General features: G+C 70.7%; 50 protein-coding genes and 2 pseudogenes. 27 read left to right on the top strand and 25 right to left on the bottom strand.

The genetic code is table 11. The features are described from left to right. Nucleotides 1-148 precede the first annotated feature (148 nt). Nucleotides 149-1,093: an oxidoreductase gene (locus tag A4R44_RS08820; RefSeq protein WP_067578004.1), complete on the bottom strand. Its 945-nt coding sequence runs from the start codon at nt 1,091-1,093 to the stop codon at nt 149-151. A 19-nt stretch (nt 1,094-1,112) separates the two neighbouring features. Next, entirely contained in the window at nt 1,113-1,634 is a 522-nt protein-coding gene (locus tag A4R44_RS08815) for a hypothetical protein (protein ID WP_067578002.1), read from the bottom strand. A 132-nt stretch (nt 1,635-1,766) separates the two neighbouring features. Here A4R44_RS08815 and A4R44_RS08810 point away from each other — a divergent pair, with 132 nt between their 5' ends. Beyond that, nucleotides 1,767-2,387, top strand: a complete 621-nt coding sequence (locus A4R44_RS08810; protein ID WP_067578000.1) for a TetR/AcrR family transcriptional regulator — start codon at nt 1,767-1,769, stop codon at nt 2,385-2,387. 25 nt (nt 2,388-2,412) lie between these two features. Next, entirely contained in the window at nt 2,413-3,348 is a 936-nt protein-coding gene (locus tag A4R44_RS08805) for an LLM class F420-dependent oxidoreductase (RefSeq protein ID WP_067577998.1), read from the top strand. 65 nt (nt 3,349-3,413) lie between these two features. Here the strand turns inward: A4R44_RS08805 and lipB are convergent, their stop codons facing one another. The 7 genes from lipB to lpdA form a co-directional block, all read right to left on the bottom strand. Continuing rightward, nucleotides 3,414-4,157 carry a lipoyl(octanoyl) transferase LipB gene (lipB, locus tag A4R44_RS08800; protein ID WP_067577996.1) on the bottom strand — a complete coding sequence of 248 codons (744 nt, stop codon included), beginning with the start codon at nt 4,155-4,157 and terminating at the stop codon, nt 3,414-3,416. Then, nucleotides 4,154-4,783 (bottom strand): phosphatase PAP2 family protein, encoded by a 630-nt coding sequence (locus A4R44_RS08795; protein WP_067577994.1) that lies wholly within the window; start codon nt 4,781-4,783, stop codon nt 4,154-4,156. The genes lipB and A4R44_RS08795 overlap by 4 nt, the downstream gene beginning before the upstream one ends. Next, nucleotides 4,780-5,658, bottom strand: coding sequence for a TIGR01777 family oxidoreductase (locus tag A4R44_RS08790; RefSeq protein WP_067577992.1), 879 nt, complete (start codon nt 5,656-5,658; stop codon nt 4,780-4,782). Before A4R44_RS08790 ends, A4R44_RS08795 begins: the two co-directional genes overlap by 4 nt. Before the next feature lie 15 nt (nt 5,659-5,673). Further along, nucleotides 5,674-6,159: a helix-turn-helix transcriptional regulator gene (locus A4R44_RS08785; RefSeq protein WP_067577990.1), complete on the bottom strand. Its 486-nt coding sequence runs from the start codon at nt 6,157-6,159 to the stop codon at nt 5,674-5,676. A gap of 5 nt (nt 6,160-6,164) precedes the next feature. After that, nucleotides 6,165-7,274, bottom strand: a complete 1,110-nt coding sequence (locus A4R44_RS08780; RefSeq protein ID WP_067577988.1) for a serine hydrolase — start codon at nt 7,272-7,274, stop codon at nt 6,165-6,167. 111 nt (nt 7,275-7,385) lie between these two features. Next, the gene (gene sucB, locus A4R44_RS08775; protein WP_067577986.1) at nt 7,386-9,158 is read right to left on the bottom strand and encodes a 2-oxoglutarate dehydrogenase, E2 component, dihydrolipoamide succinyltransferase; all 1,773 of its coding nucleotides are present in this window, start codon (nt 9,156-9,158) and stop codon (nt 7,386-7,388) included. A gap of 55 nt (nt 9,159-9,213) precedes the next feature. Beyond that, nucleotides 9,214-10,587, bottom strand: a complete 1,374-nt coding sequence (gene lpdA, locus A4R44_RS08770; protein WP_067577984.1) for a dihydrolipoyl dehydrogenase — start codon at nt 10,585-10,587, stop codon at nt 9,214-9,216. A gap of 202 nt (nt 10,588-10,789) precedes the next feature. Here lpdA and A4R44_RS08765 point away from each other — a divergent pair, with 202 nt between their 5' ends. Then, entirely contained in the window at nt 10,790-11,128 is a 339-nt protein-coding gene (locus tag A4R44_RS08765) for an oxidoreductase (protein WP_067577982.1), read from the top strand. Between the two features lie 173 nt (nt 11,129-11,301). On the opposite strand, the gene A4R44_RS08760 is transcribed toward A4R44_RS08765, so the two are convergent. Continuing rightward, nucleotides 11,302-12,285 carry an SMI1/KNR4 family protein gene (locus A4R44_RS08760; protein WP_067577980.1) on the bottom strand — a complete coding sequence of 328 codons (984 nt, stop codon included), beginning with the start codon at nt 12,283-12,285 and terminating at the stop codon, nt 11,302-11,304. 81 nt (nt 12,286-12,366) lie between these two features. Beyond that, entirely contained in the window at nt 12,367-13,869 is a 1,503-nt protein-coding gene (locus A4R44_RS08755; RefSeq protein ID WP_067577978.1) for a leucyl aminopeptidase, read from the bottom strand. 102 nt (nt 13,870-13,971) lie between these two features. On the opposite strand from A4R44_RS08755, the gene A4R44_RS08750 reads away from it, so the two are divergent. After that, entirely contained in the window at nt 13,972-14,829 is an 858-nt protein-coding gene (locus A4R44_RS08750) for a sulfatase (RefSeq protein ID WP_067577976.1), read from the top strand. Further along, nucleotides 14,822-15,448, top strand: coding sequence for a DUF402 domain-containing protein (locus A4R44_RS08745; protein ID WP_067578183.1), 627 nt, complete (start codon nt 14,822-14,824; stop codon nt 15,446-15,448). Before A4R44_RS08750 ends, A4R44_RS08745 begins: the two co-directional genes overlap by 8 nt. Before the next feature lie 100 nt (nt 15,449-15,548). Here the strand turns inward: A4R44_RS08745 and A4R44_RS08740 are convergent, their stop codons facing one another. After that, entirely contained in the window at nt 15,549-15,851 is a 303-nt protein-coding gene (locus tag A4R44_RS08740) for a hypothetical protein (protein ID WP_067577974.1), read from the bottom strand. A 96-nt stretch (nt 15,852-15,947) separates the two neighbouring features. On the opposite strand from A4R44_RS08740, the gene A4R44_RS08735 reads away from it, so the two are divergent. Next, nucleotides 15,948-17,051, top strand: coding sequence for a branched-chain amino acid aminotransferase (locus tag A4R44_RS08735; RefSeq protein WP_067577973.1), 1,104 nt, complete (start codon nt 15,948-15,950; stop codon nt 17,049-17,051). Between the two features lie 67 nt (nt 17,052-17,118). Here A4R44_RS08735 and cobT read toward each other — a convergent pair whose 3' ends face one another. Continuing rightward, entirely contained in the window at nt 17,119-18,189 is a 1,071-nt protein-coding gene (gene cobT, locus A4R44_RS08730; RefSeq protein WP_067577971.1) for a nicotinate-nucleotide--dimethylbenzimidazole phosphoribosyltransferase, read from the bottom strand. 79 nt (nt 18,190-18,268) lie between these two features. Between cobT and A4R44_RS08725 the strand changes: the two genes are divergently transcribed. After that, nucleotides 18,269-18,970, top strand: coding sequence for a 2-C-methyl-D-erythritol 4-phosphate cytidylyltransferase (locus A4R44_RS08725; protein ID WP_067577969.1), 702 nt, complete (start codon nt 18,269-18,271; stop codon nt 18,968-18,970). A 49-nt stretch (nt 18,971-19,019) separates the two neighbouring features. On the opposite strand, the gene A4R44_RS08720 is transcribed toward A4R44_RS08725, so the two are convergent. After that, entirely contained in the window at nt 19,020-20,009 is a 990-nt protein-coding gene (locus A4R44_RS08720; protein ID WP_067577968.1) for an aldo/keto reductase family protein, read from the bottom strand. 54 nt (nt 20,010-20,063) lie between these two features. Beyond that, nucleotides 20,064-20,723, bottom strand: coding sequence for a DUF3043 domain-containing protein (locus A4R44_RS08715; RefSeq protein ID WP_067577966.1), 660 nt, complete (start codon nt 20,721-20,723; stop codon nt 20,064-20,066). 144 nt (nt 20,724-20,867) lie between these two features. On the opposite strand from A4R44_RS08715, the gene A4R44_RS08710 reads away from it, so the two are divergent. Then, nucleotides 20,868-21,245, top strand: a complete 378-nt coding sequence (locus A4R44_RS08710; RefSeq protein ID WP_037809530.1) for an iron-sulfur cluster assembly accessory protein — start codon at nt 20,868-20,870, stop codon at nt 21,243-21,245. A gap of 96 nt (nt 21,246-21,341) precedes the next feature. Here the strand turns inward: A4R44_RS08710 and A4R44_RS08705 are convergent, their stop codons facing one another. Then, nucleotides 21,342-21,527, bottom strand: a complete 186-nt coding sequence (locus tag A4R44_RS08705; protein WP_067578181.1) for a hypothetical protein — start codon at nt 21,525-21,527, stop codon at nt 21,342-21,344. A 155-nt stretch (nt 21,528-21,682) separates the two neighbouring features. On the opposite strand from A4R44_RS08705, the gene A4R44_RS08700 reads away from it, so the two are divergent. Continuing rightward, nucleotides 21,683-22,672 carry a carbohydrate kinase family protein gene (locus A4R44_RS08700; protein WP_093576065.1) on the top strand — a complete coding sequence of 330 codons (990 nt, stop codon included), beginning with the start codon at nt 21,683-21,685 and terminating at the stop codon, nt 22,670-22,672. 250 nt (nt 22,673-22,922) lie between these two features. Here A4R44_RS08700 and asnB read toward each other — a convergent pair whose 3' ends face one another. Next, a complete protein-coding gene (gene asnB / locus A4R44_RS08695; RefSeq protein ID WP_067577964.1) occupies nt 22,923-24,857 on the bottom strand; it encodes an asparagine synthase (glutamine-hydrolyzing) in 1,935 nt (644 codons plus the stop codon). A gap of 212 nt (nt 24,858-25,069) precedes the next feature. Between asnB and A4R44_RS08690 the strand changes: the two genes are divergently transcribed. Beyond that, the gene (locus tag A4R44_RS08690) at nt 25,070-26,017 is read left to right on the top strand and encodes a cytochrome c oxidase subunit II (RefSeq protein WP_067577962.1); all 948 of its coding nucleotides are present in this window, start codon (nt 25,070-25,072) and stop codon (nt 26,015-26,017) included. A gap of 32 nt (nt 26,018-26,049) precedes the next feature. After that, nucleotides 26,050-26,472, top strand: a complete 423-nt coding sequence (locus A4R44_RS08685) for a cytochrome c oxidase subunit 4 (protein WP_037809532.1) — start codon at nt 26,050-26,052, stop codon at nt 26,470-26,472. A gap of 11 nt (nt 26,473-26,483) precedes the next feature. Here A4R44_RS08685 and A4R44_RS08680 read toward each other — a convergent pair whose 3' ends face one another. Beyond that, nucleotides 26,484-27,392, bottom strand: a complete 909-nt coding sequence (locus A4R44_RS08680) for a DMT family transporter (RefSeq protein ID WP_198545207.1) — start codon at nt 27,390-27,392, stop codon at nt 26,484-26,486. 83 nt (nt 27,393-27,475) lie between these two features. Here A4R44_RS08680 and A4R44_RS45430 point away from each other — a divergent pair. After that, a pseudogene (locus A4R44_RS45430) lies at nt 27,476-28,426 on the top strand (GlxA family transcriptional regulator); the annotation flags it as partial. Nucleotides 28,427-28,547: 121 nt separating this feature from the next. Here A4R44_RS45430 and trpD read toward each other — a convergent pair. The 3 genes from trpD to A4R44_RS08660 form a co-directional block, all read right to left on the bottom strand. Next, complete coding sequence (gene trpD, locus A4R44_RS08670) at nt 28,548-29,591, bottom strand: anthranilate phosphoribosyltransferase (RefSeq protein ID WP_198545206.1); 1,044 nt, start codon at nt 29,589-29,591, stop codon at nt 28,548-28,550. Nucleotides 29,592-29,596: 5 nt separating this feature from the next. Further along, nucleotides 29,597-30,010: a hypothetical protein gene (locus A4R44_RS08665; RefSeq protein ID WP_067577956.1), complete on the bottom strand. Its 414-nt coding sequence runs from the start codon at nt 30,008-30,010 to the stop codon at nt 29,597-29,599. A gap of 61 nt (nt 30,011-30,071) precedes the next feature. After that, nucleotides 30,072-30,497, bottom strand: a complete 426-nt coding sequence (locus A4R44_RS08660; RefSeq protein WP_067577954.1) for a ribonuclease E inhibitor RraB — start codon at nt 30,495-30,497, stop codon at nt 30,072-30,074. A 107-nt stretch (nt 30,498-30,604) separates the two neighbouring features. On the opposite strand from A4R44_RS08660, the gene A4R44_RS08655 reads away from it, so the two are divergent. The 4 genes and pseudogenes from A4R44_RS08655 to A4R44_RS08640 all read left to right on the top strand — a co-directional run bounded on the left by A4R44_RS08655 (nt 30,605) and on the right by A4R44_RS08640 (nt 34,900). Continuing rightward, nucleotides 30,605-31,231 carry a heme-copper oxidase subunit III gene (locus A4R44_RS08655; protein WP_067577952.1) on the top strand — a complete coding sequence of 209 codons (627 nt, stop codon included), beginning with the start codon at nt 30,605-30,607 and terminating at the stop codon, nt 31,229-31,231. A gap of 55 nt (nt 31,232-31,286) precedes the next feature. After that, complete coding sequence (locus A4R44_RS08650; protein WP_067577950.1) at nt 31,287-32,105, top strand: c-type cytochrome; 819 nt, start codon at nt 31,287-31,289, stop codon at nt 32,103-32,105. Then, a pseudogene (locus tag A4R44_RS52250) lies at nt 32,102-33,245 on the top strand (ubiquinol-cytochrome c reductase iron-sulfur subunit). Before A4R44_RS08650 ends, A4R44_RS52250 begins: the two are co-directional and overlap by 4 nt. After that, entirely contained in the window at nt 33,242-34,900 is a 1,659-nt protein-coding gene (locus tag A4R44_RS08640) for a cytochrome bc complex cytochrome b subunit (RefSeq protein ID WP_067577947.1), read from the top strand. Before A4R44_RS52250 ends, A4R44_RS08640 begins: the two are co-directional and overlap by 4 nt. A gap of 314 nt (nt 34,901-35,214) precedes the next feature. Here the strand turns inward: A4R44_RS08640 and A4R44_RS52245 are convergent, their stop codons facing one another. The 3 genes from A4R44_RS52245 to A4R44_RS08625 form a co-directional block, all read right to left on the bottom strand. After that, nucleotides 35,215-35,499, bottom strand: a complete 285-nt coding sequence (locus A4R44_RS52245) for a GNAT family N-acetyltransferase (RefSeq protein ID WP_338080435.1) — start codon at nt 35,497-35,499, stop codon at nt 35,215-35,217. A gap of 211 nt (nt 35,500-35,710) precedes the next feature. Beyond that, nucleotides 35,711-35,995: an Lrp/AsnC family transcriptional regulator gene (locus A4R44_RS08630; RefSeq protein ID WP_009074830.1), complete on the bottom strand. Its 285-nt coding sequence runs from the start codon at nt 35,993-35,995 to the stop codon at nt 35,711-35,713. Between the two features lie 81 nt (nt 35,996-36,076). Further along, entirely contained in the window at nt 36,077-37,801 is a 1,725-nt protein-coding gene (locus tag A4R44_RS08625) for a DEDD exonuclease domain-containing protein (protein WP_067577945.1), read from the bottom strand. Nucleotides 37,802-37,921: 120 nt separating this feature from the next. Here A4R44_RS08625 and A4R44_RS08620 point away from each other — a divergent pair, with 120 nt between their 5' ends. The 6 genes from A4R44_RS08620 (at nt 37,922) to A4R44_RS08595 (ending at nt 43,889) form a co-directional block, all read left to right on the top strand. After that, on the top strand, nt 37,922-39,337 hold the full coding sequence (locus tag A4R44_RS08620) for an NYN domain-containing protein (protein WP_067577943.1): 1,416 nt from the start codon (nt 37,922-37,924) through the stop codon (nt 39,335-39,337). Between the two features lie 349 nt (nt 39,338-39,686). Further along, nucleotides 39,687-39,932 carry a hypothetical protein gene (locus tag A4R44_RS08615; protein ID WP_157904836.1) on the top strand — a complete coding sequence of 82 codons (246 nt, stop codon included), beginning with the start codon at nt 39,687-39,689 and terminating at the stop codon, nt 39,930-39,932. A gap of 233 nt (nt 39,933-40,165) precedes the next feature. Next, nucleotides 40,166-40,387, top strand: a complete 222-nt coding sequence (locus A4R44_RS08610) for a hypothetical protein (RefSeq protein WP_067577939.1) — start codon at nt 40,166-40,168, stop codon at nt 40,385-40,387. A gap of 427 nt (nt 40,388-40,814) precedes the next feature. After that, the gene (locus tag A4R44_RS08605; RefSeq protein ID WP_067577937.1) at nt 40,815-41,876 is read left to right on the top strand and encodes an NlpC/P60 family protein; all 1,062 of its coding nucleotides are present in this window, start codon (nt 40,815-40,817) and stop codon (nt 41,874-41,876) included. A gap of 91 nt (nt 41,877-41,967) precedes the next feature. Continuing rightward, the gene (locus A4R44_RS48890) at nt 41,968-42,138 is read left to right on the top strand and encodes a hypothetical protein (protein WP_198545205.1); all 171 of its coding nucleotides are present in this window, start codon (nt 41,968-41,970) and stop codon (nt 42,136-42,138) included. A gap of 593 nt (nt 42,139-42,731) precedes the next feature. Then, nucleotides 42,732-43,889, top strand: coding sequence for a glycosyltransferase family 4 protein (locus A4R44_RS08595; RefSeq protein WP_198545204.1), 1,158 nt, complete (start codon nt 42,732-42,734; stop codon nt 43,887-43,889). A gap of 6 nt (nt 43,890-43,895) precedes the next feature. On the opposite strand, the gene A4R44_RS08590 is transcribed toward A4R44_RS08595, so the two are convergent. Next, nucleotides 43,896-44,510, bottom strand: a complete 615-nt coding sequence (locus A4R44_RS08590) for a uridine kinase (RefSeq protein WP_067578175.1) — start codon at nt 44,508-44,510, stop codon at nt 43,896-43,898. A 160-nt stretch (nt 44,511-44,670) separates the two neighbouring features. Here A4R44_RS08590 and A4R44_RS08585 point away from each other — a divergent pair, with 160 nt between their 5' ends. From A4R44_RS08585 to A4R44_RS08565, 5 genes are all read left to right on the top strand, one after another. Then, nucleotides 44,671-46,179, top strand: a complete 1,509-nt coding sequence (locus A4R44_RS08585) for a cytochrome P450 (RefSeq protein WP_232791533.1) — start codon at nt 44,671-44,673, stop codon at nt 46,177-46,179. 45 nt (nt 46,180-46,224) lie between these two features. Next, nucleotides 46,225-47,511 carry an adenosylmethionine--8-amino-7-oxononanoate transaminase gene (locus A4R44_RS08580; protein ID WP_095213237.1) on the top strand — a complete coding sequence of 429 codons (1,287 nt, stop codon included), beginning with the start codon at nt 46,225-46,227 and terminating at the stop codon, nt 47,509-47,511. A gap of 140 nt (nt 47,512-47,651) precedes the next feature. Next, a complete protein-coding gene (locus A4R44_RS08575) occupies nt 47,652-49,826 on the top strand; it encodes a bifunctional SulP family inorganic anion transporter/carbonic anhydrase (RefSeq protein ID WP_198545203.1) in 2,175 nt (724 codons plus the stop codon). An 84-nt stretch (nt 49,827-49,910) separates the two neighbouring features. Next, on the top strand, nt 49,911-50,636 hold the full coding sequence (gene bioD / locus A4R44_RS08570) for a dethiobiotin synthase (RefSeq protein WP_067577931.1): 726 nt from the start codon (nt 49,911-49,913) through the stop codon (nt 50,634-50,636). A 230-nt stretch (nt 50,637-50,866) separates the two neighbouring features. Beyond that, nucleotides 50,867-51,424 (top strand): DUF2567 domain-containing protein, encoded by a 558-nt coding sequence (locus A4R44_RS08565; RefSeq protein ID WP_067578169.1) that lies wholly within the window; start codon nt 50,867-50,869, stop codon nt 51,422-51,424. Nucleotides 51,425-51,551 lie beyond the last annotated feature (127 nt).

Below are 51,551 nucleotides of genomic sequence, written 5' to 3'. Positions count from 1 at the left end.
CGTCTCACTGTTGCGCACCTCAAGCCGCAACAACTTCCGCCCCTCCGGTGCAGCACTCACGATCTCCACCCTACGCCGAGGTTTTCCGGTGAACGGGACCCAATCCACCTCCGGTACGGCCGGGAGGGCTTGGGGTTCTCCCGGGAATTCAGCGCGGATCGGGAGTGACGCCGGTCAGCTCGGCGGTCAGTTCCCACAGGGCGGTCCCGGCTTCCGGATTCCGGGCCGGAGCGAGGGTGCGCACCTTTGCCGGACGGCCGCGGACGGCGAAAACCGGTCCGATGTAGTCGCCGCCTTCGACGTCCGGGGCGGTCGCGGCGTAGAGCTGCGGCAGCGCGCCGTGCTCGACGCGTTGGGCCAGCAGCATTCCGCCGAGCTCGCCGATTTCCCGGAGCGCGGTGCGGAGCACGGGATTCCGGTACGAGCTGGCCATGTTCGTGGTCAGGCCGGTCGCGCTGTAGCCGGGATGCGCGAGCACGCTGAGCACCGTGGAATCCGCCGCGCGGAGACGTCGGTCCAGTTCGATGCCGAAGGTTTGGTTCGACAGTTTCGCCTGGCCGTACGCGGCTGCCGCGCGGTACCGGCGGCGTTCGGCGTTCGGGTCGTCCAAGTGCAGGTGTGCACCGAGGGCGGCCACGCTGGACAGCGTGACGACGCGGCCCGCCGGTGCGCCGCGCAGGGCGGGCATCAGCAGCCACGTCAACGCGGCGTGCCCGAGGTGGTTCGTGCCGAATTGCAGCTCGAAACCGTCCGCGGTGCGGCCTTGTGCGGTGGCCATGACCCCGGCGTTGTTCATCAGCACGTCCAGCGCGTCGCCGGTGAGCTCGCGCACCTTCGCGGCGGCTTCGCGGACGGACGCCAGATCGGCGAGGTCCAGCCGGACGAGTTCGAGGTTGGCCCCGGAGGCCGCGGCGCGGACCCGGTCGAGCGCGGTTTCGCCGCGTTCGGGCGAGCGGCAGCCGAGCAGCACGCGAGCGCCGTGCGCGGCGAGGACTTCCGCCGAACGCAGGCCGAGGCCGGAATTCGCTCCGGTGATCAGGACGGTCCGGCCGCTCTGATCGGGGATCCGGGCCTCGGTCCAGCGTTCGTTCATCGGGTCAGCTAACTACACGTCACGCGCTCGGCGCGAGCAGGCGCATCAGATGCCCGACCGGCCCGCGCCTGCGCACCGGACCGGTGTCGCCGGCGCGCATCAGCGCGTCGAGCGTCCGCCCGACCTTGACGATCTCGTCGGCGGGCTCGTCCGGTTCGGCGAGGCCCGCGGTCAGCGCCAGCATGTGCAGTTCGGTGCGGTGCAGCGGTTCCAGCGCGGGGCAGCGCTCCAGCGCGCCGTCCAGTGCCGCACGAAGGTCTTCGTGGTCGCGCTGTGCCTGCCGCCACGCGCGGGTGACGGCATCGACCTGGTCGCCGGGAAGATCCGCCTCGTCGGGATCGGCGAACTCGGCGCGCAGGTAGCCGCTGAGCAACTGCGTCCACTTGTACTGCAGTGCCCGCAACAGGTTCTCTTCGGTGCCGAACTCTTCGACGGCACCCGGGATTTCGGCCAGCGACAGCGGTGCTCGCGGTGCACGCCTCGCCTGGCGGACAGCGGCATCGAGGATCTCTCGCCGCCGGTAGAAGTCGGTCCAGCTCATGGTGTGGCTCCCCTTCCGTGACCCGGGTCATACTGCCGGTCTGCGGCATACTCCCGGTACGGACCTGACGCGGCCAACATACCACGGGTATGGTCCCTCGGGTCCCGGCGTAAGGTTGTGAGCGTGCCGACAATGAGGTCCCGACGACTCGACTACTCCGAGTCGACCCGATCCGCCCTGGTCGACAGCGCGGTCGAACTGTTCACGAAACGCGGATACGCGGGTACCTCGCTCGACGAGGTGGCCAAACGCGCCCGTGTCACGAAAGGCGCGCTGTACCACCATTTCAGCGGGAAGCAGGCGCTCTTCGAAGCCGCGTTCGAACAGGTCGAAAGCCTGGTCTACGACCGGCTGCAGAAGATCATGACCGGCGACGGCGCCCCGTGGGAGCGCGCGATGAGCGGGCTGCAGGCGTTCATCCGCAGCTGCCTCGACCCCTCCTACCAGCGGATCGCCATCCACGAGGGCCCGGTCGTGATGGGCTGGGAGCGCTGGCGCGAGGCCGAGGAGCAGTCCAGTTTCGGGCTCGTGCGGTCCGGGCTGCAGCTGCTCGTCGACGCGGGCGAGGTGGAGCCGGTCCCGGTCGATCTCACCGCGCGGCTGCTGTTCGGCGCGCTGTCGAGCGCGGCCACCGAGATCGCCGGGGCGGCGGACCCGAAGAAGGTCGGCGCCGAGATCGAGGACGTCATCACGCGGATGCTGTTCCGGCTGCGCCGCCCGGCGGGAGACGAGCAGCGACCCGCCGCGGGCTGATCGATCCGCCGTTAGGCTGGCGGACATGGACTTGAGGATCTTCACCGAACCCCAGCAGGGGGCGAGCTACGACGACCTGCTGCGGGTCGCGCGGACCACTGAGGCCGCGGGCTACGACGCCTTCTTCCGCAGCGACCACTACCTCAAGATGGGTGACGCGGACGGCCTTCCCGGGCCGACCGACGCGTGGATCACCCTCGCCGGCCTCGCCCGCGAGACCGAGCGGATCCGGCTCGGCACGCTCGTCACCGCGGCCACCTTCCGCTACCCGGGCCCGCTCGCGATCTCGGTCGCGCAGGTGGACCAGATGTCCGGCGGGCGCGTGGAATTCGGCATCGGCACCGGCTGGTACGACGACGAGCACACCGCCTACGGCCTCACTCTGCCGCCGCTCAAGGAGCGTTTCGACCGCTACGCCGAGCAGCTCGCGGTGATCACCGGCCTGTGGAAGACCCCGGCCGGGAAGACGTTCTCCTACTCCGGCGACTACTACACGCTCGCCGACTCGCCCGCGCTGCCGAAGCCCTCGCAGTCGCCCGCGCCGCCGGTGATCATCGGCGGGGGCGGCAAGAAGCGCACCCCGGCGCTGGCCGCGCAGTACGCCGACGAGTTCAACCTGCCGTTCGTGGACGCCGAAACCGCGCTCGCGCAGTTCCAGCGCGTCGACGCGGCGGCGGAGGCGATCGGCCGCGACCCCCAGAAGATCCTGCGTTCGGTCGCGCTCGTGCTCGCGGCGGGCCGGGACGACGCGGAGGTCGCGCGCCGGGCGTCCGCGATCGGCCGGGAGACGGCCGAGCTGCGGGCCAACGGGCTGGCCGGGACCGCGGCGGAGCTCGTGGACCGGATCGGGCAGTGGCGGGAGAAGACCGGGATCACCCGGCTGTACCTGCAGGTGCTCGACCTCGCCGACCTCGACCACATCGAGTTCGTGGCGAGCGAGGTCGCACCTCAGCTGGACTGAAAGCCGTGAAGGTCTTCCTCGCGGGAATCAGCTTCCCGCGAGGAAGACCTTCACGGACCGCTGGGTCAGTTCTGCAGGGCGAAGGTGACGCCGGGGGCCTTCGGGGCCTCCGGGCGCGGCAGCCAGCGGTCGTCGCTCACCGGCAGTTCGCCTTCGAGGGCGGCCAGCACCAGTTCCTTCGCCAGCGGCAGCACCTCGGCGACCGGGACGTCGCGCCGCAGCTCGTACGACAGCGAGGTGACGCCCGCGTCGCGGATGCCGCACGGCACGATGGTGTCGAACGCGGCCAGGTCGGCGTTGCAGTTCAGCTCGAATCCGTGCATCGTCACGCCGCGCTGGACGCGGATGCCGATCGCGGCGATCTTGCGTTCGATGCCGCGTTCGTCGGCGGGGATCCACACGCCGCTGCGGCCTTCGACGCGGCCGGTGCGCACGCCGAACCGGTCGCACACCGCGATCAGCGCCTCTTCCAGCCTGCGCACGTAGTGCATGACGTCGATCGGGTCGGCGAGCTTCAGGATCGGGTAGCCGACCAGCTGGCCGGGACCGTGCCAGGTGATCTTGCCGCCGCGGTCGACGTCGATCACCGGGGTGCCGTCGGCGGGCCGGTCCTCGGGTTCGGTGCGCTTGCCCGCGGTGTAGACCGACGGGTGCTCCAGCAGCAGCATGGTGTCCGGTCCGGTGTCGTCCGCGCGCGCGGCGAGGATCTCCCGCTGCAGGTCCCAGGCTTCGGTGTAGTCGATCGTCCCGACCTCGCGCACGACGAGGGGTTCGGCGGCGATGCGGCAGCTTGCGCTCGAAGAACTCACCCGTCGAGGCTACGCCTTTCGCGTACCGGAAAGGGGATCAGCCGCAGTGCGGTCGCTGACACCAGTCCCACGCCGAGCACCGCGAGCACGGCCCCGATCGTGTCGGTGACCCAGTGCACGCCGAGCACGATCCGGCAGGCCGCGGCCAGCACGGTCGCGGCGGCGGAAATCCAGATCGCCCATCGCGCGAACCGCGGCCGCAGCCAGGCGCAGAGCAGGACCACGACCAGGCTGGTCGTCGCCACGGAAACGACGTGGCCGCTGGGGTAGCTCAGATCCGGGTACACGCGGGGGCGTTGCCGCTGGAACACCGGCTTGAACGCCAGGCTGGTCAGCCGGCACAGCACAAGCACCAGGGCGAGCCGCACGCACAGCGAGAGCCGCGATCGGTCCCGCAGCACGATCGCGAGCAGCACCACGCCGAGCGCGTACGGCAGCACCGGGCCGAGGACGTTCGTCACCACGCCCGCGATCTGACCGGCCGGGCGAGCATCCTGTCCTCGCAAGGCCGTGGCGACCTCGACGTCGAGCTGCGGCGGCTGCCGGTCTACCAGGAACCCCAGCCAGAGAAACGCGGCGAACAGCACCACCCCGGTGACGATCCACCGGACGCGCGGCATCGTCACGTCGCCGCGTCGAGCGCGGTGTCGACGGTGCGGTGCCGGAATTCGTACCCGCTCGCTTCGAGCTTCCGCGGCACCGCGCGCTGCCCGTACAGCGCCATCTCTTCGGCGGCCTGGCCAAGAGCGATCTTCATCGCGATTTCCGGGACCCACCACGGCGAAGGCCGGTGCACGGCGTGCCCAAGGGCCTGGGTGAACTCGGCGTTGGTGACCGGGATCGGGCCGGTGAGATTGACCGGGCCGGACAGCGATTCGTGCTCCAGGATGTGCACGAGGGCACCGATTTCGTCGTCCAGCGCGATCCACGGCATGTACTGGCCGCCGTCGCCGAGCCGTCCGCCGAGCGCGAAGCGGAAGAGCGGACGCAGCACGTCGAGCAGGCCGCCTTTCCGGGCGAGGACGAGACCGGTGCGGATCGAGACGACCCGGGCCTCGGCCGCCGCTGCGGTGGCAGCCTCCCACTCGGTGCACATCTCGGCGAGAAAACCGTTGCCGGCCTTGGTGTTCTCATCGACCACAGTGGACCCGGCGTTGCCGTAGTAACCCACGGCGGAGGCGTTCACCAAGACGCCGATGCCGTGCTCCGCCACCGCTTCGGCGAGCACTTCGGTCGGCTCCACCCGGCTGTCGAGCAGCTGCTGTTTGCGCATTCCGCTCCAGCGGCCGGGCAACAGCGGGGCACCGCACAGGTTCACCACCGCGTCGATGCCGTCGAACGCGCCGTCGTCGATCCGTCCCGACGGCGGGTCCCAGCCGCGTTCGTCTTCCGCCCGCGCGGTGCGCCGCACCAGCCGGCGCACGTCGTGCCCGGATTCGCGCAGCCGTCCGGTCAATGCGGTGCCGATCAGACCGCCGGAGCCCGCGATAAGTACCCGCATGCCTCTGATCGTGTCCTATCGGCCCGGTTCGCGCACACCCGGGCGGAGCTGGCCGGCGACGTCGGCGGCGGCGGTCAGCAGCACCAGCGCGGGTATCGCGGCGGTCGGCCTGAGCCGGTAGCTGCCGCGGCGGTCCTGCTCGACGAGCCCGGCCGCGGTGAGCGCCTTGAGGTGGTGGTAGAGCCGTCCCGGCGAGCTGAGTTCGGCGGCTTCCCGCAGCGCGGCCCCGGTTTGCGCGCCGTCGCGGGCGAGCAGCCGGACGAGTGCGATCCGGTCGGTGTTCGCCAGCGCGGCGAGCACCTCGGCGCGCGGCCCGTCCGGCAGCGACAGGACCGCCGGGGTCGTGAGCCGGATTTCCCAGCGCAGCTCGGGATCGGTCAATTCACCCTGATAGCCCACGATTCCCGGCGGACCGTCCTGGACGGGTTCGGCGGGCCGCCCCTCCACTGCGGCCATCCGGCGTTCGAGCGCCGCGACACGCTCGGCGAGGTCTTCGGTCATGCGGGTCAGTGTCCCAGCGCACGCTCCAGTGCCGCGAAGGTGTCCGGGCGGTACAGCGCGTCGATGCACAGCTGCTGCAGCACTCCGCCGTACTGGAGATCCTCCGGCGTGGAGTTCTTCAGGAAGATCGTGCCGGTGCCCGGACGGCGGTCCGGCCAGAGCACGTCGAGTCCGAGAACGAGGAAGCCGGGCAGGTTTCCGCCCTTGTACAGCAGGGCTTTCGAACCCGACGGCTTATCTCTCGCGAGCGGCGCGGCGAGGATCTCCTGCGCGAGGACGGCCGCGCGGTCGCGGCTCGCGGCGATCTCGTGGTGCATCCCGGACAACTGCGCGGCGCTGCCCTGTCCGGTCGCCGCGGACCACGCCAGGATCGCCGCCACGGAGGGAGGTTTCCCGGCGGCGCGCGGGAGCACTTGGGCGCGGAACGACGGGTCGCGCGCGAACCGGTTCGACAGCGCGTCTCCCGCCGCGCGGCGGACCACGACCGGGCTGCGCGGCGGCGGGCAGTACTCCGGGAAATACAGCAGCAGAGTCTCGCCGCCGAACATCCGGACGTCCGGCATGCGCCAGCCGCCCCGGGCCGCGGCCTCCCGCAGTGCCCGGTCGCCGAGCCGGGCGCGCAGATAGTCGGCCGCGGAGTTGTCGCTGAAATAGATCATCGTTTCGGCGATGCTGTGCAGCGGCACGCATCGCTCCGGGTCCTTCGCGACGCCGTACTCGTCGCACGGGATTCCCAGGTAGGTCAGCGCCTTCAGGTGACTGCCCTGCCCGACCAGGCCGTCGCCGAGATACGGATGCCGGGCGTCCCAGTCGCCGACGCGCACCCGCTCGTCCGGATCGAGCCGTCCTCGCGCGACCGCTGTGGTGTAGGCGAGCAGATGCACCACCTTGATCGCGGACGCGATGGTGAGCGAGCGGTCCGCGAGATGGCTGAACCGGCGGCCGGTGCCGTCGGAGAAAACCGCTGACACGTCGTCGCGGTGTGCCGCGAGCCGGGCGAGCCAGCCTTCGGGGGTGGATTGGTCCGGGGGATCGGCCAGCGCGAGCGAGGGCGCGACGATCGTGGCGGCCCCCGCTGCGGCGACCGACGTGAGCAATCTGCGTCGGGTGAGCATGCCGGCGAGCTTACTCCGGTATTCCGGAATTCCGGATTAGCCGAAAGGGGGAAAGAGCGAAGGCCCCCGCACCCGAGCGGGTGCGGGGGCCTTCGCCGGGGAGTTGCCGGATCAGAGACCCAGCTCGTCCTCGAAGTTGCCCTCTTCCAGCCGCTGCTTGATCGTGGTCAGGAAGCGGCCGGCGTCCGCGCCGTCGACCAGGCGGTGGTCGTAGGTCAGCGGCAGGTACGCCATCGAGCGGACCGCGATGGTGTCGTTGCCGTCCGCGTCGCTCACCACGACCGGGCGCTTCACCACCGCGCCGGTGCCGAGCATGCCGGACTGCGGCTGCACGATGATCGGCGTGTCGAACAGGGCCCCGTTGGAGCCGATGTTCGTGACGGTGAAGGTGCCGCCGATCAGCTCGTCCGGCTTGATCTTGTTGGCCCGGGCCCGCGCCGCCAGGTCGGCGATGCGGTGCGCGAGACCGGCGAGGCTCAGCTCGCCCGCGTCGTGGATCACGACCGAGAGCAGGCCGCGCTCGGTGTCCACCGCGATGCCCAGGTGCACGGCGCCGTGGTAGGTGATCTCCTTCGTGTCCTCGTTGTAGGACGCGTTGACGTTCGGGTGCTGCTTGAGCGCCTCGACGGTCGCCTTGGCGAAGAACGGCAGGAACGTGAGGTTGACGCCCTCGCGCTCCTTGAACGCCGCCTTCGCGCGCTGGCGCAGCTTGGCGATCTTGGTGACGTCCACCTCGTGCACCTGCGTGAGCTGCGCGGAAACCTGCAGCGACTCGCGGGTCTTGGTGGCGGTGATCTGCCGGATCCGGCTCGCCTTCTGCACGGTGCCGCGCAGGGCGGCGACCTCCGGCGGGACCGCGGCGGCGCGTGGCGCGGACGCAGCGGCGGCCGGGGCAGCGGCAGTGGTGTCCTTGGCGGCCGGGGCCGCCTTCTGCTTGGCCTCGGCGGCGGCGAGCACGTCCTGCTTGCGGATGCGGCCGCCGACTCCGCTGCCGGTCAGCGACGCGAGGTCGATGCCGTGCTCGGAGGCGAGCTTGCGCACCAGCGGCGTGACGTACGGGCCATCCGAAGACTCTGCCGGCTCCGCCGGGGCCTTCGCGGCCGGAGCGGGCTTGCTCTCCTGCGCCGGAGCCGGAGCGGCAGGCGCGGGGGCCGGAGCCACCGGGGCCGGGGCGGGCTTGCTTTCCTGGACCGGAGCCGGGGCAGGCTCGGGCTCCGGAGCGGGCGCGGGCTTGCTCTCCTGAGCCGGGGCGGCGCCCGCGTCGCCGATGACCGCGAGCACTCCGCCGACCTCGACGGTCTCGTCCTCGCCCGCGCGGATCTCCAGCACGGTGCCGGCGACCGGCGACGGGACCTCGGTGTCGACCTTGTCGGTGGAGATCTCAAGCAACGGCTCGTCGACCTCGACCGACTCGCCGACCTGCTTCAGCCAGCGGGTGACGGTGCCCTCGGTGACGCTCTCGCCCAGCTCGGGCAGCTTCACCTCGGTGCCCGAACCGCCCGCGGCCGGAGCGGTGTCCGGCTGCGACGGAGCGGACTCGGCGGGGGCGGCCGCGGCAGGGGCTTCCTGCTGCTGCGGGGCGGGCTCGGGCTCCGGCTCCGGCTCGGCCTGCTGGGCCGGGGCAGAGGACTCGGGCACGCCGCCGGTGCCGTCGTCGATCACCGCCAGCTCGCCGCCGACCTCGACGGTGTCGTCTTCCTTGGCGCTGATCTTCACGACCGTGCCTGCCACCGGCGACGGCACTTCGGTGTCGACCTTGTCGGTCGAGATCTCGAGCAACGGCTCGTCGACCTCGACGGTGTCGCCCTCCTGCTTCAACCACCGGGTGACGGTTCCCTCGGTGACGCTCTCGCCGAGCTCCGGCAGCGTGACGGAGTAGGCCATTGTTCGCTGGCTCCCTTGATCGCTAAGACGTGGTCTGGATTGTGCTGGTTGCGCGTCAGCTGTGCACGTGCAGCGGCTTGCCCGCGAGGGCGAGGAACGCTTCGCCGAGTGCCTCGGTCTGCGTGGGGTGCGCGTGGATCAGCGGGGCGACGTCCTCCGGGAACGCCTCCCAGCTGTAGATCAGCTGCGCTTCGCCGATCAGCTCGCCGACCCGGTCGCCCACCATGTGCACGCCGACGACGGGGCCGTCGGGGGCCTTCACCAGCTTCACGCCGCCGGAGGTCTTGAGGATCTGGCTCTTGCCGTTGCCGCCGAGGTCGTAGGTGAACGTGGTGACGTCCGACCCGTACTTCTCCTTGGCCTGTGCCTCGGTGAGCCCGACGGAAGCGACCTCGGGGTGCGAGTAGGTGACGCGCGGGATGCCGCGCTCGTCGATGATGCGCGGGTTCAGGCCGGCGATCTCCTCGGCCACGAAGATGCCCTGCTGGAAGCCGCGGTGCGCGAGCTGAAGGCCCGGCACGATGTCGCCGACCGCGTAGACATTCGGCAGGTTGGTGCGCAGCCGGTCGTCGGTGAGCACGAAGCCGCGGTCGATCTGGACGCCCGCCTCCTCGTAGCCGTGCCCGGCCGAGTTCGGGCCGCGGCCGACGGCGACCAGCAGCAGGTCGGCCTCCAGCGTTTCGCCGGACTCCAGCGACACGCTGACGCCGTTGTCGTCCTGCTTCGCGCCGGTGAACTTCACGCCGGTCTTGAAGCCGATCTTGCGGCGGCGGAACGCGCGTTCAAGCTGCTTGGAGGCGTACTCGTCCTCGTTCGGGACCAGCCGCGGGAGCGCCTCGACCACGGTGACGTCGACCCCGAAGGAGGCCCACACGCTGGCGAACTCCACGCCGATCACGCCGCCGCCGAGCACGACGACCTTCTTCGGCACGTAGTCCAGCGTCAGCGCCTGCTCGCTCGCGATGATGCGGCCGCCGAGTTCGAGGCCGGGCAGGCTGCGCGAGTACGAACCGGTGGCGAGGATGACGTTCTTGCCGGTGTAGCGGGTGCCCTCGACCTCGACGGTGGTGCCGCCGACGAACCGGCCGGTGCCCTCGACGAGGTTCACCTTGTGCGCCTTGGCCAGGCCCTGGAGGCCCTTGTACAGCCGGGAGACGATCCCGTCCTTGTACTTGTTCACCCCCGCGATGTCGATGCCTTCGAACACGGCCTTGACGCCGAAGGTCTCGGCGTCGCGGGCCTCGTCGGCGACCTCGGCGGCGTGCAGCAGGGCCTTGGTCGGGATGCAGCCCCGGTGGAGGCAGGTCCCGCCCAGCTTGTCCTTCTCGATCAGCGTGACGGAAAGGCCCAGCTCGGCCGCGCGGAAGGCCGCGGCGTAGCCGCCCGATCCGCCTCCCAGGATCACGAGGTCGGCGGAGGTGTCGCTCACTTCAATAACTCCTCGGCAGCGATAGGGGTGGAGCTTCGGTCGCCGCGGCACCCGGTATAAACGCGCGCGCGACAACAGCCATCTTGTCACTACGCCGATCGGCGTTGCGACCTAGCCGGGCCAAGGCGGTGCTGCGACACCGGCCACACACGAACCCGGGAATAATGAAGTCCGGACTCTCGCCGGAAGAAAGGGGGTCGAAGTGGGGATCTTCGACTCGTTGCGCCGCCGCGGCAGACGCGGCGCGGCCGCTGGAGCAGGCCGCTCCGGAGGCTCGGCCGACACCCGCTACCTGGAAGAATGGGCCGCCGCGCGCCGCGGGGTGGAGGCGTACGTCGAGCCGCCGACCACGGTGACCGACACCACTGTGGTGCTTGTCGCGCACGACGGCGAATGGACCCGCCGCCGCATCGGAAGCTTCGACGCCGCGCAGCGGTTCGGCCACAAGCACACGATTCCGGTGTACGAGGCCGCGCGCGTCGGTTACCCGAAGCGCATGCGCGAATACACCGAACGGCAGAAGCGCCGCCCGGGCAGCTGAGCCGGGCGCTGGCTCTCGGTAGCCGCCGGGTTGTTGCCGGGGGTGCTGATTCCATCGGTCTCGGCGTTGCGCGCGCCGGCTTGCGGCCCGGGTGCGGGTCGTGAGGGGAACCCTGAGGGAATCAGCGGCTGTGAAGGTGGCCCTCACGGACTTCAGCGGGCGGGTGGGCTGAGTCAGGCGCTTGCTTCCAGCAGTCGGTGGTGGTGTTCCAGCAGCGCGCGGAACGAGTCGTGCGCGGTGCTGCCGTACGTGAGGTCCACTTCGACCGCTCGCCAGCCGTCGCCGGTGTGGGCGAGCAGGACGGTCGCGGGGTCGGAGACGATCACGACCGTTCCGTCGGCGCGCAGTTCGCGGGCGGGCAGCAGGCGCGGGAACACCACGTCCGCGGGTAACCCGTCCGCGAGCGCCAGGAACTCGCGGTAGTCGTCGGGAAGGCGGAAGCCGAGGCGTTGTTCGGCGGCGGCCAGGTCGGCGGGCGACGCCGGGGCGGGGGCGCGTTGCCCGCGCAGCCGGAGGATCGCCGAGACCAGTTCCGGAAGGCTGGCCGGGCTGGTCGGATGGCGTTCGCGCAGTGCGGCGATCAGCGCCCCCGCGCACTGGTCCGGCCACTCCGTGCCGAGTCCGAGCGGGTCCGCGCCGCCGACCAGCCGGGCGGCGAGCGGGCGGGTGGCGGCGAGCGTCGCGACGTCCGGGTCGGGGTGGCTTTCGACGAGTGCGGCCCACGCGCCGAGGTCGGCGGCGGCCAGTGCGTCGCGCACCGGATCCGGCCGCTCCGGGGCGATCGCGGAGACCACGCCCGCGACTGGCGAACCGTCGAAAAGACCGTCCAAATCGGACGCTCGGCGGGCGAGAAATGCTTGGTGGGCTTGTTCTTCCGCGTCCAGGTCGAGCGGAACGAGCACGTCTGCCCATTGTGGACGGTCGCCGCGCGCCTCGAAGAGCATCGCCCAGGCGCGGGCGCGCACCGCGTCGTCGGCGAGCACGGACGCCGGGCGTCCGGTCGCCGCGTGCCATTGCGTGACAAGGCGATCCGCGGCGTCGGCCGCGCCCGCGGTCGCGAGGAGGAGTGCGGCGTGGCCGATCCGGCGGTCAGCGGCGGCCTCGTCGGCGGTGAGCACGTCGCGGACGGCGGTCTCGAGGTAGTCGTCGCGCTGCATGTTCGCGAGCGTGCCACACGGCCGCGGACCCGACGGAGGCCCCGCGCCGGCGTGGTGCGGGGCCTCCGTCGAACGCGGGAATCAGCCCTGGTCGGCGATGTCCGCCAGCACCGCGGCGATGGTGCGGACCGGGATGCCGGTGCCGCCCTTGCCGGTGTAGCCCCACGGGCCGCCGGAGTTGAAGGCCGGGCCCGCGACGTCCAGGTGCGCCCACGGCAGGTCCGCCGGCACGAACTCGCGCAGGAACACGCCCGCCACCAGCATGCCCGCCCAGCGCTGGCCGGTGACGTTCGCGATGTCGGCCAGGCGCGAGTCCAGGTCGGCGCGCAGTTCGCCGGGAAGCGGCATGGCCCAGCCGCCCTCGCCGGTGGCCTGCATGATGCCGGCGACGCGGTCGCGGAACTCGTCCGAGCCCATCACGCCGGAGATCCGGTTGCCCAGCGCGACCACCTGCGCGCCGGTCAGCGTGGCGGTCTCGATCAGGTAGTCCGGGTTCTCCTCGGCCGCGCGCACGATCGCGTCGGCCAGCACGAGCCGTCCTTCGGCGTCGGTGTTGAGCACCTCGACGGTCTTGCCACCGTACATGGTCAGCACGTCGCCGGGCCGGTAGGAGGTGGCCGAGGGCAGGTTCTCCGCCAGCGGGATGTGCGCGGTGACCTCGAGCGGGTACTTCAGCTTCGCGGCCAGCACGACCGACGCGAGCACGGCGGCCGCGCCCGACATGTCGGAGGTCATGTGGTCCATGTTCGCGGCCGGCTTGAGCGAGATGCCGCCCGAGTCGAAGGTGATGCCCTTGCCGACCAGCGCGACCTTCTTGCGCGCCTTCGCCGGCTTCCAGCTGACCCGCAGCAGGCGCGGCGGCCGCGACGAACCGCCGCCGACGCCGAGGATGCCGCCGAAGCCCTTGCGCTTGAGGACCTTCTCGTCGAGCACCTCGAACTCGAGGCCGTTCGCGTCGGCGAGCTTCTTCGCGCGGTCGGCGAAGGACGCCGGGAACAGGTCGTTCGGCGGGGTGTTGATCAGGTCGCGGGCGATGATCACCGATTCGGCGATGAACCCGGCCGCCTTCAGCGTGGCCTTGTGCTCGCGCGCGGTGCCCTCGGCCGGGCTGACCAGGTCGGCCTTCGCCAGCGGGCCCTCGCCCTTCTCCGAGCGGTACTCGGTGAAGACGTACGCGCCCAGCGCGATGCCTTCGGTGGCGGCGTGCAGGTCGAGCGCCGACAGCGTGACGAACGCCCGCTCGGTGCCGTTCAGCGCGCGGGCCGCGGCTCCGGCCGCGCGGCGCACCTGCTCGGCGGTGATTTCGCCGTCCTTCGATGTGCCGAGGCCGACCGCCAGCACGACGCCCGCGGGCAGCTTGCCCAGCGTCGGCAGCTTCACGATTTCCTCGGCCTTGCCGGTCGCGCCGAGCGTGCCGAGCACCTCGGCGAGCTTGCCGTCGAACGCCGCGTCGGCGACCTCCGCGCCCGCGGCGAGCTCGAGGCCGTCCGCGCCCTGGAGAGTGCCGATCACGACGACGTCGGCGCGGGTCTTGCCCAATGCCGCACCCGTGTTCTCGGAGAGGGCAAGCTTCGGCACGGTCACTTCTGACTCCTCGCGACGTCGCGGTGGCGCCGGGCGATCTGCCCGGTCGATCGTGAGCCATGCTAATGACAAAGCCATCCGGACGGGGGAAGGGGGATCGCGGTGCGGCTCGCGGGAGCACTCCTGGTGACGCTGGCGGCCGGCGCCGCCGGGGCCGGATACTGGGTTCTCGCCGGGGTTGTGCTCGCCGCGCTGGCCGCGGCCTGCGGCTCCCGGCTGCCCGCGCTCGGCGGCGATCCGGCAGGCCGGATCGCCGGCGGATTATCCCGGCTGGCCCAGATCGTCGTGCTCGCGCAGGCGTTCGGCGCGTACGTCTTCCCGGCGCAGCCCGGGTATGCCGCCGCTGCGCTCGTGGTGTTCGTCGCGGCGGCGGATTTCGCCGGGCTGCGGCTGCCGGATCTGCTGGTCACCTGGGTGCTGGGCGTGCTGCTGGCCGCCGCGGCGGTGCTCGTGGCGATGTGCCTGGCGGTCGCTCCGGTGTCGCAAACGGGCGGAATCGGGACACCGCCCGCGGCCGGGATCGTCGTCGCGGCGCTGTTCCTGCTGCCGTTCCTCCTTCCGGAACCGGGGGAGCGCGGCACCGGACGCGCGTTCGTTCTGAGCCTCGTCGCGGTGGCGGTCACAGCGGTGACGCTGCTGCAGCTGGGTCCGGTCCGGCTCGGATTGTCCGGGACCGCGATGCGGGATCTGCTGTCCGCCGCGGACGCCGGGCAGCTCCAGCCGTTGCTCACGGTGATCGCAGTGCTGGCGACTCTTCCCGCCGTATTCACGACTTTCGTCGGTGCGCGACAGCGGTTCGCGCCGTCCGGCGGGGCTCCGGTCGCGGTGGCCGCACTGCTGGCAGCGGCCGCCGCGGCGTTCGTTCCGCTGTCGGCGGCGCTGCTCGCGGCGGGGCTCGGCGCCGTCGCGGAACTGCTGCTGCGGGTACGGATCCGCCGCTACCGTGGCGTCCATGACTGAGCACCGCTGGGCGCCGGGACAGACAGTCGTCGAACGTTTCGTCCGCCCGGACGGCAGCATCGGCCAGCATCATCCGCTGCGTGTGATTTCCGACGACGGCGAGACGCTGCTCGGCTGGCTCCCGCTCGGCACGCCGATCGTCGGCAGCAGGCTCGCGGACGGCCGGTCTCTGCGGGAAGCGCCGCTGGAACAACGGTTTCGCGAGCCGCGCGTACGCGTGCCGGAGGTCTGGCACGGCACCTCGACGCTGCGGCTGATCCCCGACCGGGCGTGGTCGTCGGTGTGGTGGTTTTTCGAGGCGGACGGCCGGTTCCGCGACTGGTACGTGAACCTCGAAGTGCCGCGCGGGCGCACCGGAACCGGCCCGGACCGGATCGACGGCATCCTCGACCTGGTCGTGACGCCGGGCGCGGGCTGGAAGTGGAAGGACGAGGACGAAGCGGAGGCGGCCGTCGAGGCAGGCCGGTTGACCACCGCTGAACTCGGCAAGCTGCGCGCGGAGGGCGAACGGCTCGCCGGGCTGGCCGAGCGGGGCGCGTACCCGTTCGACGGCACGCACACCGATTTCCGCCCGGACCCGGACTGGCCCGCTCCGGCGCTGCCCACCGGGCTGTGCTGACTCACTGCGGGTTTCGCAGCGGCGCGGTGCACGGCGGGTTCGCGGTCCGGCCAGTGTCAGCGAGAACGGGAGGAGCCGCGCGGCCGCTACCGCGAAAACCTTACTGGGCCAGCAGGACCAGCACCCCGAACAGCACGATGTTGACGACGAGCAGGATCACCACGGATTTGGTCGGCAGATTCCTGGTGATCACCTTGCCGTGCAGGTTCTTCCACCAGTAGATGCCGAATCCGGCGACGACGAGGCCGAGGAAGAAGCCGAACCCGCTCGAAAGCAGGCCCCAGCCGACCATCCCGAGCAGTCCCGCGCCGAAGGTCAGCAGGGCCGCGGCGCCGAAGGTCTTGACATCGGGCCCGGCCCCGGGCCCGGCTTGGCGTGCTGGTTGAGTGCTCACACCGTCCATCGTAGTGGGGTGACGCCGCGAGCGCGGGACAGCGCGGCGAGTAAGACCACAGGACTTCCGACTAACGTGCTTCCGACCAAGCGCTATCGTCTACGCATGACCACAGCGACGCAGTTCACCCACGTTCCGAACCCGAGCCCCGCGAGTCCTGAACGCGTCGCCGAGGTACTTGCCAAGCCGGGGTTCGGCACGCATTTCACCGACCACATGGTCACCGTGCGCTACAGCACCGAGAAGGGCTGGCACGACGCCAAGGTCGGGCCGTACGAACCGTTCTCCCTCGACCCGGCCACGTCCGTGCTGCACTACGGGCAGGCGATCTTCGAGGGCCTCAAGGCCTACCGCCAGCCGGACGGCACGATCGCCGCGTTCCGGCCGGAGGCCAACGCGCAGCGGTTCCGCGAATCCGCCGAGCGGCTCGCGATGCCGCAGCTGCCGGTGGAGACCTTCGTCGACTCGCTGCGCGAGCTGATCGCCGTCGACGAGCGCTGGGTGCCGACCCGCGAGGGCGATTCCCTGTACCTGCGCCCGTTCATGATCTCCACCTCGGCCGGTCTGGGCGTGAACAGCCCGGCCGAGGAGTATGTCTTCGCGGTGATCGCCTCGCCGGCCGGCTCGTACTTCAGCGGCGGCGTGAAGCCGGTCAGCGTGTGGCTGTCCACTGAGTACGTGCGCGCGGCCCCGGGCGGCACTGGCGCGGCGAAGTGCGCGGGCAACTACGCGGCGTCCTTCGTGGCGCAGGCGCAGGCCGTCGAGAAGGGCTGCGACCAGGTGGTGTGGCTGGACGCGGTCGAGCGCCGCTGGGTCGAGGAAATGGGCGGGATGAACCTGTTCTTCGTCTTCGGCTCGGGCGACGACGTCCGCGTGGTCACCCCGGAGCTGACCGGTTCGCTGCTGCCGGGCGTCACCCGCAAGTCGTTGCTGCAGCTGGCGAAGGACGCCGGGCACAAGGTCGAGGAGCGCCGGATCTCCACCGACGAATGGGAGAAGGCGGCCGCCTCGGGCGAGCTGACCGAGGTGTTCGCGTGCGGCACGGCGGCGGTCATCACGCCGGTCGGCCACGTGAAGCACGGCGGCGGCGAGTTCTCGATCTCCGGCGGGCAGCCGGGCCCGGTCACCATGGCCCTGCGCGAGCAGCTCGTCGGCATCCAGGAAGGCACCCGGCCGGCCCCGTCCGGCTGGATGACCCCGCTCACCTGACGCGCTAGCTGTCCGTGCGGGGAACCCTGAGAGGACTCTGCTTCCCGCAGGGTTCCCCGCACGGCTTTCAGGACGACAGCGGGCCGGAGACGCCGGACTGCTCGTGGGTGGTCATTTCGGCGAGCACGCGGGCGGCCATCATCAGCAGCGGCAGCGCGGTGACCGCGCCGGTGCCTTCGCCGAGCCGGACGTCGAGGTCGAGCAGCGCGCCGAGGTCGAGGTGCTCCAACGCGAGCGCGTGCGCGGGTTCGCCGGTCAGCTGCCCGGACATCCACCAGCGGCGCGCGCCGGGTGCGAGTTCTTCGGCGACGAGCGCGGCGGAGCAGACCACGAGCCCGTCGAGCACCACCGGCGTGCGGCGAACCGCCGCCTGCGCGAGAAAGCCCGTCATCGCGGCGATATCGGCCCCCGAGGACGTCCGCAGCAGCGCGAGCGGGTCGGCCAGCACCGCGCGGGCCCGGCGCAGCGCGTCGCGGACCGCGGCGGCCTTGCGCATCCAGGTGTTGTCGTCGATGCCCGAACCCCGGCCGACCACGGCGACCGGTTCGCTGCCGGTCAGCGCCGCGACCAGCACCGATGCCGGGGTGCTGTTGCCGATCCCCAGGTCGCCGGCGATCAGCAGGTCCGCGCCGCCGTCGACCTCCGCGTCGGCGATCTTCCGGCCGGCGTCCACCGCGGCGCGCACCTCGGCGTCGGTGAGCGCGTCCTCGACGTCGATCGAGCCGGAACCGCGGCGCACCTTGAACTCGCCGATCGACCGCATCGCGGATTCCTCGGTGTCCACGGCCATGTCGACCACGCGCACGCCCGCGCCCGCCGCCGCGGCGAGCACGTTGATCGCCGCGCCGCCGGTCAGCATGGTGCCGACGAGCTGCGACGTGACCTCCCGCGGATACGCCGAGACGCCCTTGTTCGCGATGCCGTGATCGCCGGCGAACACGACGACGCGCGGGCGGGTGAACGGCCGCGGCGGCGCCTGGCCCTGGCACGAGGCGATCCAGACGCCCAGCTCTTCCAGCCTGCCGAGCGAGCCGGCCGGTTTGACGAGCTTGTCGTGCAGCGCGATCGCGCCCGACCGGGCCTGGTCGCTCGGCGGTTCGATCTCGCCGAACTCGATGCCCGTTTCCCCGGTGTCCACAGCCAGGTTTCCTTTCGCCGCTGGGCGTCCCGGCGCCCAACCTACCGCCGCGAGGGCAGGGCCCTTAGGGTCGGTCGGCGTGCGGGAATCGACGGCGGCCGGGGTCGTGCTGGCCAGTGGTGCGGGGACCCGGGTCGGGGCCGCGCTGAACAAGGTTTACCTGCCGGTCGCGGGCAGGCGGGTGGTGGCGTGGTCGCTGGACGCGTTCGCCGCCGCGCGCGGGATCGGCGTGCTGGTGCTGGTGATCCGGCCTGAGGACGCGCCGCTGGCCGAGGAAGTGCTCGCCGAACTGTCCGTCCCGGTGGAGATCGTGCCCGGCGGCCCGGCGCGGCAAGCCTCCGAGCTGAACGCGCTGCGCCATCTCGCGCCGCGGATCGCTGACGGGACAGTGGATTCCGTGCTGCTGCACGACGGGGCCCGGCCGTTGGTGACGCCGGAGCTGATCTCCGCGGTGCTGGAACGGACCAGGGAAGACGGGGGAGCGGTGCCGGGCCTGGCCGCGGACGACGTGGTCGCGATGGCCGGGCCGGACACGGTGGCCGGGCCGCTGCCGGGCGCGATCCGGGTGCAGACCCCGCAGGGCTTCCGGGCGCGACCGCTGCTCGCGGCCTACGAGCAGGCCGCCGCGGAAGGGTTTCTGGGCACCGACACGGCTTCGTGCATGGAGCGGTTCTCCGCGCTGCCGGTGCGGTGGGTGCCCGGCAGCGCGGAGAACGTGAAGATCACCTATCCGCACGACCTCGCGGTGGCGGAGCGGTTTCTGCTGCGGCCTTCTTCGTAGCCGCCGCAGTGCTCACGGACTTTCGCCGGGGCGAACCCGGCCGCGGTGATCAGGGGGAAACGGTGAGCGCCGGGTCGGCGACCACGACGTCGCCCAGCGCCTCGTCGATCGCCGTGAGCAGCTCCGGCTCCAGCTTGACGCCCGCCGCCTTGACGTTGTCGTAGACCTGCTCCGGCCGCGAGGCCCCGATGATCGCCGACGCGACGTTCGGGTTCTGCAGCACCCACGCGACGGCCAGCTGCGCCATCGACAGCCCGGCTTCGGCCGCCAGCGGCTCCAGTTTCGCGACCGCGGCGAGGGTCTTCTCGTCGAGGAAACGCTTCACCATGTTCGCGCCGCCGTTCTCGTCGGTCGCGCGCGAACCGGCGGGCAGCGGCTGGCCCACCTTGTACTTGCCGGTCAGCACGCCCTGCGCCACCGGCGACCAGACGATCTGGCTCAGGCCCTCGCGCTCGGAAGCGGGCACGACCTGCGATTCGATGACGCGCCACAGCATCGAGTACTGCGGCTGGTTCGACACGAACGGGATCTTCAGCTCGCGGGCGAGCGCCGCGCCGCGGGAGATCTGCTCCGCGTTCCACTCCGAGACACCGATGTAGAGCGCCTTGCCCTGGCGGACCAGGTCGGCGAACGCCTGCATCGTCTCTTCCAGCGGCACCGTGCGGTCGAACCGGTGCGCCTGGTAGAGGTCGACATAGTCGGTGCCGAGCCGCTTGAGCGAGGCGTTGGCCGACTCGATGATGTGCTTGCGGGAGAGACCCTTGTCGTTGGGGCCCTTCGGCCCGGTCGGCCAGAAGACCTTGGTGAAGATCTCCAGGCTCTCCCGGCGCTGCCCCTTGAGCCCGCGCCCGAGCACCGACTCCGCGGCGGTGTTGGCGTAGACGTCAGCCGTGTCGAAGGTCGTGATGCCCGCGTCGAGTGCCGCCTTGATGCAGGCTTGTGCCTGGTCCTCCTCGACCTGGGACCCGTGGGTCAGCCAGTTGCCGTAGGAGATCTCACTGATGTTGAGGCCGCTGCGGCCGAGACGTCGAAACTCCATGCCGACAGCGTAAACGTTTCGTTCGCGTGGCTAACGACCTGTGTGCCGCACGGCTCAGTTCGGGATCGGGTCGCCTGCCTTCAACCGCGGCTTCGGGACCCGCAGCTTGCGGATCTGGCTCGCCCGGACGAAGGCGTACCAGCCGACGCCGCGGGTCGCCGTCGACGGCTCCTTCGGGAAGCGTTCGCGGACCAGCTTCGAGATCTTGCGGCCGTTCACGAAGCCCTCGATGGCCATGACCAGCAGCATCGCCATGCAGACCAGGGTGATGTACTGCTGCACCGCCGGCGCGGGCACCAGCAGCGCGAGGAACACCAGGATCGCCAGCGGCATGAACAGGCCGAGGATGTTGCGCCGGGAGTCGACCAGGTCGCGCACGTACGCCTTGACCGGGCCCTTGTCGCGCGGCGGCAGGTACTTGTCGTCGCCGGACATCATCCGCTCGCGGCGGACGCGGGCGGCCTCCTTGCGGTCTTCCTTGCTGACCGGATTGGCCTTGCGCAGCTCTTTGTTGCGCTTCATCGCCTCGCGCATGGAGGTGGGCGGCGCCGCGACCGGCCCGCGCCTGCGTCCTTCGGCCTCGCGCCGCTTGGGCGTCGCCTTGCCCTTTCCCGGCGTGTACGACTTGCTCGTGGCCTGGGAATCGACAACGGCGGTCTCGGCCGCGGAGTCGTCGGCGGCGGGGTCAGTGGTGCTTCGGCGCAGGAACCTCACCTCCCCAGGGTATTGCAGCCGTCACGACGTTGTTCACCAGGTCGTTCCATATGCGACGATGGAGGGGAACAGATCGGGCGAGTCCCGTGTTGTGCCTAGGACACGAGATGTACCCGCAGCGAGTTCGACCAAAGAGGGAGTGCCATGACGACCGCTGAGCAGACCGGTGCGGCTGCGGCCGAGACCGCCGAGGAGACCCACGGCGTGACGTTGACCGACGCCGCGGCCGCCAAGGCGAAGGCGCTGCTCGAACAGGAGGGCCGCGACGACATGCACCTGCGCATCGCCGTGCAGCCCGGCGGCTGCGCGGGCTTGCGCTACCAGCTGTTCTTCGACGAGCGCACGCTCGACGGCGACCTGTTCCGCGACTTCGACGGCCTCCAGGTCGCCGTGGACCGGATGAGCGCGCCGTACGTGTCCGAGGCCGTGATCGACTTCGTCGACACCATCGAGAAGCAGGGCTTCACGATCGACAACCCGAACGCCACGGGTTCCTGCGCCTGCGGCGACAGCTTCCACTGAACCCAGAGCTGAAACAGGCCCCGGCGCGGCCGCGCCGGGGCCTGTTTGCGTTTTCCGGCGCGGACGCCGTTCACCTGCTGCCGAGCGTTCGCGGGCTCAGACGTACGCGTCGAGATCGGCGACCTGCGCGTGGCAGGCGTCGTCGACCGTCCACGGCCGGGCGGTCCTGGGCCGGGGCAGCCGGGCCTGGCCGGCGGGGCGCTCGGGCCGCAGCGCGGACGGGAGGTGGGCGCAGTCGGCGATCAGGTCGCCGAGGGTTTCCGGTTCGGTCGCGAGGTTCACGAACGTCACGCTATTCAGCCGGACTTGAACGGGAAACGAGTACCGGCCGGTAGTGTCGGAACGTGGCGCGGAAACTACCCGGAAGGGTCATGACCAGCGGGTAACTTGCGTCAGGGCGCGAAAACGACAGCTCATCCACCCCGTGAGGAGAACCGGTGGCAGACAAGCCCAGGATCGCCGTGTCCGGCAGCATCGCGACGGACCATCTGATGCACTTCCCGGGGAGGTTCGCCGAGCAGCTCGTCGCCGAGCAGCTGCACCGGGTGTCGCTGAGCTTCCTCGCCGACGACCTCGTCGTGCGCCGCGGCGGCATCGGCGCGAACATCGCGTTCGGCCTCGGCGTGCTCGGCGTGCAGCCGGTGCTCGTCGGAGCCGTCGGCCAGGACTGGGCGGACTACCAGTCGTGGCTGCAGCGGCACGGCGTGGACACCGCGGGCGTGCTGGTGTCCGAGGTCGCGCACACCGCGCGCTTCGTGTGCACCACCGACGAGGACATGTGCCAGATCGCGACGTTCTACGCGGGCGCGATGGCGGAGTCCCGCAATATCGAGATGGGGCCGATTTCGGACCGGGTCGGCGGGCTCGGGCTCGTGCTGATCAGCCCGGACGATCCTGAGGGCATGGTCCGGCACGCTCAGGAGTGCCGTCAGCGGGGGTACACCTTCGCGGTCGACCCGTCGCAGCAGCTGGCCCGGATGGACGGGGCGCAGGTGCGGTCGTTCGTCGAGGGGGCCAAGTACCTGTTCAGCAACGACTACGAGTGGGAGTTGCTGCTGCAGAAGACCGGCTGGACCGAGGCCGATGTGCTGGAGCGGGTCGGGCTGCGGATCACCACGCTGGGGGAGAAGGGCGTGGAGATCGTCGGGCGGGACGGGACCGCGCTGCAGATCGGGGCGGTTCCGGAGCGCGGGAAGGCCGATCCCACTGGGGTTGGGGACGGGTTCCGGGCCGGGTTCCTCGCGGCGATCGACGGCGGGCTCAGTTTGGAGCGGGCCGCGCAGTTGGGGTGTTTGATCGCGGTGCTGGTTTTGGAGACGGTGGGGACGCAGGAGTGGACGCTGGAGCGGGCTGAGGCGTTGGGGCGGTTGCGGGAGGCGTTCGGGCCGGAGGCTGCCGAGGAGATCGCGGCGGTTCTGCCTGCTTGACCGGGCCTGCTCGTCGCCTGGCGGCGACCTTGCGCCCGATCGCTTGCGGGCACCCCGAAGCTGATGGTGCTGACGGACGGCGGGTGCTTGTCAAGGCGGGAAAGATGCCTTGACAAGCACCCGCCGTCCGCATTCGGGCTTCGGATCGGGGTGCGGGGGTGGTATGGGTGCCTGGTTTGGTGGGTGCGCTGGTGTGGTTTCAGGGCCGTGAGGGGAACCCTGAGGGAATCAGATTTCCCCTCACCTGCGGTCAGAGCTTGACGGGGTAGGCCGGTTCCGGGATTTCCGGCTTGATGCGGTGTTCCACGAAGATGCCGTGCCACAGCATGAAGACCAGCAGAGCCCAGAGCTGGCGGCTGCGGTCCAGCTGGCCCTCCTTGTGCTCGTCCAGCAGGCGGAGCACGGCGGTTTTGTCCAGCAGCTCGTCGGTCTTCGAGTCGTTGATGATGCCGCGGGCCCAGTCGTGCATCTCGTTGCGCAGCCACAGCCGGATCGGCACGGGGAAGCCCAGTTTCTTCCGGTTCAGCACGTGGCCGGGGATGATCTTCGCCAGGGCCTGGCGCAGCGCGTACTTCGTGGTGCCGTGGGCGAGTTTCTGGTCCAGCGGGATCGAAGCGGCGACCTTGAACACCTCGGCGTCGAGGAACGGCACCCGCAGCTCCAGCGAGTTCGCCATGGTGACCTTGTCCGCCTTGACCAGGATGTCGCCGCGCAGCCAGGTGAACAAATCCACGTGCTGCATGCGGGCCACCGGGTCCCAGCCGCGGGACACGTCGTACCAGGGGGCGGTGACGTCCTTGAAGCCGACGCCTTCCTGGTAGGTCCGCAGCACGGCGCGCAGCTGCTCGTCGCGGAAGTTGCGGGCGTTGCCGTAGTAGCGGTCTTCCAGCGGGAGCGCGCCGCGGCGCAGCAGGTCCTTGCCGCGGGTGCCCTCCGGGATCTTCGTGGACACCTTGCCCAGCAGTTTCCGCACGCCGCCGGGGATCTTCTCGAACGGAGCCAGCGAGATCGGCTCGCCGTAGATCGTGTAGCCGCCGAACAGCTCGTCCGCGCCTTCGCCGGACAGCACCGCCTTCACGTGCTTGCGCGCCTCGCGCGCGATGAACCACAGCGGGACCAGCGCCGGGTCGGCGACCGGGTCGTCCAGGTACCAGACGATGAGCGGCAGCGCTTCCATCATCTCGTCCGCCGACACCGTGCGGACCACGTGCTTCACGCCGATCGCGGCGGCCGATTCCGCGGCCACGTCCACCTCGGAGTAGCCCTCGCGCTCGAACCCGGTGGTGAACGCGATGAGGTTCGGGTTGTGCTCCTTGGCGAGCGTCGCGGTCGCGGTGGAGTCGATGCCGCCGGAGAGGAACGCGCCGACCGTGACGTCCGGGTCGGAGATCATGTGCTTGCCGACCGAGTCGCGCATCACATCGGCGATGCGCTCGTACAGCGCCTCGGCCTCGGCGGGGCCGTTCACCGGCTGCGCGGCGAACTTCGGGTGGAAGTAGCGGGTGAACTCGGGCTTCCCGCCCGGCGAGAGCCGGAACGAGGTGCCGGACTCGACGCGGCGGATCGCGGTGTGCAGCGACTCCGGCTCCGGCACGTACTGCAGGACCAGGTAGTGCTGCAGGGCCGTGCGGTCCAGCTCCTGCGCGACGCCGAGCGTGTCCGACAGCTCCAGCAGGCTCTTCTTCTCGCTGGAGAACGCGGTGCCCTTCGGGCCTTCGCTGTAGTAGAGCGGTTTGATCCCGAACGGGTCGCGCGCGCCGAAAACGACCTTTTCCGCCGAATCCCAGATCAGGAACGCGAACATGCCGCGCAGTTTTTCGACCGCTTTGTCCCCGAGGTAGTGATAAGCCGCGACGATCGCCTCGCCGTCGCCTTCAGTGGCGAACTTCGCACCGAATTCTTCGGCGAGCTCGTCGCGCAGTTCGCGGTAGTTGTAGATCTCGCCGTTGAAGTTCAGCGTGTACCGGCCGGGAGCCTCCGGCGGGCCCCACACCAGCGGCTGGTGCGCGTGGTCGACGTCGATGAAGGCGAGCCGGTTGAAGCCGTACACGACCTCGGCGTCCGCCCAGGTGTCCTGCTCGTCAGGGCCGCGGTGGCGCTGGCAGCGCATCGCCGCGCCGACGCTCTCCCGGGCGTTCGAGGCGTCGTTTTCGGTCGCGCAGATCAGTCCAAGCAGGCCGCACACGTGTACTCACACACCTCAGGGTCGGGCCGGTCCGGGGAAGGGCCCAGTATGCCGGGGCGGGGCGCCTCGCCCGGAACGCGGGTGACGCGTGGCGCAACTGGTCACCCCTTGGTCAGCGGGAGCGGCCAACTCGGCTAGGCTCCGCCTGTCACGAAGATCGGTCGAAGAAGGCCCGGTGTGAGAGGGCCTGTTGGGTGAAAGGGCAGGGCGCAGTGGGAAAACCAGAGCGCACCCCGGTGGGTAAGCGGGTCGGGCGTGTCGCCGCGCTGGCCGTGCTGGTGGCGCTGACCGCGACGGGCTGCTCGGGAGACGAGATCCTCCGCTTCGGCTGGCCCAAGGGCGTCACGCCGCAGGCCGACCAGATGCGCACCCTCTGGACGTGGACGGTCGTCGCGGCGCTCGTCGTCGGCGCGATCGTGTGGGCCCTGATCTTCTGGACCGCGATCTTCCACCGCAAGAAGAAGGGCGCGGCCGCCGAGGGCCCCGAGGACCTGCCCCGGCAGTTCCAGTACAACATCCCGCTGGAGATCTTCACGGTCGTCCTGCCGACGATCATGGTCTGCGTGCTGTTCTTCTTCACCGCGACGACCGAGAGCAAGGTCCTCGACAAGAAGCCGAACCCGGACGTCGTGGTCGACGTGATCGCCTTCCAGTGGAACTGGGAGTTCAAGTACGAGGGCGAGAACGCCAAGCGCGCCGACGGCACCCAGGTGAGCACCGTCGGCTCCTCCGGCGAGATCCCGCTGCTCGTGCTGCCGACGAACAAGACCATCGAGTACCGGCTCCGCTCGACGGACGTCATCCACTCGTTCTGGGTCCCGGAGTTCAACTTCAAGCGCGACGTGATGCCGGACCCGGAGAAGAACAACCAGGACAGCTCGTTCCAGAACTCGATCGACCGCGAGGGCTCGTTCGTCGGCCGCTGCGCCGAGCTGTGCGGGACGTACCATTCGGTGATGAACTTCGAGGTGCGGGCCTTGTCCCCGGACAAGTACGACCAGTACCTCAAGCTGCGCACCGAGACGAACCCGAAGACCGGCAAGCCGAACAGCGCGGCCGAGGCGCTGGCGTCGATGAACTGCGGCGAGCTGTGCAGCCCGTTCGCGGTGACCACGAAGCCGTTCAACACCGACCGCACCGCGCGCACCGCGTCCAACTGACGGCGAACCCAGAGGAGTAGGGGACCAATCCCATGAAGGTCGAAGCCCGGATTTTCTACATGGTGGCGGGATTCGCCGTCCTCATGACCGCCGTTTACTGGGTCATGACCGCGCTCTTCACGACCGACCAGAAGGCCGAGCCGGTCGGCATCGTCGCGCTGTTCCTGACCGGCGGCCTCGCGTTCCTCGCCGGCAGCTACATGCAGTTCGTGTCCCGCCGGATCGAAGAGCGCCCGGAGGACCGCGAGGACGCCGAGATCAGCGACGGCGCGGGCGAGCTGGGCTTCTTCAGCCCGGGCAGCTACTGGCCGGTCGCGCTGGCCGCGGCGGCCGGGCTGGCCGGCCTCGCCCTCGCGTTCTTCCACATCTGGCTGCTCGTGATGGCGATCGTGGCCCTGCTCATCGCCGTGGGCGGGCTGGTGTTCGAGTACCACACCGGTCCCGAGCACGACTGAGTTTTTCCGCTTCACCGCGACGCCCGGCTGGGAATTTCCGGCCGGGCGTCGCGCGTATCCGCCTTGGCGCGCTGCGGAGCGAGCGCCGCGGCGAGCACCGCCAGCATCCCCAGGCCCTCCGGCCAGGTGAGCCGGTGGCCGAACGCCAGGATGTCCACCACGACCGCGACCACCGGGTACAGGTAGGACAGCAGCGCCACCGTCGTGGTCGGCAGCTTGCCGATGCTGGCGTACATCAGCACGTACATCACCGCGGTGTGCACTGTGCCCAGCAGCAGGAGCCACAGCAGTCCCGGAGCCGAGCTCGGCAGCGGAGTGAAAATCAGCGCGGGGGCGAGCACGATCGCGCCGACCGTCAGCTGCACCGCCGCGAGCAAATGCGGCCGGATGTGCTTGAGCTGCTTCGCGATGAAGGACGCACCGGCGTAGAGCAGGGCCGCGCCGAGCGCGAGCGCGATCCCGGCGAACCGCACGGGTTGTCCGTCATCTCCTTGTGCGGAAAGGGAAATCACCACAACTCCGGCGAAAGCCACGCCCGCGCGCAGGAGGTGCGAACGGCCGACTTTCTCGCCGAGGAACATCGCCGCCATGCCGACCAGGATCAGCGGTTGGGTGTGGTAGACGACGGTGCTGACGCCGATGGACGACAGCGAGTAGGACGCGAACAGCAGCACCCAGTTGCCGACCAGCAGCAGGCCGCCGGCGACAGCGAGCAGCAGGTCGCGGCGGGCCGGCCGCCAGTCGCGGAACCAGCCTCGGGCCAGGGACCACCCGACCAGCAGGACACCGCCGACGAGGCAGCGGGCGAAGGCCACCGCCGGGGCGGCCGCGCCGCTTTCGAGCACGACCGCGCCGATCGTGCCGGACAACGCCATCGCCGCGGACCACTGCAGGACCGGGCGGGATTCGGGGTTCTTCATGCGACCCAGATTCGTCGCGGCGGCTCCGCTCAACCAGTGTCAGAGATGACAATGACCGCACAACTTGTGACATGCTGGGTCGCATGGACGTGCACCGGGTCGCCGTGCTGCTCGCGGACCGGGTTTCGCCGTTCGAGCTGGGGGTCGCGTGCGAGGTGTTCGGCACCGACCGCAGCGCGGACGGCATGCCCGGCTGGGACTTCGGCGTGTGCTCGCCGGGCGGGGCGGAGGTGGCCAGCTGGTCCGGATTCGGCCTCGCCGGACTGCGCGATCTCGACTTCGCGGCGTCGGCGGATTTGGTGATTGTGCCCACCCAGGCGCCGCGGACCGCGCCGCCGCCGGAACCATTGCTGGACGCCTTGCGCGCTGCGCGGGAACGCGGCGCGTGGGTGGCGGGGTTCTGCGCGGGAGTGTTTTCGCTCGGTTACGCGGGACTGCTGGCCGGCCGTCGCTGCACGGTGCACTGGATCTACGAGCCGGAATTCCGCCGCCTGTTTCCCGCCGCGGAAGTAGATCCCCAAGCCCTCTATGCGGACGACGACGGCGTGTTCACCAGCGCTGGGACGGTCGCCGCGGTGGATCTGTGCCTGCACCTGGTGCGGCGCTTGCGCGGAGTCGCGGCGGCGACGGCACTGGCCCGGCGGATGGTGGCCGCTCCGCACCGCGCCGGCGGGCAGGCGCAGTTCGTGCAGGCCCCAGTGCCCGCGACGGCCGCTCCGGACGACGCGGTGGTCGCCGAAGCGCTCGAATGGGTGGAACGGCGGTTGGACCAGCCGTTCACGGTCGCGGAGCTGGCTCGCCGCAGCGGATTGGGGGAGCGGACGTTCCTGCGCCGCTTCTCCGCCGCGACCGGAACGACTCCGCATCGCTGGCTGACCGAACGCCGCCTCGACCGGGCGCAGGCGCTGCTGGAGGAGGGCTCGCTTTCAGTGGAGGACATCGCGATGGCCTGCGGTTACACCTCCGCGGCTGCGCTGCGGCACCAGTTCTCGCGGCTGCGCTCTACCACGCCCAGCGCATACCGGACCGCTTTCNACCGCTTTCCGTCCGTGAGGGAACCCTGCGGGAATCAGATTCCCGCAGGGTTCCCTCACGGACGTCCACCGAGGCAGGCCGCGCTCGCTGGCCGAGGCGAACTTCGGGCAGCGCGGACGGTCAGCGATCAGCCGAGGAGAACGCGATCCACCGGTCCAGCAGCGCCGCTGCCGCACCGCTGTCGATGGCCTGGCGTGCTTGGTCCAGCCCAGCCGCCAAGTCGTCTTCGAGCGAACCGGAGAAGCCCGCGAAGGCGGCCAGCGCGGCGGCGGCGTTCAGCGCCACCGCGTCGCGCACCGGACCGGTCTTGCCGCTGACCAGTTCCCGGACGACCTCGGCGTTCGCCGCGGCGTCGCCGCCGCGCAGGTCCTCCGCCGTGGCGCGCGGGATGTCGAGCGACTGCGGGTCGAAGGAGCGTTCCGTCACCGTGCCGCCGGAGACCACCAGCACCGACGTCGTCGTGGTGGTGGTGATCTCGTCCAGCCCGTCGTCGCCGCGGGCCACCAGCACCGACATCCCGCGTTCGGCGAAAATCTCCGCCAGGGCACGGGTTTTGTCCGCGTACGCGCAGCCGATCAGGGCACTTCGCGGCTGCGCCGGGTTGGTCAGCGGGCCCAGCAGGTTGAACGTGGTGGGCACGCCCAGTTCGCGCCGCGGCGGGCCGGTGTGCCGGAACGCCGGGTGGAACGCCGGGGCGAAGCAGAACCCGATGCCGATCTCCTCGAGCGACGCGAGCACCGCTTCCGGCGGCAGGTCGATCTTCACGCCGAGGGTTTCCAGCACGTCGGCCGCGCCGGACTTCGACGACGCGCTCCGGTTGCCGTGCTTGGCCACCGGAGCGCCCGCCGCCGCCGTCACGATCGTCGCCATCGTGGAGATGTTCACCGAGTTCGACCGGTCGCCCCCGGTGCCGACGATGTCCACCGCGGGACGGCTCAGCGTGATCCGCCGGGCGTGCGCCAGCATCGCGTCGGCCATGCCGGAGATCTCCGCGGGCGTTTCGCCCTTGGCGCGCAGCGCGACCGCGAAGCCGCCGATCTGCGCCTGCCCGGCGCTGCCGGACATGATCTGGTCCATCGCCCACGCCGTGTCCTCCGCGGACAGGTTCTCGCCGGCGATGAGCCGGGTGAGCAGCGCGGGCCAGGTGTGCGGGGTGGCGCCCACCGGGCTCAGCCGCCGTTGACGGCGGGGACCCGCCCGGCGCGCAGCACGCCGGCGACGGTTTCCGCCGCGGTCAGCGGGTCGAGCGGGTGCACCAGCACGGCGTCGGCCAGCGCCCAGGTGGCGAGCCATCGGTCGTCCCGGCGGCGGACGGCCACGATGATCGGCGGGCAGTCGTCGATCTCGTGCTTGAGCTGGCGGGTCAGGCCGATGCCGCCGGTCGGCTGCGCCTCGCCGTCGAGGATCGCGAGGTCGACCGAGCCCGCGTCCATTTCGGCGAGCACGTCGGCGATGCCGGCCGCCTCGACCCACTCGACGCGGCCGAGGTCGGCCGCCGGGCGCCTGCCGACGGCGTTCATGATCGCCTCGCGGACCTCGGCCTTGTGGCTGAACACCAGGATCCGCTGGGACTGCTCGCTCATTGAGCACGCCTCCGTCTCGTCACGGGTGGAACAGCCGCGATCGTATCCGCCGAGACGCATCTCACGCGGACGCGGTGGGCGAGTCACCCGGTTGCCGCGCCTCCCAGCCCGGAGCGTCGCCGCCGAGCCGCTGCGCCAGACCGGCCATCCGGGACCGTTCCTGGGCGCAGTGCAGGGCGTCCAGCACCTGCACCCGCCGGGCGTGCGCCAGCACCCGGTCGCCGTCGCGGCTTTGTTCGCGCAGGTCGTAGCCGTCCTGCGCGAGAATCGCCGCCGCCTCCTCGATCCGGTCCGCCGGAAGGAGCAGGTGATGGACGAGGACCGCGGGCGCTTCGCTTGCCCAGCCGGGTGATTCGGCGAGCACCGCCGAATCCGCGACGGCCGGATCGAACGCCGAAACGACGGTCGCCAGACCGGGCGCGTCCGGGTCGAGAACCGCTTCTTCGGGCTTTCTCACCAGGTCACGGAGCTTCTCCAGCCAACTCACGAGTAACTCCTTCCGCCGCTGGTCCGCGTCGCGCGCGCGGGTGTGACGCGAAGCTCCCACGACCCGCCGCAGACCCGGCGGGCGGGGTGCGGTCGCGGGAGGACATAATGCGATTCGTGACAACGGCAGCTCCCACCATCAGCCAGCGGGTCCACTCGCTGAACCGGCCGAACATGGTCAGTGTCGGCACCGTCGTGTGGCTGTCCAGCGAACTGATGTTCTTCGCCGGACTGTTCGCCATGTTCTTCACCGTCAAGGCGCAGAACCCGGCCGGGGCGTCCTGGCCGCCGCCGTTGCACGGCGAGGAGTTCCACCTCAACGTCGCGTACGCGATCCCGTTCACGGTGATCCTCGTGCTGTCGTCGCTGACCTGCCAGTTCGGCGTGTTCGCCGCGGAGCGGGGCGACGTCTACGGCCTGCGCCGCTGGTACATCGTGACGCTGATCATGGGCGCGATCTTCGTGTTCGGGCAGGCGAACGAGTACCACAACCTGGTCGAGGAGGGGCTCACGATCCCGTCCGGCCCGTTCGGCACGGTGTTCTACCTCGCGACCGGTTTCCACGGCCTGCACGTGATCGGCGGGCTCATCGCCTTCGTGTTCCTGCTGGTCCGCACGAAGCTCAGCAAGTTCACTCCGGCGCAGGCCACCTCGGCGATCGTCGTGTCGTACTACTGGCACTTCGTCGACATCGTGTGGGTCGGCCTCTTCGCGGTGATCTACATCCTTCCCTGATCTCCGCACCGCCCACCACAAAACGGCCTGAACTGACAGCAAGGGTTGCCGCAAGATGACCACCAGCACCAAATCCTCGGAGCGCCGGTTCCGCGCGCGCTCGAAGATGCGCAGGCGCCTCGCGGGCGTGCTCGCACTCGGCGTCGCCCTGGTGGGGGCCGGCGCCCTGTACGCCGTCTTCGCCCCGGAACCGCAGACCGCGCAGGCACAGGGCGACCCGGCGCTGCTGCGTCAGGGCGAGCAGGTCTACAACAACACCTGCATCGAATGCCACGGCGCGAACCTGGAGGGCGTCAAGGACCGCGGTCCGAGCCTCATCGGCATCGGCGACGCGGCCGTCTACTTCCAGACTTCCTCCGGCCGGATGCCCGCGGCGCGCCAGGAGGCGCAGGCCGCCCGCAAGCCGCCGAAGCTGACCCCGAGCGAGATCGACGCGGTCGGCGCCTACGTGCAGGCACACGGCGGCGGAGCGCAGCGCCCGGCGGAGCGCGGCGAGGCGCTGCGCGGCAACGACCCGGCGCGCGGCGGCGAGCTGTTCCGGCTCAACTGCGCGTCGTGCCACAACTTCACCGGCCGCGGGGGCGCGCTGTCGGCGGGCAAGTACGCGCCGCCGCTCGACCCGGCCACCGAGGAGCAGATCTACGACGCGATGCTCACCGGGCCGCAGAACATGCCGAAGTTCTCCGACCGCCAGCTCAGCGCGGAGGAGAAGAAGGACATCATCGCCTACGTCAAGTCGGTGTCCGACGGCAACAACGACCCGGGCGGCAACGGTCTCGGCGGGGTCGGCCCCGCCTCCGAAGGCGTCATCGCCTTCGTCGTCGGAATCGCCGCGCTCGTCGGCATTACGCTGTGGATTGGATCGAAGGCATGAGTGCCGAAGGGCCCAAGCCGCCCTCGGAGGCGGAGCTGGCTGAGATGGACCGCGACGAGCTGCTCAAGCTCGGCGGTCAGCTGGACGGCGTCGAAATCGTCGACTACCCGGAGCCGTGGCCGGTCGAGGGCACCCGCGCGGAGCGGCGCGCGCAGCGCCTCGTCGCGTTCTGGTTCGCCCTGTCCGCGCTCGCCGGGCTGGCGTTCGTGGTCGTGATGGCCTGGCCGAAGTGGTGGGAGTACAAGGACCCGAGCGACCCGAGCGGGCACTCGACCTACAGCCTCTACACCCCGGCGCTCGGCGTCACGCTCGGTCTCGCGGTGCTGTCGCTCGGCATCGGCGTGATCCTCTACACCAAGAAGTTCGTCCCGCACGAGACCTCGGTGCAGCAGCGCAGCGACGGCCCGTCCGCGGAGGTCGACCGGGCCACCATCCTGGCCCACCTGGCCGACGCCGGGACCCGCAACGGCATCGCCCGCCGGTCGCTGATCAAGCGCACCGCCGGCGCGGGCGCGGGCGCGCTCGGCCTCGCGGTGGCGGCCCTGCCGATCGCGTCCTTCATCAAGGACCCGTGGAAGGACACCGAGAACAAGGACGGCCTCTGGCACACCGGATGGCTGCCGAACTTCAAGGGCGAGAAGGTCTACCTGCGCCGCAACACCGGCAACCTCGAAGCCGACGTCAAGGAAGGCGTCGCGCTGGTCAAGGNTCGACGCGGGCGCGATGGAGACGGTCTTCCCCTACCGCGAATCGGAGAAGGGCGACGAGAAGGCCCTGTCCGAGGCGCTGATGCGGGTCGACAACCCGGTCATGCTCATCCGGCTGCGCTCGACCGACGCCGCGCGCGTGGTCAAGCGCAAGGGCCAGGAGGACTTCAACTTCGGCGACTACTACGCGTACACGAAGATCTGCAGTCACGTCGGCTGCCCGACCTCGCTGTACGAACAGCGCACGAACCGCATCCTCTGCCCGTGCCACCAGTCGCAGTTCGACGCCCTGCACTACGCGAAGCCGATCTTCGGCCCGGCGACCCGTCCGCTCGCCCAGCTTCCGATCACGGTTGACGAAGAGGGATACTTGATCGCGAAGGGCGATTTCATCGAGGCCATCGGACCGGCCTTCTGGGAGCGTAAGTCATGAGTTCACTCACCACGCCGACCAAGGGCACGAGCGCACTCCAGAAGCACCTGGGCGAGGCCGCGGACAACGCGGACCAGCGGTACAAGCTGGCCAAGGGCCTGCGGCACCAGATGAACAAGGTGTTCCCGACCCACTGGTCCTTCCTGCTGGGCGAGATCGCGCTGTACAGCTTCATCGTCATCCTGCTGTCCGGGGTGTACCTGACGCTGTTCTTCGACCCCTCCATGCAGGAGGTCACCTACCACGGCAGCTTCACGAACATGCAGGGCATGCAAATGTCCCAGGCGTTCCGCACCACGCTGGACATTTCGTTCGACGTGCGCGGCGGCCTGTTCGTGCGGCAGCTGCACCACTGGGCGGCGCTGATCTTCGTCGCGTCGATGATGGTGCACATGCTCCGGATCTTCTTCACCGGCGCGTTCCGCAAGCCGCGTGAAGCGAACTGGGTCATCGGCGGCCTGCTGCTGATCCTGGGCATGTTCGAGGGCTTCTTCGGCTACTCGCTCCCGGACGACCTGCTGTCGGGCACCGGCATCCGCGCGACCCTGTCCGGCATCGTGCTGTCGGTGCCGGTGATCGGCACCTGGATCCACTGGGCGCTGTTCGGCGGGGAGTTCCCCGGCGACCAGATCATCCCCCGGCTCTACACGCTGCACATCCTGCTGGTCCCGGGCATCATGCTGGCGCTGATCGGCGCGCACCTGGCGCTGGTCTGGTACCAGAAGCACACCCAGTTCCCGGGCGTGCGGCGCAAGGAGACCAACGTCGTCGGCGTGCGGATCATGCCGTACTTCGCCCTCAAGGGCGGCGCGTTCTTCACCCTGGTCGTGGGCGTGCTGGCGCTGATGTCCGGCCTGTTCCAGATCAACCCGGTGTGGAACTTCGGGCCGTACAACCCGTCGATGGTGTCCGCGGGGTCCCAGCCGGACTTCTACATGGCCTGGGCCGACGGCATGCTCCGGATCTGGCCCGCCTGGGAGGTCTACCTCGGGAACTACACGATCCCGGCGGTGTTCTTCCCCGGCGCGATCGGGATGCCGATCCTGTTCGCGCTGCTGCTCGGATATCCGTTCCTGGAACGCAAGCTGTCCAAGGACAACGCGTCGCACAACCTGCTGCAGCGGCCGCGCGACGCACCGGTCCGCACCGCGCTGGGCATGATGGCGCTCGGGTTCTTCGCGGTGATCGAGCTGTCCGGCTTCAACGACATCATCGCCGACCAGTTCGACATCTCGCTGAACGCGACGACGTGGGCCGGGCGCATCGGCGTGCTGATCGTGCCGCCGCTGGCGTACTACTTCACCTACCGGATCTGCCTGGGCCTGCAGCGGTCCGACCGTGAGGTGCTGGAGCACGGCGTCGAGACCGGCATCATCAAGCGGCTGCCGCACGGCGAGTTCATCGAGATCCACCAGCCGCTGGGCGGCACGGACAGCCACGGCCACGCGATCCCGCTCGAATACCAGGGCGCGGCGGTGCCGAAGAAGATGAACAAGCTCGGCACCGCGGGCCACGCCGTCCCGGGTTCGATCTGGACGCCGGACCCGGCCGAGGAGAGCAAGGCGCTCGACCGGGCTCGCGGCAACGGCCACGGGAACGGGCACGGGAAGCTCGAAGGCACCGAGGAGTCGACCGAGGTCGGTTCCGGGCACTGAGCCCCTGGGACTCCCGGGTCCCGCAGAACGCCGGAAGGCCCCTTCCTCATCGCGAGGGAGGGGCCTTCTTGCGGTGCTGGGCGGTTCTCCGAGCTGGATGCGGTCGTCCGTCTCGCCGGTCGGCCGGAAGCCCAGCTGCCGGGCAGAAGGGCCGGGAGCTGGGCTTTGCCGGGCAGCCAGCTGACCGTGACGGATTCGGCGTCGCGCTTCGGCCAGCACCGCTTCGACGGCGAACCGTCCGGGTCGCCGCCAGGACGAAGCCGACGAGTTTCTTCTCGGAGCAGATCAGCCTCGGTCAGGCGTTTTCGTGCACGCTAGCGCTGGCGGCGGGGTTCAGAGCCGGATGCGGGCGACGACCTCGCGTTCGTGAAGCTGGCCGGTGGCTGGAATCCCCGCCGCAGATAGAACGGTTCCGGACTGTGCTCGCCCGGCACCCCAAGCACCGTCGCCGACGCTTCTCCGCGACGGCGCGCTTCGGCCAGCACCGCTTCGACGGCGAACTTCCCGTAGCCCTTCTTCTGGTGCTCGGCGGCGATCTTCAGCCGCCAGATGCCGCAGCGGAAGTAGTCGATCGGACAGTCCTGATCGAAAGCGGCCATGACGAAGCCGACGAGGTCGTCGCCGGCGTAGACCAGCCTCGGCCAGGCGATGCCCGGCTGGGCGTGGGCCTCGGCCAGTGACCGGGGCTACGTAATCTTTCTGGTGTGGTGCCACCGCCAGATCGCAGGCCGCGCCCACATTGTCGCTGGTGACCTCGGCCAGCCGCAGTGTCGTCCTGCCCCGGACGTTAGCCCGGGGGTACGACAGTTCTCAGGCTCCTTCGACGCCGATCTCGAACGCGGAGTCGGTGTCGGCGCGCGAGTAGGACCGGAACGCGATGTGGGTGACGGTGTCGAGCACGCCGCGGACCTTGCCGATGCGGCCGGGGATCAGGTCGGCGAGGTCTTCGTGGGCCTGCACGCGCACAGTGGCGATGAGGTCGACGTCCCCGGCGCACGAGTAGACCTCGGACACCTGGTCGAGGTCCGCGATCGCCTGTGCGGCCTGCGGGATTTCCTCGGCCTCTACGTTGATCAGCACGATCGCCGTGATCACAGCGTTCCTCCCACTTCCTGGCGGTAACCGACGTGCGCGATCGTAGCCGGGAACGCGCCCGCGCACGGCGCAGCGGGTGTCTCAGCCCGCGAGGTGTTCGAGCGACCGGGCATCGGCGGCTCGGGCGAGCCAGGCTTGCCATCCGGCGACCGCGGCGGGCTCGGCCCACGGCCGGGTGGTGCGGACGAGCCGGGTCCCCGGCCGGGCGAGCCAGCGCAACAGGATCCCGACCTCCTCGCCGGGAGCACCCCGCAGCGGACCTTCTCCGGGCAGCACGGTTTCCCCCGCAGCGACCAGGGATTCGACCACCGGCATCGGCGGCACCCCACGCCGGGCGACCCCTGCGGAGGCGAGCCTGCCGTAGCGAATGACGGACAGTTCCCAGCCGCCATTGCCGTCCGGGGCCGCGGCGATGAGTTCCGCGACCGACGCGAGCGCGGCCTGCCGGTGTGCGCGGCCGACAGCGCGGACCAGCCCGGCCAGTTCGTCGCGGTGGCGCGNGCGCGCGGCCTGCTCGTAGTGCCTTCGCTCCGACATCTCCTCCAGCCTCGCCGCGGCCAGGTGGAGCGGACGGCCGTCGTGGCCGGCGATGAGCCCGCGGGCAGCTTCCACCGCAGGGGAGTAGTCGGCGACGGTCTGCCTGCCCGCGCACGGGGCTCCGCAACGGCCGAGTTCGGCCAGGACACACGGCGTGCCGGACGCGGCGGTGGCGGAGATGCGTTGCGTGCAGGTGCGCAGCCCGGAAGCGTCGGCGAGAGTCTCCGCGGCGGTGCGCGCGTCGGCTTGGCTGCGGAACGGCCCGAGCGTGCCCGCGCGCGGCAGGCGTACCACGGAAAGCCGCGGGAAAGCCTCGTCGGTGACGCTGATCCACCAGCCGTGGTGCGGGTTTTTCGAACGCCGGTTGTACGCCGGCCGGTGCGCGGCGATCAGCCGCAGTTCGCGGATCTCGGCTTCGAGGGAGTGTGCGCATTCGATGGCGTCCACCCGCTCCGCCAGCGCGACCATCTCCCGGATCCGGCCCCGGCTTTCGGAACCGGTGAAATACGTCCGCACACGCCGTCTCAGGTCGCGCGCGGTGCCTACGTACAGGACTTCGTCGCGCGGTCCCTTGAAGAGGTACACGCCGGGCCGCGACGGCAGGTCGGCGGCGAGGTTTCGCTTGCGCCGCTGGGCTGGCGTGACGTCCGGGAGGTAGTCGATCAGCTCCTCGACGGTGTGCACGCCGAGGTTGCCGACTCGCTCCAGCAACGCGTGCAGGACGTCGGTGGTGGCGCGGGCGTCGTCGAGCGCACGGTGCGTCGGCCGGGTGCGTGCGCCGAGCAGCATGGACAGCGACGACAACCGGTAGCTGCGCGCTTCTTCGCGCGGGATGACGCGGCGCGCGAGCTTCACCGTGCAGACGACGGTGGGGCGCGGCCAGACGTAGCCGTGTCCCTCGCAGGCCGCCTTCATGAAGCTGGTGTCGAAGCCGGAGTTGTGCGCGACCAGCACGGTGCCCGCGATGAACTCCAGGAACGCGGGCAGCACGCGTTCGATCCGCGGCGCGTCGTAGACCATCGCCTGCGTGATCCCGGTCAGCTCGACGATCTGCGGCGGGATCGGCGTGCCCGGGTTGACCAGCGTCGCGAACTCGCCCAGCACCTGTCCGGCGCGGACCTTGACCGCGCCGATCTCGGTGATCCCGTCCGGCCCCGGCTTGGTTCCGGTGGTCTCCAGGTCGAACACGACGAACGTGGTGTCCCGCAGCGGGGTGCCGAGCTCGTCGAACGCCAGCTGAGCCTGGTCCGGCCTCGGTCGGGTCTCCATGATCGCGCACAGTAGGGCCGGCCACCGACAATCTTCGCGCGCGCCGCCCGTGGCCCGATGGTGACCAGTGGAACGGGCCGGTGCGGCGCGCGATCCGGCGGCGGGGCCTACCCTGGACCAATGCACCCTCAGCCCGTCGAACCGGAGGGAGCCGCGGAGGCCGTCGGCCCCTCGGCGGTTCCGGCACGGGCGGGACAGGACGCCGAGGTCCCGGAACCGGGGACGTGTCCGGAACCGGCGACGTGTCCGGAACCGGCGACGTGGACGAGCCTGCCGGAGGCAGTGCGCGAGCGGATCGCCGAACTGGCCGCGGCCGCGGTCGCGAAACTGCCGGTCGCGGACGTGCCGCGGCAGCTGCGGCCGGTCGCGAAGTTCGCCCCGGCCAAGCGCGCGAAGCTCGGCGGCACCGCGCTGCTGGCCGCGTTGGGGGACTCCGCGCAGTTCCGGACCGCGGTGCTGGAGTGGCTGCGCGAGCACCGGACCGACGCGCTGGACCCGAATGTCTCGGATTCCGTCGCTGCCGCTGCCGCCGCGGTGCTGCTCGGCGAATCCGGTTCGGCCGGACGCGTGCGGCTGATCGCGAAGAACGCCGAGGAAACCGCGCTGCGCGCGGAGCGGGACGCGGCGCTGGCCCGGAACCAGCGGCTGGAAGTCGAAATCGCCGAGCTGCGGGCCGAGCTGGAACAGGCGCGCGGGGCGGTCGAGAGCGCGCGCGGCGAACGCGAGGCCGAGGTCGAGAAGCTGCTGCGCCGGCTGCGGGAGCAGGGCGTGCTGCTGCGGCAGGCCAAGGACGCGGCCGAGGCGGCGCGCGCCGAACTGGCAGACGGGGGAGCGACGCGGGAACGCGAGATCGAGATGCTGAACGGGCAACTCGACCGGGAACGCCGCCGGGTCGCCGCCGAACGCACCCGTGCCGAACGGGCGGTCGCGGACGCGGAGATGGCCCGGCAGTCCGCGCGCGAGGCCAGGGAGGCCGACGAGGTCCGGCTGGCGTTGCTGGTCGACACGATCGACGGCGCGGTGCACGGCCTGCGTCGTGAACTCGCCTTGGGCGACCGCGGCGCGCGCCCTGCCGACATGGTGAGCGGCGCGCGGTCCGGACTCGGCCCGGGAGGGCGGATCCAGGACGTCACGGCCCTCGACCGGCATCTGGCGCTGCCGAACGTCCATCTCATCGTGGACGGCTACAACGTCACCAAAACGGGTTATCCGGAACTGGCGCTGGCCGATCAGCGAGACCGGCTGGTGCACCAGCTCTCGGCGCTGGCGGCGCGCACGTCGGCGGAGGTCACGGTGGTGTTCGACGGGGCCGGTGTGCTGTCGGTGCCCGCCGCGGTGCCGCGCGGGGTCAGAGTGCTGTTCTCCGAGCGTGGGGTGCTTGCCGACGACGTGATCCGGTCCTTGGTCGCGGCCGAGCCGAAGGGCCGCCCGATGGTCGTCGCGACGTCCGACCGGGCGGTCGCGGACTCGGTCCGCGCGGGCGGTGCGCATCCGGTGGCGTCGGCGGTTCTCGTCAGCCGATTGGGTCGAGTCTGACCCTGCCCGACGTGCGGGCTCCGGAAATTGTCGGTGGTGCTTCCTACCGTTTGTTCCCGAGGCGATTCCCGGAACCGGTCCGGGGCCTCGCGGACGGACGGAGGCCTGGCGATGGGCGAGAACGAGCGGGAGCGGTTCGGGGTCGGTTCCGGCATGCGTGCGGGAGACGCGACTGGTGCCAGCGGGGGAGTTCCCTTCGCGGCGGGGCCGGGAGATCGGGTCGGCTGTGCGGCGGGCCCGGAAGATCGGAACGCCGGTGTCGATGGCCGGGCGGTTGAGCGCTCTCGGCCGCCGGACTGTCGGGCTGGCGGGGCGCTTGGATGGTTCGGGCCGCTGGATCATGGGGCTGGTGGGGTGGCTGAGCGTTCTGGGCCGCCGGACTGTCGGGCTGGTGGGGCTGGTGGGGCTGCTGAGCGTTCTGAGCCGCCGGACTGTCGGGCTGGCGGGGCGGTTGGATGGTTCGGGCCGCTGGATCATGGGGCTGGTGGGGTGGCTGAGCGTTCTGGGCCGCCGGACTGCCGGGCTGGCGGGATGGCTGAACGGTCCAGCCCGCCGGACCGGGCCGGTCACCCGGGCGGGGCGGGTCCGGCGGTGAGTCTTGCCACTGGGGTGAGTCCGGCCACGGGCCAGGCGCGGGACCGGGATCTGGAGGCGCGCCGGGAAAGCGGCGTTTCGCCGGGTGCTGGCGGGAGCGCTGCTGCCGCGGCTACCGGCGAAGGCGAGTGTGCGGAAGCTGGCAGTCGGCGGCGCTCGGCGCGGCGGCACCCGAGCGCGAAGCGGGCGAAACCTGGTGCCTCCCGCCAGGAAGAGCGGCGTCCAGCCGGCGCGGTGGACGTCGCGGTGGAGGACATCGACGCGTTCGTCGTCGACTGCGACCGGTGTGCGGTGCGCGGGGCGGCGTGTGCCGATTGTGTGGTCAGTGTGCTGCTCGGGCCGCCGGTCGGCCTTGTCTGGGACGCGGCCGAACGGCGGGCTGTCGACGCGCTCGCCGAGGCGGGGATGGTGCCGCGGCTGCGTCTGGTTCCGGAGACCGACAGTAGGTCGGCGTGACACCAGTGGGTGACACTGGCTCGCCGAGTGGTCGCCTCGGTGCGGTGAACGGTAAGTAGTCGAAGGGGTCTTTTGTGCTGCCAGAGCGTGTGACCTAAGTCACGTGTAACTGCCTTGCTGGTCCGATGGTGTTTCGCCGGACTACGGAGAGTTTTTACGGGGGCCCGGTGGACGCGCCGACGGTCTTTTCGTAACCTGGCCGAGATCTCGCGCCAGTCAGCTGTCGGACGACGGCGACGCGGGATCGCCGCCGGTTCGGCTTTGTCGGGGAGTCAGGACCGGAACCAACCACCGTGCGCGGGAATGCTGTTGTGGCACATGACGGCCGGAACGCGGACGGGCAGCGTGCGCGAAGAGGGCCCCCGACCTCTTCCGCGCCGGGGTTCCGGCCACGGCGGCCCGACGAGCAAAGGAGACCCGCGCGGCCGTGCAGTCGCATCCAGTCAAGCGCGTGGTGTCAGGCGCCCTCGCGGCTGCCTCGGTGATCGCAGTAGTCACCGTGGCGCAGCCAGTGGGCACCGCAGCCGCTTCCCCCCTCCCCGTCCTCCAGGCCCCGCCGGACTCCGGTTCGGACGCTCTCGCCAAGTACCGCGACCTCGCGGCGCAGGCGGAGAAGGCGAACGAGGACCTCCTCAAAGCCAAGGACGACCTCACCGCCCGCCAGGGCGACCTCGACAAGGCCAACGGAGACGTGGGCAACGCCCACAACCTCTCCGCGCAGGCGGCCGAGAACGAAAAGAAGTACAAGGTCGACGTCGACAAGTTCGCGAACGCGTCGTTCCTGTCCGGCGTGCAGATGAACAAGCTGTCCGCGCTGCTGGCGGGCACGTCGACGCAGGAGTTCCTCGACCGGTCGTCGGCGCTGGACCAGATCGCGTCGCAGAAGGCCGCCGCGCTGGAGAAGCTCCAGGGCGCGGTCGACCAGGCCAAGTCCGCCGAGAAGCTGGCCTCCGACGCCGCGCAGCGGGCCACCGCGGCGCGCGACGCGGCGGCGAAGCTGACCGAGGACATCACAGCCAAGAAGAAGACGCTCGACGACCAGGTCGCCGAGCTGAAGAAGACCTCGTCGGCGCTGAGCCAGGCCGACCGCAACGCGCAGAAGGACACCGGCGGCGACATCTCGGTGGACCTCGCGAACGCGGGCCCGGCCGCGGCGGCCGCCGTCCAGGCCGCGCTGAGCCAGCGGGGCAAGCCCTACGAATGGGGCGCCACCGGGCCGAGCTCGTACGACTGCTCGGGCCTGATGCAGTGGGCCTACAAGCAGGCCGGCGTCTCGCTGCCGCGTTCGAGCCGCGAGCAGAGCACCACTGGAACGCCGGTTCCGCGCAGCCAGCTGCAGCCCGGCGACCTGGTGTTCTACTACTCGCCGGTTTCGCATGTGGGCATGTACATCGGCAACGGGATGATGGTGCACGCGCCGACCACCGGCGACGTCGTCAAGATCTCGCCGCTGCAGAGCCAGTACGTGGGCGCGCGCCGGGTCGCCTGACCGGACGTTCTCGCTTCCATCGGGGCGGTGCCGCATTGCGCGGCACCGCCCCGGTGTCGTTCACGGGAGCGCTTGACCGGAGGAGCCGACGATGCCGCTCGCGGGCGAGCTGGTGACCGAGACCTTCGCGTACGACCGCGGTCGCCAGGTCACGGTCTACGTTCCGGCGGGTCGGCCCGACGCGGCCGTGTTCGCCGGCGACGGCGAGCTGATCTCGCAGGGGGCAGCGATCTCAAGACCGCCGATGCGCCGCCCACGATGATCGTCGGCGCCCACCGCCTGGCCGATGACCTCCCGGCTCCGCGAGTACTCGCCGGGATTCGATCCGGAGCGGTTTCGGCGCACGAGAGATTCTTCCGTGCGGATCTCGGCCGGTGGGTGCGATCGCGATGCGGAGTCGCACTGCCCGCCGAGCGCACTGCGGTGTCTTGGCGAGGGTGTCTCGGCGAGGGTGTCTCGGCGAGCGGAGAGCTGGCGCTGGCGATGGGGCTTCGGCATCCGGACGTCTACGGCACGGTTCTGTGCTCCTCGCCCGGAGGGGGTTATCGACGCTCCTCGCCCGGAGGGGGGTATCGACCGCCTGCTGACCTGCCGGGTTCGCTTCCGCGCACGGTACGTCGCGCCGGTGCGCGGGAACCGTTCTTCCTCCGGAACGCGATCCGGTGGGCGGACGTACCGCGCGAGGCCGGGGCAGGCGTCGTCGTGACCGAGCGAGCCGGATCGCACGGGGGTCCGTTCCGGCGGGAAGAGTTCCCGCTGAGGGTGGCGTGGGCGTTCGGGAGCTGAAGAAGCCGGCTGGACGTTCCCGCTTCACCGGGGCGGCCCCGCGCGGCTGCTCGTCGGTAGCCTGCGGGGGTGCTGAGGACCCTGCTCGTGACGAACGACTTCCCGCCGCGCCCCGGGGGCATCCAGAATTACCTCAATTCGCTGGCCACCCGGCTGCCCGCGGACGACCTCGTCGTCTACGCGCCGTCCTGGGAACGCAGCAGCGGCTCGCACGTCGAGTTCGACGCGGCCGCGCCGTTCGAGGTGGTACGCCATCCGACCTCGCTGATGCTGCCCACGCCCGACGTCCTGCGGCGCGCGAAGCAGATCATGCGCGCCCGCGGCTGCGAGGCCGTCTGGTTCGGCGCGGCCGCTCCGCTCGCGCTGCTGGGCCATCCGTTGCGGCAGGCCGGCGCGCGCCGGATCGTCGCGTCCACGCACGGGCACGAGGTCGGCTGGTCGATGCTGCCGGGCTCGCGGCAAGCTCTGCGGCGCATCGGCGAGACGGTCGACGTCGTGACGTACGTCAGCAAGTACACGCGCAACCGGTTCGCCGCCGCGTTCGGTCGGCACGCTGGGCTGGAAATGCTGCCGAGCGGCGTCGACACCACGGTTTTCGCGCCGGACCCGGTCGGCCGGGGGGAAATCCGGGCTCGGCACGGGCTTGGCGACCGGCCGACCGTCGTGTGCGTTTCGCGGCTCGTTCCGCGCAAGGGCCAGGACATGCTGATCGCCGCGCTGCCCGCGATCCGCGAGCGCGTGCCCGGCGCGGCGTTGCTGCTCGTCGGGGGCGGTCCGGATCGCAAGCGCCTCAACCAGCTGGCTGCGGCACTGGGGGTGGCCGACGACGTGGTCTTCACCGGCTCGGTCCCGTGGGAGGAACTGCCCGCGCACTACAACGCGGGCGACGTCTTCGCGATGCCCGCCCGCACGCGCGGCAAGGGGCTCGACGTGGAAGGGCTCGGCATCGTCTACCTGGAGGCGTCCGCGACCGGGCTGCCGGTGGTCGCGGGCACGTCCGGCGGGGCGCCGGAGGCGGTGCTGGACGAGGTGACCGGGCACGTGGTCGACGGCCGCGACCCGGGCCAGCTCGCGGAGACTCTGGCGGCCCTGCTCTCCGACCCGGTCCGCGCCCGCAGGATGGGCGAGGCGGGCCGTTCGTGGGTCGCCGAGAACTGGCGCTGGGACACGATGGCGCAACGCCTCTCGACGCTCCTGGACGGCGATCCGGTGGCAGCGGTGCGCTGACCCGGCTCAGGGTTCGTAGATCGCCGGGTGGCGCGGGTCGTCCACGCGGACCACGACGTCCGCGAGGGCACTCGGATCGACTTCGTTCTCGTAGCGTTCGTAGGCGGGCAGCGCCCATTCCTCGGACACGCGGCGGCGCAGCGCGCCCGGCGAAAGCCACAAATGCACCACGAAATCGAACGCCAATCCCGCGCCCAGCAAGAACTCTCCGTCGACCAGGACGACGCCCCGGTCCGGGACCGGGACGCGCGGCAGCCTGGTCGCGCGATCGCGTTCGGCGTCCCACAGCGCGGGCAGCACTTCGCCGCTTCCGTCGTCGGCGAGCGGGTCCAGGACTTCCCGGCGCAGACCGCCTGAATCGAGCCACTCGGCATACCGGGCGTCCGGATTCTGTCTCCCGTGCTCGAAACGGAGTGACGCTGGTCGCAGAAAACCGGCGGCGGGCACGTGCAGTACGGCCCGGCCGAGCAGCTTCAGCGGGTCGGTCAAGGCCTCCGCGAGCGGGCCGGTTCCGGCTGCTCCGTCGAGGGCGACGGCGATTCGCCCGCGGTGGGCGAGCGCGTCGACGCGCTCGGTCAGCTCGGCGGCGAGGGCGTCGGGGGAGATGGGGCGGTAGCGCACGATCGCATGATCCCGCACCGGTTTCCGCCGGTCCCCGATGCCCTGATGGCGGCATGGCCGGCGAGGAGGGCAAGACCGGGCGGAGTGGTGGGGAGACAGCCGTTGCCCGCACGATGCCGTACCCGGGCAGCCGGGTGTGGAGGTTCCTGGTGGGGACGGGATGGAGATCTGGCCCGGCCCCGGCGTCGAGCTGCCACGCGAACGCGGGGCCGGATACGAGACCGAACACGGCACCTGGCGTCCGACGGACTGGGATCACGATTCCTCGCTGGAACTCGAGGTCGCGGATCTCGGCAAGCGCAGCACGCGCAAGATCGCCGGGAGCGCCTCGCGGACGTGGCGGAAAAGGCCGGGCAGCGGGCATATTGGAAACCAGTGGTCGAGCGCGTCGAGGCGGCATTGGCCGAACGCTGACCGAACTGCCCAGGGGGCCTCAGCAGTGAGCGTCGACGAACAAACCGAGGAAATCCCTTACGCGGACGAGGAATTCTGGCAGCATCCGCACGAATGGCTCGCACAGCGGCGCGAGTCCGGCGCGGTGTGCCCGATGACCACCCGCCGCGGAATCCCGTCCTACCTGGTCAGCGGATACGAGCAGGCGCGCGAGCTGCTCAACGATCCCCGGGTCAGCAAGGACAGTGCCGACGTGCAACGGGTGTACGCGGCGAAGGCCGGCCAGGAGGTCCAGGGGCCGGACTTCGGCAACCTGCTCACCCGGCACATGCTCAACAGCGACCCGCCGGTCCACACCCGGCTCCGCAAGCTGGTGAACAAGGCGTTCACCGCTCGCACCGTCGCGCGGCTGCGGCCGCGGATCCAGGAGATCGCCGATTCGCTGCTGGCCGAGATGGCCCGGCACGAGCAGGTCGACCTGGTGCGGGCATTCGCCGAGCCGTTGCCGATCACCGTCATTTGCGAACTGCTCGGCGTGCGGGTCGAGGACCGCGGCGAGTTCACTGCCTGGTCGCACACGCTGCTGTCGTTCTCCGAGGACCCGGAGTGCCAAGCCGCGGCGGCGCGCGACATGCAGAACTACCTGCGGCAGCTGGTCGAGAGCAAGCGCGCCGAACCGGCCGAAGACCTGCTGTCGGACCTCGTGCACGCCAGCGACGAAGGCGATTCGCTCGACGAGGACGAACTGATCTCGATGGCGTTCCTGCTGCTGGTCGCCGGGCACGAGACGACGGTCAACCTGATCGCCAACGCCACGTTCGCGTTGCTGCGTGCGCCCGAGCAGGCGGAGAAACTGCGTGCCGACCCGGGCTTGCTGCCGGGTGCGGTCGAGGAGTTCCTCCGGTTCGACGGGCCGATCAACTTCGCGACGCTGCGCTACACGGTCGAGGAGATCGAGGCGGGCGGCGTCACCGTGCCGACCGGCGAGTTCATGCATATCTCGCTGCTGTCGGCCAACCGCGACCCGGAGAAATTCCCCGACCCGGACACGCTCGACGTCACGCGAGCGCCGGGCGGGCATCTCGCGTTCGGGCACGGCATCCACTACTGCGTCGGCGCGCCGCTGGCCCGGCTGGAGGCGCAAATCGCGCTGGGCTCGCTGCTGGCGCGGTTTCCGGAGCTGAGCTTGGCCGTGCCTGCCGGGGACATCGTCTACCGGCCGAGTTCGCTGGTGCACGGCGTGCTGGCGCTGCCGGTGCGGCTGAAGGGGGCGTAGCGGCGGTCACTGCGGTTCCGCCCATCGCCCGGTTAGGGTCGGCGGGTGGAACCCAGTGCTGCCGATCTCCTCGCCCTCGACGCCGCGCACGTGTGGCATCCCTACGCGCCGATGCCGGGCCGGGTGCCGCCCCTGCTCGTGGAAGAGGCGAGCGGGGTGCGGTTGAAGCTCGCCGACGGACGGGAACTGGTCGACGGCATGTCGTCCTGGTGGGCGGCGGTGCACGGCTACCGGAACCCGGTGCTCGACACCGCGTTGCGGGAGCAGGCCGGGCGGATGAGCCACGTGATGTTCGGCGGGCTCACCCACGAACCGGCGATCACGCTCGCGAAGCGGCTGGTCGAGATGACCCCGGACGGGCTCGAGCACGTGTTCCTGTGCGATTCGGGCTCGGTTTCGGTCGAGGTCGCGGTGAAAATGTGCCTGCAGTACCAGCGTTCCCGCGGGCTGCCCGGCAAACACCGGCTGCTGACCTGGCGCGGCGGCTACCACGGCGACACGTTCACGCCGATGAGCGTCTGCGATCCCGGCGGCGGCATGCATTCGCTGTGGCGCGGAGTGCTGCCGGAGCAGGTTTTCGTGCCCGCGCCGCCGTCCGGGTTCGGCACTCCGGTCGATCAGTCCTATGTGGACGAATTGGCGAAGGCGATCGGGCAGCACGCGGACGAAGTGGCCGCGGTGATCGTGGAACCAGTGGTGCAAGGCGCGGGCGGCATGCGGTTCCACCATCCCGGTTACCTGCGCGCGCTGCGCGAGCTGACCCGGGAACACGACGTGCTGCTGGTGTTCGACGAGATCGCGACCGGATTCGGCCGTACCGGAAGGCTTTTCGCGGCCGAGCACGCCGGCGTGACGCCCGACGTGCTGTGCGTCGGCAAGGCGCTCACCGGCGGCTACCTCACGATGGCCGCCGCGCTGTGCACGCCCGAAATCGCCGGCGGCATCAGCCGTGGCGAACTTCCGGTGCTCGCGCACGGCCCGACGTTCATGGGGAATCCGCTGGCTTCGGCGGTCGCCAACGCCTCGCTCGGCTTGCTGGCCGAAGGCCGATGGCAGGCCGACGTCGCCCGGATCGAAACCGCGCTGCGGCAAGGGCTCGAACCGGCTCGGGAGCTGCCGCACGTCGTGGACGTGCGGGTGCTGGGCGCGATCGGCGTGCTGCAGCTGGATCACGAGGCGGACATGGGCGTCGCGACCGAAGTAGTGACGGCCGAGGGCGCGTGGCTGCGGCCGTTCCGGGATTTGATCTACGCGATGCCGCCGTACATCAGCACTGACGCGGACCTGGCGGTGATCACGTCGGCGATGCGGGCCGCCGCGGCGAAGGCCTGAGGTTACTTCGGGTTTGACATGGCAGCCAGTAGTGGATCTTGCCTAGTTGCGCAACCCGATCGTGGGTAATTCGATAAAGATCCACTCCATAGAGTGGGACATAGCGGACATTTCACAGGAACATCGGTTTCCTGGTCAGCATGAGACGACTTGCCGTGCTTCGCCACGACGTGCCCGCCTCGCTCGTGGTTTTCCTCGTCGCGGTCCCGCTTTCGCTCGGGATCGCCCTCGCGTCCGGCGCCCCGATCGTCGCCGGGCTGATCGCCGCTGTCGTCGGAGGTGTGGTCGCCGGCGCTCTCGGCGGCTCTCCGCTGCAGGTCAGCGGGCCCGCCGCCGGGCTGACCGTGCTGATGGCCGAGACGATCTCCACCTTCGGCTGGGCGGTCACCTGCCTGATCACCGTCCTCGCCGGGGCGCTGCAGATCCTGTTCGGGCTGAGCCGCGTCGCGCGGGCGGCGCTGGCCATCTCGCCGGCGATCGTGCACGGGATGCTCGCCGGGATCGGCATCACGATCGTGCTCGGCCAAGCGCACGTGCTGTTCGGCGGGAAGGCGCGGAGTTCGGCGCTGGAGAACATCGCCCAGCTGCCCGCGCAGATCGCCGCGCACCACGACGCCGCCGCGCTGATCGGCGTCCTGACCCTCGCCATCCTGCTGGCCTGGCCCAAATTTCCCGCGGCGGTAAGGAAAATCCCCGGACCGCTGGCGGCCATCGCGGTCGCGACGGTGGTGTCCCTGGCCGCCGGAATGACGCTGCCGCGCGTCGAACTGTCCGGCGACCTGCTGCAAATCCGTTTCACCCCGCAACTGCCGGACGGCGGATGGGGTCAGGTCGCGGTCGCGGTGATCACGATCGCGCTGATCGCCAGCGTCGAGAGCCTGCTGTCGGCGGTCGCGGTCGACAAACTCCAGAACGGCCCGCGCGCCAACCTGAACCGCGAGCTGATCGGTCAGGGCGCGGCGAACATGGTGTCCGGCGCGCTCGGCGGACTGCCGGTGACCGGTGTGATCGTGCGCAGTTCCACCAACGTCGCGGCCGGGGCGCGCACCCGGGCGTCGGCGATCCTGCACGGCGTGTGGGTGCTGGTGTTCGTGGTCGCGCTCGCCGGGGTGCTGAAGTCGATTCCGCTGGCCGCGCTGGCCGGGCTGCTCGTGCACGTCGGCGCGAAGCTGGTGAATCCCGGTCATCTGCGGCAGGTGCTGCGCCACGGCGATCTGCCGCTCTACCTGGTGACCGTCGCCGGGGTGGTCGTGTTCGACCTGCTGACCGGCGTGCTCGCCGGGATCGTGCTGGCGGTGCTGCTGATGCTGCGCCGGACCGTGTGGTCGGGCGTGCACGCCGAGCACCACGGCGGCGAATGGCGCGTGATTGTCGAAGGTGTGCTGACGTTCCTGTCGGTGCCGCGGCTGACGAAGGTGCTCGGCACGATTCCGGCGGGCTCGAAGGTGACACTGGAGCTGGTCGCCGACTACCTCGACCACGCGGCGTTCGAGAGCCTTTCTTCCTGGCAGCAGGCGCACGAGCGGACCGGCGGCACGGTGGTGGTCGACGAGATCGGGCATCCGTGGTTCGCGAAGGGCAAGGAAGGCCGTCCGACACTCCGGCGCACCGCGGCGGCCGGTGCGATGCCGAGGTGGCTGGCTCCGTGGTCGGCCTGGCAGGCGGTGGACGCGCGGGTTCCGGGGCAGCGGACGCACCGGGGCGCGACCGAGTTCCAGCGCCGGGCCGCGCCGCTGCTCAAGGACGTCCTCAGCGGGCTCGCGCACGCGCAGGAGCCGCACACGCTGTTCATCACCTGCGGTGATTCCCGGATCGTGCCGAACCTGATCACCACGTCCGGTCCGGGCGACTTGTTCACCGTCCGCAACATCGGCAACCTGGTGCCGCCGGGGCAGGCTGATCCGTCGACCAACGCGGCGATCGAATTCGCGGTCGGGGTGCTGGGAGTGCGGGAGATCGTGGTGTGCGGGCACTCCTCGTGCGGTGCGATGGGCGCGCTGGCCAGCGGTCCGCCCGCGGGCACCGCGCTCGCGACCTGGCTGGTGCACGCCGAACCGAGCCGGAAGCGGGCGGGCGCGGTGACCCTCGACGGGGAACGGCCGGAGCGCGAACCGGACCGGCTGGCGTTGCACAACGTCCTGCAGCAGCTGACGCATCTGCGGCAGTATCCGCTGGTGGCCGAGGCCGAAGCACGCGGCGAGCTGGCGCTGACCGGGCTGTACTTCGACGTGGGCGAGGCGCAGGTGTACCTCGCCGACCCGGAGAAGGGCGAGTTCGTGGCCGCGGGAGCGCCCGCGGCGGCCCCGGCGGGCTGACTCGGGCCCTCGCGCGTGCCTCCGGTGCGCGCGAGGGAACCCCGAGTGTTGACATCGGGCAACACGGCAATATCTTGATGGCTCGTGACGACGCTCGTGATGACCGGAACCGGGACCGACGTCGGCAAAACGGTCGCCACCGCGGCGATCGCGGCGCTGGCCCTCGCGCAGGGACAACGCGTCGCGGTGCTGAAGCCCGCGCAGACCGGCGTGCTCCCCGGCGAGGCAGGAGACCTCGCCGAGGTGGTGCGGCTGGCGGGCAAGGACCTGACGGTCCGGGAGCTGCGGCGTTATCCGGATCCGCTGTCCCCGGAAGCCGCTTCCCGTCGCTCCGGGCTCCCGGCTGTGGGTCCCGGGGAAATCGCCGCCGCCGCCAGCGAGCTGGACGCGGCGCACGACCTCACCCTGGTCGAAGGCGCGGGCGGGCTGCTGGTCCGGTTCGACTCGCAGGGGAGCACGCTGGCGGATGTCGCCTGGTCGCTGGGGGCTCCGGTGGTTCTCGTCGCGCAAGCCGGGCTGGGAACGCTCAACACGACTGCGCTGACCGCTGAGGTGGCTACCCGGCGCGGGTTGAACGTCGTGGGGGTCGTCATCGGGTCCTGGCCGGCTGATCCGGATCTGGCTGCTTTGGAGAACCTTCGGGATCTGCCGGTGGCCGGCGGTGCGCCCTTGCTGGGGGTCCTTCCCGCGGGTCTGGGCGCGGCGGATCGGGAGACCTTCGCCGAGCAGGCCAGGCGGGGGTTGTCGCCGTGGTTCGGCGGGGAGTTCGACCCGGAGGCGTTCACCGCGGCCGCCTCCGCCCAGAACTAGCCCCGCCGCGAGGAATCGCCCCGGTTTCGGGACTGAGCGATCCGCTCGGCCCCGGCTCAGCGGATCGGGAGGGGAAGAAACCGGGCCGATTCCTCCGCCGCGACGGAGCCGTGGCGATCAGACACGAGTCGCGGCACTCGAACTCACCGCGAGCGGTTACTCTCAGTCCCGCACACTCGCAGGGAACGCACGCGCAGGGAAGGGAGCCTCGGGTGGTNCGGTCTTCGGCGATGGCCGAGGAGTGGTCGGTGCCGGTGTTGTTTCCGCCGCAGCGGCCGCGGGTGGTGGTGAAGGCTGATCTGCTTCCCGCGGTGAGCGTGCTGTCGACTGCTGCGTTGCTGGGGATTCCGCTGGGGTGGTTGTGGTCCCTGCTGGCTCCGGCGGAGCGGGTGCGGGTGATCGGGACCAGCGGTCAGCTGGCGCCCTTGGAACTGGAGAGCTGGCATCGGTTCGACGATCTGGCCGTGTTCGGGTTTCTGGCGATGGCTGCCGGGTTGCTGATCGGGCTGGTGGTGTGGTTCCTGCGGGAGCGGCGGGGGCCGGTCGTGCTGGCGGCCGCTGCCGGCGGGGCGTTGGTCGCGGCCTGGCTGGGGACGCAGATGGGGCCCGCGTTCGCCAATGCGAAGTATTCGGTGGACGCGCCGCCCGCGTTGGGGACGGTGATTGAGCAGGCGCCCCGGATCGAGACGGGGTGGGTGGTGCTGGCCGCGCCGTTGGTGACTTGCCTGGTTTATGCGTTGATGACGGCGTGGAATGGGCGGGAGGATCTCGGGCGGCGGCTTGGGTGAGTCCTCCGTCCCGGGGGCTCGTCGCCTGGCGGCGACGTTGCCGCGGTTCTGGTTGGGGCCACCCCGAAGCTTGAGGGTGGCTACGGCGCGGGGGTGCTGGTCAAGGTGGGAAAGATGCCTTGACCAG

The organism is Amycolatopsis sp. M39 (assembly GCF_001651785.1).
Taxonomy (GTDB): domain Bacteria; phylum Actinomycetota; class Actinomycetes; order Mycobacteriales; family Pseudonocardiaceae; genus Amycolatopsis; species Amycolatopsis rubida.
This window is presented reverse-complemented; position numbering and strand designations above follow the sequence as displayed.

Excerpts from the sequence above, each read along its gene's own strand:
- A4R44_RS08805 (WP_067577998.1), top strand. The coding sequence starts at position 2,413 with ATGGACTTGAGGATCTTCACCGAACCCCAGCAGGGGGCGAGCTACGAC.
- sucB (WP_067577986.1), bottom strand. The coding sequence starts at position 9,158 with ATGGCCTACTCCGTCACGCTGCCGGAGCTCGGCGAGAGCGTCACCGAG.
- A4R44_RS08735 (WP_067577973.1), top strand. The coding sequence starts at position 15,948 with ATGACCACAGCGACGCAGTTCACCCACGTTCCGAACCCGAGCCCCGCG.
- A4R44_RS52245 (WP_338080435.1), bottom strand. The coding sequence starts at position 35,499 with ATGGCCGCTTTCGATCAGGACTGTCCGATCGACTACTTCCGCTGCGGC.
- A4R44_RS08720 (WP_067577968.1), bottom strand. The coding sequence starts at position 20,009 with ATGGAGTTTCGACGTCTCGGCCGCAGCGGCCTCAACATCAGTGAGATC.
- A4R44_RS08745 (WP_067578183.1), top strand. The coding sequence starts at position 14,822 with ATGACTGAGCACCGCTGGGCGCCGGGACAGACAGTCGTCGAACGTTTC.
- A4R44_RS08820 (WP_067578004.1), bottom strand. The coding sequence starts at position 1,093 with ATGAACGAACGCTGGACCGAGGCCCGGATCCCCGATCAGAGCGGCCGG.
- A4R44_RS08650 (WP_067577950.1), top strand. The coding sequence starts at position 31,287 with ATGACCACCAGCACCAAATCCTCGGAGCGCCGGTTCCGCGCGCGCTCG.
- A4R44_RS08815 (WP_067578002.1), bottom strand. The coding sequence starts at position 1,634 with ATGAGCTGGACCGACTTCTACCGGCGGCGAGAGATCCTCGATGCCGCT.
- A4R44_RS48890 (WP_198545205.1), top strand. The coding sequence starts at position 41,968 with ATGCCGCTCGCGGGCGAGCTGGTGACCGAGACCTTCGCGTACGACCGC.
- A4R44_RS08665 (WP_067577956.1), bottom strand. The coding sequence starts at position 30,010 with ATGAGCGAGCAGTCCCAGCGGATCCTGGTGTTCAGCCACAAGGCCGAG.
- A4R44_RS08565 (WP_067578169.1), top strand. The coding sequence starts at position 50,867 with ATGGCCGAGGAGTGGTCGGTGCCGGTGTTGTTTCCGCCGCAGCGGCCG.
- A4R44_RS08740 (WP_067577974.1), bottom strand. The coding sequence starts at position 15,851 with ATGGACGGTGTGAGCACTCAACCAGCACGCCAAGCCGGGCCCGGGGCC.
- A4R44_RS08680 (WP_198545207.1), bottom strand. The coding sequence starts at position 27,392 with ATGAAGAACCCCGAATCCCGCCCGGTCCTGCAGTGGTCCGCGGCGATG.
- A4R44_RS08640 (WP_067577947.1), top strand. The coding sequence starts at position 33,242 with ATGAGTTCACTCACCACGCCGACCAAGGGCACGAGCGCACTCCAGAAG.
- A4R44_RS08790 (WP_067577992.1), bottom strand. The coding sequence starts at position 5,658 with ATGCGGGTACTTATCGCGGGCTCCGGCGGTCTGATCGGCACCGCATTG.
- A4R44_RS08810 (WP_067578000.1), top strand. The coding sequence starts at position 1,767 with ATGAGGTCCCGACGACTCGACTACTCCGAGTCGACCCGATCCGCCCTG.
- A4R44_RS08655 (WP_067577952.1), top strand. The coding sequence starts at position 30,605 with ATGCGATTCGTGACAACGGCAGCTCCCACCATCAGCCAGCGGGTCCAC.
- A4R44_RS08785 (WP_067577990.1), bottom strand. The coding sequence starts at position 6,159 with ATGACCGAAGACCTCGCCGAGCGTGTCGCGGCGCTCGAACGCCGGATG.
- A4R44_RS08710 (WP_037809530.1), top strand. The coding sequence starts at position 20,868 with ATGACGACCGCTGAGCAGACCGGTGCGGCTGCGGCCGAGACCGCCGAG.
- A4R44_RS08685 (WP_037809532.1), top strand. The coding sequence starts at position 26,050 with ATGAAGGTCGAAGCCCGGATTTTCTACATGGTGGCGGGATTCGCCGTC.
- A4R44_RS08760 (WP_067577980.1), bottom strand. The coding sequence starts at position 12,285 with ATGCAGCGCGACGACTACCTCGAGACCGCCGTCCGCGACGTGCTCACC.
- A4R44_RS08620 (WP_067577943.1), top strand. The coding sequence starts at position 37,922 with ATGCACCCTCAGCCCGTCGAACCGGAGGGAGCCGCGGAGGCCGTCGGC.
- A4R44_RS08585 (WP_232791533.1), top strand. The coding sequence starts at position 44,671 with ATGGAGATCTGGCCCGGCCCCGGCGTCGAGCTGCCACGCGAACGCGGG.
- A4R44_RS08575 (WP_198545203.1), top strand. The coding sequence starts at position 47,652 with ATGAGACGACTTGCCGTGCTTCGCCACGACGTGCCCGCCTCGCTCGTG.
- A4R44_RS08780 (WP_067577988.1), bottom strand. The coding sequence starts at position 7,274 with ATGCTCACCCGACGCAGATTGCTCACGTCGGTCGCCGCAGCGGGGGCC.